This is a genomic window from Haladaptatus ordinarius (assembly GCF_054177595.1).
In genome coordinates this window covers 1-57,671 of sequence record NZ_JBPEHH010000006.1, presented here as the reverse complement: position 1 = coordinate 57,671, position 57,671 = coordinate 1, and the positions used below count along the sequence as shown (strand labels likewise).

49 protein-coding genes and 2 pseudogenes (1 of these 51 running past the window's edge) are annotated in these 57,671 nt (G+C 56.0%); 33 read left to right on the top strand and 18 right to left on the bottom strand.

Annotated features, from left to right (window positions below; genetic code table 11):
- Positions 1 to 759 carry the 5' portion of a DUF6414 family protein gene (locus ACR3FF_RS04075; protein ID WP_458186284.1) on the bottom strand. 573 nt of this gene lie to the left of the window's left edge, so 759 of the gene's 1,332 nt are visible here — the first part of the coding sequence; it begins with the start codon at positions 757 to 759; its stop codon lies beyond the left edge, outside the window.
- 5 nt (positions 760 to 764) lie between these two features.
- Positions 765 to 1,958: an ATP-binding protein gene (locus tag ACR3FF_RS04070; protein ID WP_458186283.1), complete on the bottom strand. Its 1,194-nt coding sequence runs from the start codon at positions 1,956 to 1,958 to the stop codon at positions 765 to 767.
- A 142-nt stretch (positions 1,959 to 2,100) separates the two neighbouring features.
- Here ACR3FF_RS04070 and ACR3FF_RS04065 point away from each other — a divergent pair, with 142 nt between their 5' ends.
- The 7 genes from ACR3FF_RS04065 (at position 2,101) to ACR3FF_RS04035 (ending at position 14,769) form a co-directional block, all read left to right on the top strand.
- On the top strand, positions 2,101 to 2,316 hold the full coding sequence (locus ACR3FF_RS04065) for a hypothetical protein (protein WP_458186281.1): 216 nt from the start codon (positions 2,101 to 2,103) through the stop codon (positions 2,314 to 2,316).
- Complete coding sequence (locus tag ACR3FF_RS04060) at positions 2,309 to 5,620, top strand: ATP-binding protein (protein WP_458186279.1); 3,312 nt, start codon at positions 2,309 to 2,311, stop codon at positions 5,618 to 5,620. The genes ACR3FF_RS04065 and ACR3FF_RS04060 overlap by 8 nt, the downstream gene beginning before the upstream one ends.
- On the top strand, positions 5,617 to 6,261 hold the full coding sequence (locus ACR3FF_RS04055; RefSeq protein ID WP_458186277.1) for a DUF7680 family protein: 645 nt from the start codon (positions 5,617 to 5,619) through the stop codon (positions 6,259 to 6,261). The genes ACR3FF_RS04060 and ACR3FF_RS04055 overlap by 4 nt, the downstream gene beginning before the upstream one ends.
- 1 nt (position 6,262) lies before the next feature.
- A complete protein-coding gene (locus tag ACR3FF_RS04050) occupies positions 6,263 to 9,136 on the top strand; it encodes a DUF1156 domain-containing protein (RefSeq protein ID WP_458186276.1) in 2,874 nt (957 codons plus the stop codon).
- 517 nt (positions 9,137 to 9,653) lie between these two features.
- Positions 9,654 to 10,091, top strand: coding sequence for a hypothetical protein (locus tag ACR3FF_RS04045; protein WP_458186274.1), 438 nt, complete (start codon positions 9,654 to 9,656; stop codon positions 10,089 to 10,091).
- Between the two features lie 112 nt (positions 10,092 to 10,203).
- The gene (locus ACR3FF_RS04040) at positions 10,204 to 14,145 is read left to right on the top strand and encodes a helicase-related protein (RefSeq protein WP_458186272.1); all 3,942 of its coding nucleotides are present in this window, start codon (positions 10,204 to 10,206) and stop codon (positions 14,143 to 14,145) included.
- 66 nt (positions 14,146 to 14,211) lie between these two features.
- On the top strand, positions 14,212 to 14,769 hold the full coding sequence (locus ACR3FF_RS04035) for a hypothetical protein (RefSeq protein WP_458186271.1): 558 nt from the start codon (positions 14,212 to 14,214) through the stop codon (positions 14,767 to 14,769).
- Positions 14,770 to 14,821: 52 nt separating this feature from the next.
- On the opposite strand, the gene ACR3FF_RS04030 is transcribed toward ACR3FF_RS04035, so the two are convergent.
- The 3 genes from ACR3FF_RS04030 to ACR3FF_RS04020 all read right to left on the bottom strand — a co-directional run bounded on the left by ACR3FF_RS04030 (position 14,822) and on the right by ACR3FF_RS04020 (position 17,939).
- Positions 14,822 to 15,262, bottom strand: a complete 441-nt coding sequence (locus ACR3FF_RS04030) for a DUF8160 family protein (protein ID WP_458186357.1) — start codon at positions 15,260 to 15,262, stop codon at positions 14,822 to 14,824.
- Positions 15,263 to 15,276: 14 nt separating this feature from the next.
- On the bottom strand, positions 15,277 to 16,188 hold the full coding sequence (locus tag ACR3FF_RS04025; RefSeq protein WP_458186269.1) for a ParA family protein: 912 nt from the start codon (positions 16,186 to 16,188) through the stop codon (positions 15,277 to 15,279).
- A gap of 443 nt (positions 16,189 to 16,631) precedes the next feature.
- Complete coding sequence (locus tag ACR3FF_RS04020; RefSeq protein WP_458186267.1) at positions 16,632 to 17,939, bottom strand: tyrosine-type recombinase/integrase; 1,308 nt, start codon at positions 17,937 to 17,939, stop codon at positions 16,632 to 16,634.
- A gap of 348 nt (positions 17,940 to 18,287) precedes the next feature.
- On the opposite strand from ACR3FF_RS04020, the gene ACR3FF_RS04015 reads away from it, so the two are divergent.
- Positions 18,288 to 19,379: a hypothetical protein gene (locus tag ACR3FF_RS04015; protein WP_458186265.1), complete on the top strand. Its 1,092-nt coding sequence runs from the start codon at positions 18,288 to 18,290 to the stop codon at positions 19,377 to 19,379.
- A gap of 86 nt (positions 19,380 to 19,465) precedes the next feature.
- Here the strand turns inward: ACR3FF_RS04015 and ACR3FF_RS04010 are convergent, their stop codons facing one another.
- Together ACR3FF_RS04010 and ACR3FF_RS04005 are read right to left on the bottom strand one after the other, a co-directional pair.
- Complete coding sequence (locus ACR3FF_RS04010; RefSeq protein ID WP_458186264.1) at positions 19,466 to 20,380, bottom strand: metallophosphoesterase family protein; 915 nt, start codon at positions 20,378 to 20,380, stop codon at positions 19,466 to 19,468.
- 43 nt (positions 20,381 to 20,423) lie between these two features.
- Positions 20,424 to 20,594, bottom strand: coding sequence for a hypothetical protein (locus ACR3FF_RS04005; protein ID WP_458186262.1), 171 nt, complete (start codon positions 20,592 to 20,594; stop codon positions 20,424 to 20,426).
- Between the two features lie 316 nt (positions 20,595 to 20,910).
- Here ACR3FF_RS04005 and ACR3FF_RS04000 point away from each other — a divergent pair, with 316 nt between their 5' ends.
- Positions 20,911 to 23,178, top strand: a complete 2,268-nt coding sequence (locus ACR3FF_RS04000) for a DEAD/DEAH box helicase (protein WP_458186260.1) — start codon at positions 20,911 to 20,913, stop codon at positions 23,176 to 23,178.
- Positions 23,179 to 23,259: 81 nt separating this feature from the next.
- Here ACR3FF_RS04000 and ACR3FF_RS03995 read toward each other — a convergent pair whose 3' ends face one another.
- Positions 23,260 to 24,165 carry an immunoglobulin domain-containing family protein gene (locus ACR3FF_RS03995; protein ID WP_458186258.1) on the bottom strand — a complete coding sequence of 302 codons (906 nt, stop codon included), beginning with the start codon at positions 24,163 to 24,165 and terminating at the stop codon, positions 23,260 to 23,262.
- Positions 24,166 to 24,546: 381 nt separating this feature from the next.
- Entirely contained in the window at positions 24,547 to 24,792 is a 246-nt protein-coding gene (locus tag ACR3FF_RS03990) for a hypothetical protein (protein WP_458186256.1), read from the bottom strand.
- Positions 24,793 to 24,867: 75 nt separating this feature from the next.
- Here ACR3FF_RS03990 and ACR3FF_RS03985 point away from each other — a divergent pair, with 75 nt between their 5' ends.
- The gene (locus ACR3FF_RS03985; RefSeq protein ID WP_458186254.1) at positions 24,868 to 25,392 is read left to right on the top strand and encodes a hypothetical protein; all 525 of its coding nucleotides are present in this window, start codon (positions 24,868 to 24,870) and stop codon (positions 25,390 to 25,392) included.
- A gap of 76 nt (positions 25,393 to 25,468) precedes the next feature.
- Positions 25,469 to 26,362, top strand: coding sequence for a hypothetical protein (locus tag ACR3FF_RS03980; RefSeq protein WP_458186251.1), 894 nt, complete (start codon positions 25,469 to 25,471; stop codon positions 26,360 to 26,362).
- A gap of 194 nt (positions 26,363 to 26,556) precedes the next feature.
- Here ACR3FF_RS03980 and ACR3FF_RS03975 read toward each other — a convergent pair whose 3' ends face one another.
- Positions 26,557 to 27,444, bottom strand: coding sequence for a DUF8172 family protein (locus ACR3FF_RS03975; protein WP_458186250.1), 888 nt, complete (start codon positions 27,442 to 27,444; stop codon positions 26,557 to 26,559).
- Between the two features lie 239 nt (positions 27,445 to 27,683).
- On the opposite strand from ACR3FF_RS03975, the gene xseA reads away from it, so the two are divergent.
- The 18 genes and pseudogenes from xseA to ACR3FF_RS27395 form a co-directional block, all read left to right on the top strand.
- The gene (gene xseA / locus ACR3FF_RS03970; protein WP_458186248.1) at positions 27,684 to 28,730 is read left to right on the top strand and encodes an exodeoxyribonuclease VII large subunit; all 1,047 of its coding nucleotides are present in this window, start codon (positions 27,684 to 27,686) and stop codon (positions 28,728 to 28,730) included.
- A gap of 2 nt (positions 28,731 to 28,732) precedes the next feature.
- Positions 28,733 to 28,915, top strand: a complete 183-nt coding sequence (locus ACR3FF_RS03965) for an exodeoxyribonuclease VII small subunit (protein WP_458186246.1) — start codon at positions 28,733 to 28,735, stop codon at positions 28,913 to 28,915.
- 210 nt (positions 28,916 to 29,125) lie between these two features.
- Positions 29,126 to 29,374, top strand: a complete 249-nt coding sequence (locus ACR3FF_RS03960; RefSeq protein WP_008387891.1) for a hypothetical protein — start codon at positions 29,126 to 29,128, stop codon at positions 29,372 to 29,374.
- A gap of 6 nt (positions 29,375 to 29,380) precedes the next feature.
- Entirely contained in the window at positions 29,381 to 29,803 is a 423-nt protein-coding gene (locus ACR3FF_RS03955) for a DUF7985 family protein (protein ID WP_089699215.1), read from the top strand.
- Between the two features lie 30 nt (positions 29,804 to 29,833).
- Entirely contained in the window at positions 29,834 to 31,570 is a 1,737-nt protein-coding gene (locus tag ACR3FF_RS03950; protein ID WP_458186243.1) for a DUF8186 domain-containing protein, read from the top strand.
- Positions 31,567 to 32,403: a hypothetical protein gene (locus ACR3FF_RS03945; RefSeq protein ID WP_458186242.1), complete on the top strand. Its 837-nt coding sequence runs from the start codon at positions 31,567 to 31,569 to the stop codon at positions 32,401 to 32,403. The genes ACR3FF_RS03950 and ACR3FF_RS03945 overlap by 4 nt, the downstream gene beginning before the upstream one ends.
- Positions 32,404 to 32,405: 2 nt before the next feature.
- Positions 32,406 to 33,467 carry a TrbL/VirB6 family protein gene (locus ACR3FF_RS03940; protein ID WP_136601533.1) on the top strand — a complete coding sequence of 354 codons (1,062 nt, stop codon included), beginning with the start codon at positions 32,406 to 32,408 and terminating at the stop codon, positions 33,465 to 33,467.
- Positions 33,468 to 33,473: 6 nt separating this feature from the next.
- Positions 33,474 to 34,595, top strand: coding sequence for a TraC-like domain-containing protein (locus ACR3FF_RS03935; RefSeq protein WP_458186239.1), 1,122 nt, complete (start codon positions 33,474 to 33,476; stop codon positions 34,593 to 34,595).
- The gene (locus ACR3FF_RS03930; protein WP_458186237.1) at positions 34,588 to 36,795 is read left to right on the top strand and encodes a VirB4 family type IV secretion system protein; all 2,208 of its coding nucleotides are present in this window, start codon (positions 34,588 to 34,590) and stop codon (positions 36,793 to 36,795) included. Before ACR3FF_RS03935 ends, ACR3FF_RS03930 begins: the two co-directional genes overlap by 8 nt.
- A complete protein-coding gene (locus ACR3FF_RS03925) occupies positions 36,788 to 40,600 on the top strand; it encodes an ATP-binding protein (RefSeq protein WP_458186236.1) in 3,813 nt (1,270 codons plus the stop codon). Before ACR3FF_RS03930 ends, ACR3FF_RS03925 begins: the two co-directional genes overlap by 8 nt.
- Positions 40,597 to 41,481: a bifunctional DNA primase/polymerase gene (locus tag ACR3FF_RS03920; protein WP_458186234.1), complete on the top strand. Its 885-nt coding sequence runs from the start codon at positions 40,597 to 40,599 to the stop codon at positions 41,479 to 41,481. Before ACR3FF_RS03925 ends, ACR3FF_RS03920 begins: the two co-directional genes overlap by 4 nt.
- Positions 41,478 to 42,989: a primase-associated protein gene (locus ACR3FF_RS03915; protein ID WP_458186232.1), complete on the top strand. Its 1,512-nt coding sequence runs from the start codon at positions 41,478 to 41,480 to the stop codon at positions 42,987 to 42,989. Before ACR3FF_RS03920 ends, ACR3FF_RS03915 begins: the two co-directional genes overlap by 4 nt.
- Positions 42,990 to 43,591: 602 nt before the next feature.
- The gene (locus tag ACR3FF_RS03910) at positions 43,592 to 44,014 is read left to right on the top strand and encodes a DUF8030 family protein (protein WP_458186231.1); all 423 of its coding nucleotides are present in this window, start codon (positions 43,592 to 43,594) and stop codon (positions 44,012 to 44,014) included.
- Between the two features lie 123 nt (positions 44,015 to 44,137).
- Positions 44,138 to 44,428, top strand: coding sequence for a DUF8069 family protein (locus ACR3FF_RS03905; protein ID WP_458186229.1), 291 nt, complete (start codon positions 44,138 to 44,140; stop codon positions 44,426 to 44,428).
- Positions 44,428 to 44,622 carry a DUF7558 family protein gene (locus tag ACR3FF_RS27400; RefSeq protein WP_472850145.1) on the top strand — a complete coding sequence of 65 codons (195 nt, stop codon included), beginning with the start codon at positions 44,428 to 44,430 and terminating at the stop codon, positions 44,620 to 44,622. The genes ACR3FF_RS03905 and ACR3FF_RS27400 overlap by 1 nt, the downstream gene beginning before the upstream one ends.
- A gap of 35 nt (positions 44,623 to 44,657) precedes the next feature.
- Positions 44,658 to 45,956, top strand: a complete 1,299-nt coding sequence (locus ACR3FF_RS03895) for an RNA-guided endonuclease InsQ/TnpB family protein (RefSeq protein WP_458186227.1) — start codon at positions 44,658 to 44,660, stop codon at positions 45,954 to 45,956.
- Entirely contained in the window at positions 45,953 to 46,153 is a 201-nt protein-coding gene (locus tag ACR3FF_RS03890; RefSeq protein ID WP_458186356.1) for a DUF7558 family protein, read from the top strand. Before ACR3FF_RS03895 ends, ACR3FF_RS03890 begins: the two co-directional genes overlap by 4 nt.
- Positions 46,154 to 46,674: 521 nt before the next feature.
- Positions 46,675 to 46,989 (top strand): annotated as a pseudogene (locus ACR3FF_RS27395) (AI-2E family transporter); the annotation flags it as partial.
- Here ACR3FF_RS27395 and ACR3FF_RS27390 read toward each other — a convergent pair.
- The 8 genes and pseudogenes from ACR3FF_RS27390 to ACR3FF_RS03850 form a co-directional block, all read right to left on the bottom strand.
- Positions 46,884 to 47,282, bottom strand: a complete 399-nt coding sequence (locus ACR3FF_RS27390) for a DUF7972 family membrane protein (protein WP_472850146.1) — start codon at positions 47,280 to 47,282, stop codon at positions 46,884 to 46,886. The pseudogene ACR3FF_RS27395 and the gene ACR3FF_RS27390 overlap by 106 nt on opposite strands.
- Positions 47,275 to 47,472, bottom strand: coding sequence for a DUF4177 domain-containing protein (locus ACR3FF_RS03880; RefSeq protein ID WP_433632173.1), 198 nt, complete (start codon positions 47,470 to 47,472; stop codon positions 47,275 to 47,277). The genes ACR3FF_RS27390 and ACR3FF_RS03880 overlap by 8 nt, the downstream gene beginning before the upstream one ends.
- A gap of 220 nt (positions 47,473 to 47,692) precedes the next feature.
- The gene (locus tag ACR3FF_RS03875) at positions 47,693 to 48,709 is read right to left on the bottom strand and encodes a DUF7972 family membrane protein (RefSeq protein WP_458186224.1); all 1,017 of its coding nucleotides are present in this window, start codon (positions 48,707 to 48,709) and stop codon (positions 47,693 to 47,695) included.
- Positions 48,706 to 48,912 (bottom strand): DUF4177 domain-containing protein, encoded by a 207-nt coding sequence (locus ACR3FF_RS03870; protein WP_012945603.1) that lies wholly within the window; start codon positions 48,910 to 48,912, stop codon positions 48,706 to 48,708. The genes ACR3FF_RS03875 and ACR3FF_RS03870 overlap by 4 nt, the downstream gene beginning before the upstream one ends.
- A gap of 73 nt (positions 48,913 to 48,985) precedes the next feature.
- Entirely contained in the window at positions 48,986 to 49,705 is a 720-nt protein-coding gene (locus ACR3FF_RS03865) for a DUF2270 domain-containing protein (protein WP_458186222.1), read from the bottom strand.
- A 232-nt stretch (positions 49,706 to 49,937) separates the two neighbouring features.
- The gene (locus ACR3FF_RS03860; protein ID WP_458186220.1) at positions 49,938 to 51,269 is read right to left on the bottom strand and encodes a hemolysin family protein; all 1,332 of its coding nucleotides are present in this window, start codon (positions 51,267 to 51,269) and stop codon (positions 49,938 to 49,940) included.
- A gap of 334 nt (positions 51,270 to 51,603) precedes the next feature.
- A pseudogene (locus ACR3FF_RS03855) lies at positions 51,604 to 52,473 on the bottom strand (hypothetical protein).
- Positions 52,470 to 53,393: a winged helix-turn-helix domain-containing protein gene (locus ACR3FF_RS03850; protein WP_458186217.1), complete on the bottom strand. Its 924-nt coding sequence runs from the start codon at positions 53,391 to 53,393 to the stop codon at positions 52,470 to 52,472. Before ACR3FF_RS03850 ends, ACR3FF_RS03855 begins: the two are co-directional and overlap by 4 nt.
- A gap of 739 nt (positions 53,394 to 54,132) precedes the next feature.
- Here ACR3FF_RS03850 and ACR3FF_RS03845 point away from each other — a divergent pair.
- The 4 genes from ACR3FF_RS03845 (at position 54,133) to ACR3FF_RS03830 (ending at position 57,560) form a co-directional block, all read left to right on the top strand.
- Entirely contained in the window at positions 54,133 to 55,029 is an 897-nt protein-coding gene (locus ACR3FF_RS03845) for a DNA-binding protein (RefSeq protein WP_458186216.1), read from the top strand.
- A gap of 213 nt (positions 55,030 to 55,242) precedes the next feature.
- Positions 55,243 to 55,470 (top strand): hypothetical protein, encoded by a 228-nt coding sequence (locus ACR3FF_RS03840; protein WP_458186214.1) that lies wholly within the window; start codon positions 55,243 to 55,245, stop codon positions 55,468 to 55,470.
- Positions 55,471 to 55,519: 49 nt separating this feature from the next.
- Complete coding sequence (locus ACR3FF_RS03835) at positions 55,520 to 56,770, top strand: hypothetical protein (RefSeq protein WP_458186212.1); 1,251 nt, start codon at positions 55,520 to 55,522, stop codon at positions 56,768 to 56,770.
- 97 nt (positions 56,771 to 56,867) lie between these two features.
- Positions 56,868 to 57,560, top strand: a complete 693-nt coding sequence (locus ACR3FF_RS03830) for a hypothetical protein (RefSeq protein ID WP_458186210.1) — start codon at positions 56,868 to 56,870, stop codon at positions 57,558 to 57,560.
- The last annotated feature ends 111 nt before the right edge of the window (positions 57,561 to 57,671 follow it).

Below are 57,671 nucleotides of genomic sequence, written 5' to 3'. Positions count from 1 at the left end.
GTATTCTATATCATTTTCTTCTGCCCACTCTTTCTGAACCAGAACGTCTTGGTGATCTTCTACGACAGCATAGTTCGAGATTCGACATTCCACTGGGATTTGACCCGCCATCAACGTGTCCATCAAATCGATGATCATCGCTACTTTCTCCGAAGACACGTTCTGTTCTCGGAGCTGTTGCCGCATCTCCTCTTCTGTGGAAAACGAATCGATGATTTGCTCGAATGCTCCGAACACCTTGAAATAATCATAAATCTTCGAACTCCCCAAAGTGACGTCCAACTCAAGTAATTCCCCCCGAGCTAACTCTGTGGTGCGGGAGGCGTCTAAATTCGGTGCTACCTCTCTCACTTCATCTGAATCGGCCGCGGCTACATACACCCCTGGTGGGTCAGCGGGGTTATCTGTGATGGTCAAATCCCCAGACCGCATATCATAGAACTCTTTGAAATTGGACTGAACCACGTACTTTCGGACTGCTTGTGTTGCCTTCTCGGATTCACTACCGATTGAGGAAGTTAGTGGACCGAGAGAGCCCTTGATGCTGGAGGAAATTCTCTCACGTTGAGTGGTCGTACGCTGCTGGGTGATTCCCCCTGTTGTTGACGCAAGCAGGCTGATCAGTGCTTCTTCATCGATGTATACAAACTCTCGCAGTTCTGGTAGGCTTGAAAAACCAAACAAGCCTTTCAGGCCATTCCATCTCCGTAAAACCCACCACCATACGGCATATACACCGTTGCGGATCCATTGAAACATTATCTTCACTTTGACTGTCTGTTAACTCGCTCGTGACTTATCATTAAATCCATCATTGTGATCTCATCACGTCCGTCATCCACACAAACAATACTGGCTTCGTCTAGAAGTGCCTCCAGGTCAGCACCAGACCATCCCTCAGTTATCGCAGCTATTTGATCAGAGCTAACGCCCTCATCTACAGTATATCGAGTACGTAGCGCATCGAATATCTCGACTCTTCCCTCTTGTGATGGCTCTTTGAAGGCGACCTTCCAGTCTAGTCGACCCGGACGCAGTAGCGCATCATCCATATCCTCAATTCTATTCGTCGAGCCAATTATCAACAGACCATCATTCTCTTGGTCAACTCCGTCCATCAACGCAAGCAGTTGTGCCACAACCCGGTTTCCGAATTGCTGGTTTTGACCGGTACCTCTCTCACCGCCGAGGCTGTCGACTTCGTCGAAGAAAATTATCGAGGGCTCATGTTGGCTTGCATCCTTAAACAGCGCACGTAGTATCTCCTCTGTTTCGCCAACCAGCTGGGTGACAATCTCCGGCCCTCGAATTCGATAAAAAGTCGCATCCGATTCGGCAGCCAGAATCCTAGCGAAATGTGTTTTTCCCGTTCCTGGTGGTCCATAGAATACTGCTCCCAACCGGACCTCGTTACCGACCGCTTGGAGCTCTTCTCTCTTGTTCAGTAGGACTTCGATTCGCTGTTGGACATCGTATAATTCGTCGGTCATCCCACCGTAGTCATCAAACCCAACGCCAAGTTCATTTGATGGCACTCGAAGGCTGGCGATGAAATCGCCAATATCGGTCTCGGGCCCCGACGTCGATATCGCTCTAATTGGTGATTTATCTACTACCTCACGGATGGTGCCAGCATTTGTGTACTCTACTGTGTAGCCGTTTTTAATCTCGAGATCGAGCGGATTCTCTACCGTAATTAGGCTCACTCCGGTATTGATAACGATTCTATCGCCGACCGTCGTTTCAACTACTCCAAGCGAATTGCCCCTCCCGATTCCACCACTTTCTGCAATCTCAACAAACTCATCATGGCCATTTAAGAAAACCGCGTCACCAACCTGAGGCGAACGATCTTCTGGGTATTCCGTTACAATTATCCCACCTGTGCCGCGTTCGGCAACGAGATACCTCTCACCTTCTACCGTCTCAATTTGAATGACTGTAGCATATTGGAGCATAGAGGGAAATCTGGGTATACTCCAACAGATTCCTGATTCTTAAATAATTCCTTGGGGTCATCAGGTCGTTGTTTACCAGATTGTCGCGTAGTTAGTCTAAGTAAAGGTTATAACATTCCGGTCAGGTGATGTGAGTATTCAGATGACTCAGAAAACAATCGGACAAAACACTGGCCAATCTGGCCGGGTGAACTTGTCCGGCCCCGAACTCGACATGTTCGATGCTGACGTCGGAGACCCCATCAAGGTCGACATCGCTGAGTCCAAAGACATCGCTCACGCGATTATCGACAACAGCACACACGGTGAGTTCGTAATCGTGTCTAAACCCACAACTGAGGACGATTCCAATGAGTAGCAGCGAGTATCCTGACCTCTTCGAAGCTTGTACTCCACGAGACGACGTCCTCGATGGAACGCTCCAGGAGGATCAGTTCGCCGCAAGTCTCGCGACAGTTGTCCACTCGGTCGATGACGCCGCGCCGGTGTATCGGGATGCAACGCAGTTCTTCGACATGACGTATCCCACTGATGGGCTGCGAACACTGTTGACCAACCTATCCGGGCGATTCCTTGCAGGTGGTGGATACGACGATGGAGGTTATTCAAGCAGTATCCTCTGTTTGGACACCCGCTTCGGTGGCGGGAAGACGCACGATCTTATCGCTTCCTACCACCTAGCGACGAGTCCAACCGGTATTGAAGACCTCAACCGTCACCTCGTGGATAATGCGAGTGACGTAGGCGACGCATATCTCGATGCTGTTCGGGATGGTCTGTCGGTCGACACTGCAGTGTTCGTCGGCGGGCACGTCGACGCCCGGAACGCTCGAAGTGACCGAACCGATCCGGACGCCCCGAACACCCGTACGATGTGGGGCGAAATCGCATACCAGCTATACGGCCTCGAAGGATACGAGTACCTCAAAGAGTACGACCAAGAACGCAACGCTCCCGGTGGGAACACACTCAAAGGTCTCTTCGACCTCGGCGATGATCCTGCGCTCATCCTCGTCGACGAGATCGCGGCCTATCTCGAGACTGCGTCTGCCGTCGAAGTCGGAACTGCCACGCTTGCCAGCCAGACACTCAGTTTCATCCTCTCTCTGCTCGAGACTGCGTCTGAACTCGACAACGTCACAGTCGTCTACAGTATCGCAGACACCGCATTCGAAGAGGAAGCAGAGGAAGTCCGGACGCTCATCGACGAACTCAATCAGATTGGTCGTCGGCAACACAAGACGGTCACTCCGACGTCCGAAAACGAGGTCGGGCAGGTTCTTCAGCACCGTCTCTTCGAGGATATCGACCACGAGCAGGCAGCAGCGGTCTCAGAGTCGTATTTCCAGCTGTACGCTGATAGCGACCGGCAGTTCCCCCAGGAGGCGACCGACGCGAGCTTCGTCGATCGGTTGGAGCGAGAGTATCCCTTCCATCCGACGATTATCGACACGCTCACAGAGAAGATTGACACGATCCCCAAGTTCCAGCGAACCCGTGGCGCACTGAAGCTTCTCGCTCGTGCCGTCTACTACCTCTGGAATCACCAACCCACTCACTACGACCGACACTGGATTCGCCTCTACGACCTCACGCCGGCAGACAATGCACCTGATGGAAGTATCGATTCGACTCTCCGCGAGACGCTCTTCGAGTTCGTGGATCTCAGTGCGGCTGTCTCGGCCGACATCTACAGTGAGGATGACACCGCCCACGCGCAACTCGAAGACCGCAAGTGGACCGAGAAGGGCATTCCGCCACTGGCCAGCCACCTTACGACCACTGTCCTATGGCACAGCCTCGCCTACGGGGAGCAGGCTACCGGGCTCACGCGGGCAGAGATGAACGCCGCCCTCGGACACCCAGAGGTCCGCTTCGACAACTACGACTCGGCCTTGGAAGCCCTCGCAGGTGGGGACATGAACGTCGCGTGTTACTACCTCTACGACGAGGAGCGTGTCCGGTTCAAGTCCGACCCGAATCTTATCCGGATCATCGACCAGCGTGTGGACAACACGCCCGACGCACAGGCACGCAACCGATTCGAATCGCGGTTGGAGAATTCCGAGATCGGGACGGGTGGCTTCAAAACAGTCGTCTTCCCCGAGTCGCCAGCGGATCTCCCGGACAAAGTGTCCAAGCCTCAGCTCGCAGTGATGCACATGGACACCGCGCCCGTCTCCGACGGCGGGAGTGAGGTTCCTGAGAAGATTCAGACGCTGTACCAGAAGTCTGCCTCAAAGCACGGCGGTGAGACCCAGAGCCGAGTTTACAAGAACTACGTGCTCTTCCTCGCCCCTGACAAAGAACGCATCCAGAGTGCGATCGACGAGGCACGCCAACTCGAGGCAATCGAGGCTCTACTGGACGATTCACAGCAGACGGCTGACCTCTCAAACGAACAGATCGAGGAGCTTCGTGAACGCCGCGACCAGACCCACGGGCTTCTGGGCGAACTCGTCCGCGGCGTCTACCGACACCTGTACTACGTCGACCGTGACGGACTGACCCATCTGACGATCAATGCCACCGAAGCGAACGGTGGGACGACGCTCGTCAACGCCGTCGAAGAGACACTCGAGGACCGTCTGATTCGTGCAGACGCCGGCCCGAAGGGTGCTGCGTTCTTCAAACAGAAGCTCTGGCAGCAGACGCAGGATAGCATGACCACCGAGCAGTTGGTCACGCAGTTCGCGAAGAAGCCGGGGCTCCCGTATCTCCTCAACACGAAGCCACTACGGAAGACGGTGGCCAAGATGGTCGACGACGCCGGCTACACCTACTGGGACAGCACGTCCGGTGAACAGGGACTCGCCTACTGGGACGGTGACGAGGACGACCGTCCGGAGAACTGGCGAAAGGCGAACCCGCTCTCTGACTCTCCGGATGTCCAAACCAGTATCCGGGATTCGGACGTGAAGGTCGGCGACGAGTACGTCGTCTACACCGACATCAACGCCCTTCTCGACGTCCACCACGACGCCATCCGTCCACCGGAGACAGACGAAATTCTGTGTGCTAAGGACGGCTGTGACGTCGAGGTCGACCAGGAAGGAGACTTCTGCTCGGAACACGAGCCCGATATCGAACATGAGTGCGCTAACTGCGGGAAGACCGTCGCGAGTCAAGCTGAGCTGAACCCGCGTGGACTCTGCGCCGAGTGTGCCCAGCCGAATGACTGGGAGCGTTCGACGAGCTTGATGGCCGCCTCACGAGCATTCAACGAGGTACGAACCCACGCACTCGGGAAGGCGGCATCGGGTGGCGACCCCGGCATCGACCGCGTCACGATCGAGATCGGTGGTGAGGACCAGCTGTCGAAGGGGTCGTTCATCGCTCAACGCCAAGCGTTCAAGGATCGGGCCGAAAACGTCTCTGTACGGATGCGGTACGAGACAGAATCGTCCGGTGGTGCGACGTACCAGGCGCAGTTCACTGGTGGCATCGACGAGTTCTCACGGGTGACGAATCAGCCGGACCCGTTCGGAGGCGCGTCGCGGGTCGAGCTCAAGTTCCGTGTGGATATGGACGACCCGGAGCCGATTACGGACGCCGAAGACGACGTGCTCGCAGAGCTCCAGGACGAGCTCGGCTCGACGAACATCGACGTGAAGGTTCAAGGCCGAGGACCGGTCGAACTCCCCGCAGAGCTTCAACCATGACATCGCACCCAACACCCAACGTCGACTCGGCGACGCCACCTGCAGCCGAGAGTGACACCCTCTCAGACGGCCGCTTTGGAAGCAGCGTGTACGGGGGCCGACCGACGTTCGCACTCGCCCGTCGTGACGACGTCGACGGCGCCTCACTGACGCTGTACGAGCTACTCCCCGAAGACCAAGCCGAAGCCCGTCGCGATCGTCTTCAGCGTGGAAACCCGAACCGTGGGCTGGTAACCGAACCGTTCGATACGGTGTTTGCAGAGTCAGCTGACCCCGACGTCGACCGATGGGAATGGGACGACTGGACGGCTGTGAAGGTCACTCGCCTATCTGGGAGTCGCCTTCGAGCCACACTTCCACTGTTACGTGAGACGCTCCGTGGAGCCGACCTCGACGAGTCGGTTATCACGACCACGGGCGACGCCGAAGTCTTCCTCCCTGAGACCGTCGGCGTCCGACTTGCTCTAGGTTTCCTCGGTGTGAAGCCAATCCAGCGCGTCGACCGGATGCGGGCGTTCTGTCGTGGCATCGCACGAATGAGTGACGAAGAGTGCTACTACTGGCACGCAAAGTGTCGATCTCCGTCCTCACCGAACGGCGAGAAAGCACTGCGAACGCTACTGACTGACCACATTAACTGACATGACAAAAAAATCCAAATCTGAGAAAACGATGAAATCACTCGCAATTGAGGGTAAACTTCCACTGAAGGCAGTTGGGATTGAGAACCTGAAGGAGGACAATCCCAAGCATATGCCACCTAATCGATATTTATTCCCGTGGTATGCTAGACGGCCGACTCCTGCTGCACGTCTCGCTGTCTTGGCATCAGTTCTTCCAGAAGGTGTCAGTAGTGATGATATACTCAGTTTGATGCAAATCAAGCCAAACTTTGAGCCAGACATTCCATTAGAAGATTATGTGGTAAACAAGAAAGCGACAGAAGGAAACCGATCCGGTACGCTTGGTGACCACTACGGATATCCACGTCCTTTCGAATCCAGTCCGACTAAGAATCAACAAAGTGATCTTCACTCTCAACTCCGTGAATTTTGGGATGGCTCTCTCCCGACAGTACTTGATCCAACAGCTGGTTCAGGAGTAATCCCGCTTGAATCTCTAAGATACGGTCTGCCAACGAAGGCAAACGAACTCAATCCCGTTCCTTCTGTAATGCTGAAGGTAGTCCTCGATTATCCATTATCCGCTGGTCACCTTCGTCAAGAAGTAGAAAAATGGGGGTCGGAAATCGACAAAACCGCTTCAAAGAACTTAGTAGAATATTTCCCAGGAAAGAACAGTCGGCAGACGCCCTCACACTACGTTTCGACCTATACTATTCGTTGTCCTAACTGTGCTTGTGATTTACCCCTAACGTCGAAGCTGTGGCTCCTCAAACGTTCTTCATCAAAGGGTATCGCTGCAAGACCGAAATACGTGAATGGAGAACTTACGTTTGAAAGAGTAGAACTCCCTAACGACGTCAAAAAAGATGAATTCAACCCCCAAGATGGTCCGCGGTCTCGAGGTGGGAATACGGAATGCCCTAACTGTGGTGTAGTAACGGAAAGTAGTGAAATCAAAAAACGGGTAAAGAATGGCGACTACGAGTACGCAATCCTCGGTGTAAAGTACACGAAATCTGGAGGCGGTTCGGGATACCGCGTAGCAACTCAAGCGGATTACGACGGATATCAAAAAGCGGTTGATAGAGTCGAATCTGACTACAATTTGTTCTCGTTATTAACGCAGAGTATCCCTGAAAACGGACAGAAAACGTCTGAACCTGCTGGTTACGGTTTCTCCGAGTGGAGGGATGCGTTCACTCCACGTCAATTGGTTGCCCATTATGAGTATTGGCAGGCGTTTGAGAAAGCAAAGGATAGGATTCAACAGGAGTACTCTCCGAAAAAAGCTGAAGCAATTATCACAATATTAGCCCTTGCCGGCGGGAAAATGGTCGATCGGAACTCTCGGTTTTCACCATACAATATCCATCGTGGATACCCCATGCACCTTACTGGTGCAAAAAACCTCAGTCCGCAATGGCAGTTCACGGATAATAATCCTTCTTCGGGTGATCAACAGTATACAGACATTTTGGATAGAATACTTGGGTCTTACGAGAAAATTGTCGGATACCTAGAAAACTCTGAATCGGAGCCTGCTGAAGTACTGAATGGAGACGCAGCAAGTCTGGACCTGAAATCTAATTCAGTTGAATCCGTGATTGTTGACCCACCATACTATTCAAGTATCATGTATGCGGAGCTGTCTGATATATTCTATGTGTGGCTAAGACAATATCTTGATGATGTATTCTCTGATCTATTTGTTGAAGAGGTGACAAACAAAGACCAGGAAGCTGTCGCTAATCCATCTAAATTTAGTGAACTCGCAGGTAGCACCTCGAAAAAGGATCTTGCCCGATCTGATTATGAGGAGAAAATGAGTGATATCTTCTCTGAGATATATCGAGTGGTGAAGCCAGGTGGAGTGATGACCGTTATGTTCACGCACAAAGAGACAGACGCATGGGATACGCTCACACAGTCTCTAATCAACTCTGGATTCACTATAACGGCTACTCACCCAATTACTAGCGAACGCCCCAACCGTACAGACACTCAGGGAAGCGGTTCAGCCGATAGCACTCTATTACTTACTGGACGCAAGGCTGTTACAGAAGACGATGATGACTCTTCGATTCCGACGCTGTGGAGTGATGTCAAACAAGATACGAGGGATGCTGCAAAAGAGGCTGCACGGAATCTAATCGATTCCGAGTTCAACTTAACAAAGACTGATATCATTATCAGTGCTTTCGGACCCACATTGAGAGTCTTCGCTGAGGCACACCCTGTGGTTGATGACCAGGATAAACCGGTTCCTCCACGCCGTGCATTGGAGGAAGCACGAGAAGCGGTCACAAGAGTGCTTGCTGAAGAATATTTGGAGGCAGAGGGAATAGATGACTTGGATAGTGTGACTGAATGGTATATTCTATGTTGGCTAGTTTACGAAAGACAAACGTTCTCCTACGATGAAGGACGCCAGCTTGGTCTGGGTGTTGGTGTTGATATTGATGACATTAAACGCAATACGAAAATATGGCAAAAAAGTAGCGGAGACATCAATCTCCGAGGACACGCTGATCGTGTCCAAAATATTAACGAGAAGCCAGAGAACCGTTCGAGTCGAACACCGGTCAATCCAGACGACCTCTCGTTCAGTCTCGCTATAGACAAAGTTCACGCGGCGATGCACGTCTACGATGTGCAGGGCGAGAGTGCTTGCTGTGATTGGCTCCGTGAACGGAATTTCGACTCCGACTCGACGTTCAAGGCGACACTGAAGGCAATCCTTCAGGTACTCCCTCACGACTACGAAGACTGGGAAATCGCCCGCGACCTAGCTGTTGGGCGAACAAAGAAAGTGTTGGATCTCGACTTCAGCCCGAACGTCTTCGCGGATAACGGCGATGAGAAAAAGCAGAGTAACTTGAGTAATTTCTGAGCGGATGCGACCGTTCGGCGACCTCAGTGCTGCTCGTCTCGCCGCCCGAGAGTATGATTACTTCGAGTCCGAAGTCGACACGGTCCACCTAAAAACCGCACTTCCTCAGGATGGCTGGCACGCTGTGATTGTCGAGCTTTGTCTCGAGCGATTCAGATATTGCTATTCCCTGTATCAGTCCTCGCGGTCGATTTTCCAAACTGACCTCCAAAGGCGTAACTCGTCGGACGGATACACCTTCGGGCCACTCCCTGTACGGATCAGCTGGGGAGTCGGGGAGATGGCTTCCTTGATTAACAGCTCTGAGTATCGGTTGAACCAGTTTGAACAGGAACTCAACCTCTGCCGACAACAAGCTTCGTTTGGGACCGCCGACCCGTACGAGCAACTCGCACGACGGTGGCTTCGTCACTCTCGGGACTTACGTCGCCGAACTGAATACTCACTGCAGGCGGCGATGTGGGTCCAATGGACTGTTGAAAGTCTGTGGCAGGCTGGTCAGATTGCTGGACACCTATTGGACGAAGACTCACATCATCTCTCATCATACGGCCCAGAGGCGTTCAGCTATCTAGCTCACCCACCGCTGTTCGTTGCAGTAATGGCAGCAGCATCGATGGTCGAAGAGGTTGGCGCGTTCACTGTCAAGGAGTTAGATACGGGTATCGGCCCTGATATGAACGAGACTCGGCTGGAGGAGGTTCTCGGCTGGCTCTCAGAGTGTGACCTTATCCCAGACGACATTGACGCCGACGTGTTGGATAATGACCTCAGGTCTGCCCGAAACGAGTTGGCTCACTCGATGATGGCTCGGAGTACAACGGTGACGCTCCAGACATTCGAAGACTATGTTGCTGTTGTCTGGGAAGCTTTTTCGCTCACAAACCACCTTGCTGAGCAACTACTCGAAAACGTATTCGTCGATTTGAATACGCTACCTCTGACTCCTCGTTGACAGGAGTCGATATTTTGGCTCCTGTCGCCAAGTGGAAGCTCCGAACTGTACTCCACTGGCAGGCACACGTTTATAAATAGAGTCCCGCATTACTCGAACATAAGTCATCTCGATGTCGCTTCCCTCATACACCTGGAAGTCTATCTACGAAAGCAAGCCACAGGAAGACGGTGCGTACCTCGTCGACGAGTTCTACGTCCCAGCGCTCACACGGTCAACTCGATACGACCGAATCGCGGGCTACTTCTCTAGCAGCGCGCTCGCGGTTGCCTCCAGAGGGATTGACGCACTCCTTGAGAACGACGGCGAAATGCGATTGGTCGTGGGAACGGAACTCTACACGACTGACCGTCCCGTTTTCGAGGCGCTCACCGACGAGCTCACTGAATCTCTGGACGAACTGGACGACGAACAACTGAACGCCCAGCTCCAACTTCTCGCTCGGCTCCTCCGTGAGGATCGGCTTCACATCAAAGTCGCTGTCCCTCGTCAGGGTTCGTGGCGCATCTTCCACCCGAAGATGGGTGTCTTCCACGACGAAGACGGGAACGCGCTCTCTTTCGAGGGGAGCGTCAACGAGACCGTCGGTGGGTGGAAGAACAACTACGAGCGGTTCAAGGTCCATCGTTCGTGGGTCGACCAACAGTCGACGTACGTCGACGGCGACGTCGACACGTTCGAGCGCCTCTGGAAAGACGAACACCCCTACGTCGAGGTCTACGACCTCCCAGAGGCCATCAAGGAAGAACTCATCGACTGGAAAGACCCGGACTCGCAGACGAAGCTTGAGGAAGCAATCCAGATCGCCCGAGGCGAAGCACCCCCGACCGACCGCGACAAAGCCAATATCATCGCTGACGGCCCGCTCTCTCCCGGCGGTCTCGCGCTCGCAGAGAAAGGGAGTACGATCACGCCGTGGCCGCACCAACGGGTCGTCTCCGACACGCTCGTCAACACCTATCCAAACAGCTTCTTGCTATGCGACGAAGTTGGTCTCGGAAAGACCATCGAGGCGGGCTTGACACTCTCACGTCTTGGACTCACCGACGAACTCGAAACCGGGCTGTTGCTCGTTCCAGCGAGTCTCACAGTCCAGTGGCAAGAGGAGATGTGGGAGAAGTTCAACCTGAATACGTATCGATACGAACGTGGGAGTGACTACGAATACGCCTTCATCGACGCCTTCGGGCGCGAACACACTCCTCCTACAGCTTCAGAGCTCGATGTCGATAGTGGCGAACACGAACAGGCATGGGTCGAGAGCCCTATCTGGCGGTTCCTCCACGAGCAACAAGCGAACACCGCCGCCAGCGCTCCCTCGATCATCATCATGTCCTGGCACACGGCACGGCTGAAGGACCGATGGGATCAGGTGGCACCCGAGGACGGTGGCCACGTCCGGACGCGGGAGGACGTCCCAGCGAGCTGTCGTGGCCGACAACCAGCGAACCGAGAGGGTGTCTGGGATGCCGTCATCGTCGACGAGGCACACAACGGCCGCGAGGGAAGCAATTTCTACTCGATGCTCGAACGGCTTCGTGATCATACACAGACCTACTACCTGCTCACGGCAACGCCGATGCAGCTGCACGCTGGCGAACTGTATGATCTGATGGCTCTGCTTGATCTCCCCGGTGAATGGGGCAATCAGGAAAACTTCGTGGAGTTCTTTGAGACACGACGGGCACTCACGAAGGCCTTCGACGAGGTTTTCGGAGGGGGCGACTCGTCTGGACCCACCGACTCCTGGTCCGCACAAGCAACCCTTACTGAGGGAAGATACCAGGACCGTATCTCTGGGTCTCGAAGTCTCTCAGATCGGGTCTTCGACTCTGTTGGTGCAGAACTCGACGTGAGAGATGAACAGCACGCACGCTCCATCGCGAAGCAGCGTGTCCTGCGTGCCTGTGACCTTGCTAGCGATTATGGTGAGCACTACGACGGGTATATCGACCTGTTCGAGTCCTCGATGGAAGAGTACGACGTCGATCCGTTCGACGCCAAGGAGGACGAGAAGCTGAAGTATCTTCTCTATCCCGAATGGAAGGCCGACGAAGAGTGGCTGACCTACTCACGAAACGAGCGACTTGCCGCGCTTGACGAGCTGTCAGAATCTGGCTGGCAAGTTGTTCAAGACGTTCTCTCTGAATCTACGCCTGTCGATGCGCTCATCCATCGGAACACTCGTGACACCCTTCGAAAGTACGAACGGGTCGGCCTTCTTGACGCGACGGTTCCCGACCGTGATCCAGAACAGCACAAGATTGAGCTCACTGAGGAGACCCGACGCGTGTACGACCGCATCGACGACTACACGAGGAAGTTCTACAAACTCGCCCAGCAGTCAGACGAGGCCGAATCCCGTGCTATCGGGTTTGTGATGACCACGTATCGGCAACGTCTCACCAGCAGCGTGTACGCGATTTCACAGAGTCTCCAAAACCGGCTCCGAAAGCTTCGCGGACAGCGTACCGTGTTGAAGGGTAAGCAACGGGCAAAGGATGGTCTTGATGTGAGTTCCCAGCAAGTCGTCATGGAGACACTTGCTGAGTATGATCTCGATGATTCCGAAGCGCTCGATGAGTTAGAAGGAGATCTCGAAGATGCAGACCTCGCGGAGATTATTCCTAACGTGACTGACGAAGGGCTCCACTTGCTGGAACAGGAGATTGACGAGTTAGAGTCGTTCGTGGATGAGCTCGCAGCGATCGACCAAGACCCGAAGATTGGGCAGTTGATCGAGGATCTCAACGAGTTAGACCGCGAGGGGCACAACCGAGCGATTGTATTTACCCAGTACGCAGATACGATGGACTTCATCCGCCAGAGTCTCGTCTCTATACACGGTGAAACGGTTGCAACCTATTCCGGCCGTGGTGGTGAGGTGTACGACGGCGAGTCTGGAGAGTGGATACAGGTCGGTAAGGAGCGCGTGAAGCGCGAGTTCTCATCTGACGAAGGTCACGTCGATATCCTCGTCTGTACCGACTCTGCGAGTGAAGGGCTCAACCTGCAGGAGTGTGGCGCACTGATTAACTACGACCTCCCGTGGAATCCGATGCGCGTCGAGCAGCGAATCGGCAGAATCGACCGTATCGGGCAGCGGTTCGATGAAGTCGCCATCCTCAACTACAGCTACGAGGATACTGTCGAGACCGATATTTACGATCGACTCGACGACCGTATCGGCTTGTTCGAGAACGTTGTCGGCGAGATGCAGCCCATCCTCTCTGGGGTGAGCCGCCAGATTCGAGATGCAGCCCTCAAAACCGACCGTGAGGAGAGTAGACGGGTCGTCGAAGAGGCTGACCGCGAATTCTCCAAACAGATCGAAGAACAAGAGCAGGGTGACAGGGTCGATGTCGGTGAATCGCTAGACTCCACAGATTCGTTGGTCGCACAGGACGTTATTGATGAGGCAAAGCTCGATGCGTGGCAGTCCTACAACCATCCTGATATCGTCGACGTTGGTGATTCTGAGTACGAGTATCCGGCCCCGTTCGAGGTTGAGAGCCTGCAGGCGTTCTTCGTTGGCAATGAGACGCTGGTCGACTTAGGTGTCGAATTCACGCAAATCGGCGACCTGGAGCTTGATGTAGACCACCTCGACTCTGTCGACGAGTTCGCCTTTGAAGCGAGCACGTATCGACTCACTACTAACGGAACATCGATTGAGCTTCCGCAGTCCGATGGAGAGCAGACGCTTGCTCAAGCGATTGCACCAGCCGACGACATGGTCGCAGTGACGTTCTCCGCAGACTGTGCAGACGAATTCCCATCTGTGCACCACTTAGCGCCGGGTAACCCCTTGTTGAGCCAGCTAGTCACCGCTATTCGTAATGAAAACGAAGGCCCGCAGCGCTTGGTTCGTCACGCAGAATCGCGTGGTAATATTCCGAATAGGCCAATTATCTGTGGATGGGGACGTGATGGCGTACTTAGCCGACTTCTCAACGATGGGACGACCGCTGAGGATATCGACATCAATGTGCTTCCTACTTGGTTCAATGACTTCGGGCGAAATCGCGAACAATCAACCACGAGCTCGCCCTGAGTAAGTCAACGCTCCGACTTGGACAGAGCAGGTGTTTCTTTGTATGTCCGGTTTCTCGATTATCGCGTGCCCAAACCAGATATCGAGGTCCTTGACGACGCCGATGGCTATCCATATTCTTCTCATATCAGTCTAGACGGCTCTGAACTGCGACACGGCGATCTGCTGCTTGTGTTTGAGTCTTCGGAAAGTTCGATCGTGAACTTCTTCGAGCGCGTATACGGGTTCACTTGGCCGGGAATTATCACTCACGTCATCGATGGACCAGTCCCTGCTGAGTTCCGTACCTTCGAGTCACTCGCTGAAAAACTCCAAAACGGAAAAATCGCACTTGCTCCTGAACGAGAACAGACTAGCTACTTTTCCGACGATGAAACAATCCGAACACTCTCACTCTATCGTTACTTCCACACCAATGGTTGGCAACCGATTCTCATCGACGAGTACCGAGATCCGATTGAACAGAACTCTCTGACACAGTCGGTTACACTCTGTGAAGATGCTAGCGAGGTCATTGAGGAGTTATTCGAGGACCAGTCCTTCTCGTCTGATTCGGAGCAAGACCATATTCGTGACTTCCTCCTCTCTGCAGGATATGATGCTGATTCTCTCCCTTCGATTTGAACGCTGAACTTAGAGGTCCGATGTTTCATCCGGACTTCACTGAATCAATGATTCACTGATTGTCGTCTTGCTTTGCGAGTTCGCGAATCTTCTCTTTCGTTTCCTCTCGGTACTCGCCAAACGCCACCTCGAACACGCCGCGGTAGAAGTGTTTGTTCTTCTCCAACGTGACATCCTCGCGTTTCAGCTGCTTCTTCAGACGAGTAAATGTGATCTCGATATCCTCGCTCTGCTCCGGTTCCACGTATATCGTGGCAGAATCCCAATCCTCACGGATATTCAGCGGCTCATCGTCTGGTTCTTCTGCTCCACTCGTCGGCGAGTCATTGGTTGACGCGGATGCAGTCTTCTGATTGTTCGACTGTTGTTCAGAGGCCGTTGTGGTCTCGCTGCCTTCTGCTTCTGGTTCTGACGACGTCTCCGTGCTTCCCTTTTCGGCGCTAGCGTCTTCGTCTTCCTCTTCGCCTGATGGATTCTCGAATCGCTCGTCCATTCCTCGGGGCATTCTTACGCCTCCACCTGTGTCTTGTCGAACGCCCGTTCCATCGTCCGTGCAACTTCCAGGAAGAGGTCACGCTCTACTTGTTGATCGTTCGGGTCCTCCCACTCGAAAATATCTCGCCCGTTGTCCCACGCGCGCTGAATCGCCACTCGCATCGGGAGCTTGAAAATCGGTGCCATCGACGCGAAAGACTCGTCGAAGGAGTTGAGGAACTTTTTCGACTGACCGTCGTCCCGGTACATATTCGCCAGGAGTCCGACGATCGCAATCTCGATCTGCTGGTTGTCTTCGATGGACTCCAGCTGATCCCACAAGTCATCAAGTGCGTCCCGTGACGTTGCTTGGGTCTGTGCAGCCAGGAAGACGTTCTGGGCCGCAATGAACGCTGCGTCGGTCAGTACGGAGAGGTCTGGTGGGCAGTCGATTACGATGAAATCGTAGTTGTAGCCGTCGTCGACCATCTCTTCGAGAGCGAGTTTCAGCGAGAGGCGAGCGTTCGCATCATCCATCCAATCTCGAGCAAGGCCCATGTCTTTGTGACTGGGAATCAGATCGAAGTTCAGATGGTCGTACTCGTCAGCCTCGATCACGATCTCTGAAAGACTCGTATCGTGCGTGCGCGGATTGTCGACGAGTACGTCGAGCAGGTTCGCGTCATCGGTAACAAGTGTATTGGGGAGTTCGTTCTTCGGGCTGGAAGGATCGTTGTCGTCCCCCGGCCCCAGACCGAGGCCTTTCGTCATGTCGGCCTGTGGGTCCATATCGATTGCAAGAACATCGTGGCCGCGAGTTGCCAGCGCCGCTGCGCTGTTGATCGTTGCCGTTGTCTTTCCAGTCCCGCCTTTCTGGTTCCCGAAGGCAATCGTCGGGATACCAGTCGATGGTGTGACGCCCCACCCATGAGGTGTCTCGGTCATAGTTCGATCATTGAATCAATGACTCATAAATCCATGTCAGACACTCAGTCGTATCTATCTTAACCTGGCTCTGCCGAATACGGGCGATTGAATAGCTGTAGAGCGCAATTCCTCGTTCTCCCTTCTTTATCACTGAATCATTGATTCTCGGATTCAATGATTCACAACATCCAGATTTCCTTGATTCATCGATTTATTGCGCGGGTTACGGTCCCTGAATCCGCAATTCAAGTTCTCAGACACTCACTGATTCAATGATTCAATGATTCCGTTACTCTTTGATTTCTTGACTCTCATATCTTTGTGTCGCCGTTGACTCTCTGAATCATGCAATCTCTGACTCACGACTTCCAGTACTCACTACTTCATGGATTCTGTGATTCAATGATTCAAAGAATCAATTGTCAATCAAGGAGTGACAACAAGAAGGGTGGTAGATGATGCTACGTTCTCTCTCCGAAGGCTTCGTCCAGTTGTTCTCGCATGAACTCGCGCCGGACTCGACGGGAACGCGAGTCAGAGAGGTAATTCTGCATCACCACCCGAGGATCGCTACTCCCCTGCTCTGCAGCGATTTCGTCGACGCCTTCAAGCACACCTTCGAGTACTGCGGTATAAGTGTCGTACCAGAACCGACGACAGAGCTGCGGACTCGGTCGCTCTCCAGCGATTCGCTCCGGGAGACCTGCTTTCGATGCAAGCTTCTGGAACCAATTACGAATCGTATCTCGGGTCACGTACGGCGTTTCTCCCTGTGGGGACGGGAACAGGTATCCAGTCCACCCCTCGTCTTCCGCTAGTTCGTCGATCCGGGAGTCGAATACGTCCATCCCGTATAGGAGAGACACCTCGCCGGGCCCGTTCTTGCGGCTCTCGAACGTGATGAAGGGGACGTCGTCTTCGGGAATATCACGGTGGAACTGCGAGACGTGGAGTGCTGCGACCTCACTCGCTCGAAGTCCCCAACCAGCTAACGCCACGATGAGCAGTTGATCTCGCGTTGTCCCCGCCGCCTGCATCAACTTCCGAATATGACTTGCCGAAAGGGACGGTGTCGGGGAATCTTCGACTTCCCACTTGAATTCGTCGTAGAGGCCGCTTGCAGGGTTCATCGAAGCGACCCGCCGACCGACCAGATGCTGATACCACGCGTTGACGACGCGCCGCACACGCTGGAGCGTCTGGGCACTGTACTCTCGTTCTGTTCCCTCGTTCAACCAGTCGAATGCCGCATAGACCGCGTCAACGGCTTCGTAGGCTGGATTTTCTTGGTCTCGTTGAATCGGTGTGAGGAGGTCGTCTGTACCGTTTGCCTCTCGGTAAGCACGGACGTAGAGATTCAGTCGCGTTCGGAGGGCGTCGACGGACGACGTCGCAAGACTGTATCGTGATTTCCGTCGGTTGAGGAACTGCTCGAGGGCGTCGATTGTCGCATCGTCCGTTGTTGCCCATGAGTAACCTTCTTCACCGTCACCAAGCCCGAGGTCCTCGGTCCAGAACTCCCCGAACGAACGGTCGTGATGGCGACGGAGAGCCGCGAGGAATGACCGTGCATCGTGATCTCGAAACCATTGATGGGTGGGTTTCTCGCTCGAAGGGTCGATATCCTCTGCTTCGAGGCAGGGGGCGATCTCGTTCCAGTACAGGTCCGTGAAGTCCTCGAGCGAACACGAGGTCCATCGGACACCATCGAATGATGGCACCTGCTCAGCGTCGGTCTCGCCCTCCTGTTCGACATCAGACCGACTCATGATCGTGTTCTCTGCAGGCTTCGACCGGTTGCAACTGGGTTTCTGCAGAAATTGGCTAGAAGCCCAATCGCGCTGCAGTATGGCGATTCTAAGAGTGGCATATTCGGGTTACTCAGCGTTTCAGTCGGATTCCTTATCAGTTTGTGGGTTCGGCTGACCTACACAGTCTGCGTAACCCACGACAAATTCGGCTATGAAATGCGCAACAAAGATAAACCATATATTGCGATACAATTTCTGTTTTGGCCACCCCCTCCTCAGAGACCCACAGTATGGGTTCTACCGAGGACTTAGATTAGAATGGCCTCAACGTCATCGTCAGGCCGCGAATGGGTGGGTACGTGCGAGATGACCATCGGCGTGTGCCTTCTGGATCTGAACCTGTTCCTGACGGAGAATTTATTCGCAGGAGTCTCTTACGAACAGTCAATGCAACTCGCCGGTCACGTGCTGGATGATGGCGAAGACCTTATAGCTGAGATAGAGGTGGAGTATCGGCGACAATTCAACACAGAGCACCTCGGAAGTGTGGTTGTAAGCAATCGACGAATCATCTTCATATACCGATCTGATGGCTCATGGAATCGGTTCGCAAGCCACCAGTTATCGGCTGAACCCTTCGCTCAGTACCGCCACGGAGAGTTAGACTCCGTGTTCATCCCAGAACCAGATCTCGATCAGGTCTCACAGTTGAAGGCGGACTTTATCGCGGAGGTCGAAGCCGAGACTGGCGTATCGTACTTTATGGACGTTCTCGAAAATGCGAGTCGAGAGCCACCTGTCGATCCACGAGACTGCACTTGCGAGCACATCTCCTCGAATAAGGTTCTAGTGGAAGATGAGAATATGGAGCTTGCAGAACATTTTGGCGAGAACGAGTTTCGCTTCGTCTCTTGTGCGGACTGTTTCCGTATCTATGGCCGGTATCGGCGAGGGAAGAAAACCTCGCTGAACAAGCTTTTTTCGGCGGATTGGCTCTTGAGTGGCGACTTCTCGCCCGCGTCGATAGTGGAATTAGGTGAGGATGACGCGTATGCGATTCACCATATCCCCGATGGGTCGACCCGGGTGCAGGATGCCGTGCTTACTCTGTCACACATCGCTAACCGATCGGACGCCGTCGTGAGCACCTATAAGCACGAATATCAGCACGCACTCTGCTATATTTCAGGGGATGAAGTGGCGGGTTATCTTACGTGGGAGGACCATGACAGGGGTCCGATATTGTCTCAGTTGTTCGTCCGCGAAGAGCACAGAGAGGAGGGTATCGCTGCTACTTTGGTGTCGAACTGGTACGAATACGTGTGCGATACTGACCACTACTTTGCTGACGAGTTGACCTCTGGCGGGAGAGCGGTTCTCTCCTCGATTGGTCACCTTGACGGCGATTCACCTCGAGCCCGAGAGGTTCTCAGTCTCACGCCAATGGCTTTCGGGTAGACCTGGACTAGGAACTACCAGACAGAGTTCTCGGACCGGCGAATAGAGTTTGAACTAAACGTATACCGCTGACACCGTCATCCTCTCTACTGCTGGAGTTGGTTCGGTTCGTCGGCAGGTCGCAGAGGGTCAAGCGGACCTGCGTGTTCCGCCTCTGCGAGCGCCTGCAAATATTCTCGGAACTGGTCGGCGAACCCATTGTGGTCGATGATGTGCTTACGGGCCCCAGCAACGAGGTTGTCGATACTTGCTGTCTCGTTCTCTACGTCGCCGACGATCTCCGTGAAGACTGAACTCGTGATGGGGATGAACTGCCTCGTCGTTCCGAACTTACAGAGTCCGCACCCGAATTGTTCGGGGGTGAACTGTCGTCCGTACCATTCGTGATCCGGACAGACAAACCCCTTCCATGACTGGTCGATTCCGTGGACCGTGACGTCCATCCTGTCGTCTCCAAGCTCACCGATGAAGTACGCCCCGTTGAATCCCTTGTCGTTGTGGAGATAGCCCGTGTTGAGGGTCGTTCCCCAATGTCGTGCTCGATGCGTGTCTCCGGAGAAATACGCCCGTGCTGGCGACTGATAGAATTCGTGTTGAGAGAGCCAGTGGGTGAGGAGTATCGTGTCTGAATCAGCGTCATCTGGGTTTGCGGTGAACCGTTGCCCATCCACGGTGATCGATTCACCAGCAGGGAGCCGGTGGCCGACGTTGAGTTCGTATTCGTCGGTGATATGCTGAGCCTCACCGCCGAACGTACGCTCCTTGTCACGATTCCCGTAGATGTAGACGAGTGTGCCCCGTTCGGCCAGCTTCTCGAAGTAGGGTTCAATGGCTCGCAGTTGCTCTACACCCGTCTGGAGATCCGTCTTGAAGGCGTTCGTGATATCTCCGGTGTGGATGATGAAGTCGAACTCCTCTCCTTGAGTCTGATCGACCACTTTCTCAAGCGATTCCGTGTCTCCGTGGTTGTCCCCCAAGGCGAGAATCCGCTGATGCGACATACCGAATAGTGACGAGGGAGTGGCGATAAGAACAGCGGTACGTTCAGTCGACTGAAGTGTTCCGATAGGTGTGACTGTGCCGTTCCGAGCACTTGACGACGGAAAAATTGTCACCCCCGCCCAAGTCGAAGACCAGCTGGCTGTCGAGTGCCCACAGTGTCGTGGCGTTCTCTACCCCCGTGATGGCAAGCATCGCGCCCACCACTTCTTCCATACTGGCGACACCGCCGAAGCGTCCTGTTCAACAGCCAGCGGAGGCGAGTCCGATACTCATGCTCGGTGTACGGCGCTCACCGTAGCCGCACTTGACGCTCGGTTCCCGGATGCCTCCCACGCTGGGGCCGAAGTCCCGATCAACGTCACCGGAACGGCAACCACCCGCGACAGCCGACGCGTTGGTGGAATTCGAATCTGAAAATGCGACGAAGGTATCGCGTTCTCTACGGCTGTAGTGGTCTGTGATGAGATAGTCGAGTTCTGTGGTTCATTGTTGCCTGTGATTTATATGGAAATGTCTCTTCTCCGTGATTATGGAGTCCTATCTAGATTCGGTTACCGAGTCATTTCTTGAGGGTGGCCACCAGATTTCCCAGTTGTCTCTTTCTTCTTCTTTGCTGGATTCTCAGGGCTCTTGGAGTCTTGAAGACCCAATCCCTCTTGGGGAGATAATTAATGCGTTTCGTGTTCAAAAAACGCTTGTTCAGCCGGCTGGGCAGGTCTTCGTTCCACTTCATGCAGAAGATTCAGCGGAACTCACTGGAGAATATCTAATTTACCGACGAGAGACTGATGAGACGCTTCTAGGTACTGACTCTGACCCGCATGAGCTTCACTTCCTAAACGCGGAAACAGGGGGTGACGACTTTCGAGAAGTTAGCGAAGCGGGTTCAACGTATCTGGCGTACCGTATGCGGTTTTGGTATTCGGAGTACAACCCAACTGATACGCCGTCATATCTCTCTTCTGAGTACTTCGATGACCGTCCACCTCAGCCACCGCGAGAAATTCCTGCCGCAAGTCCACTCTCGGAGGATGAATATGAGTCATTTATCGACACGACAGAGAAGTCCATGGCGAGTGAACTGAAGGCGGAGATGGAATCTGCGTGGAATGCTAGTCGTGGTAAATCAATCGAGAGATTGCAGCGTGAGCAAAACGGTGATGGAATTTCTTCTGCGGGATTCTCTCAGGCCACGGAGGACAGAATCTCCGTGTCTGCACCAGGTTCTGGAGCTTACCGACACCCAGTCGAATCAACCTATGGGATACATGAAGGGAATGTCGTTGCAGTGGCTACTAGGGATGGCTCAAATTTGCCAGTCGTTCCAGGAATCGTTACTAGTGTCGGGTTGAGCACTTTTGATGTCAAATTAGATTGGGACATGACATCTGAAGGGGAAAATCAACTTCAATCTGGAGCCACGGTTTCTGTCGCGATTCTTGACCGGAATATTGCGTTTGAGCGTGAGCGATCTGCGTTTAGAGAAATGGCTGATTCCCGTGACGGCAAGCGACTGTTGGCAGGAACGTATCCGCTCTCATTTGATGAACCCCTGTCTGTTTCACTGGAGACCTCGCTTGAGCTAAATCCATACCAGCGACGAGCAGCAATCAATGCTCTTCGGTCAGAGAATGCGTACTGCATTCATGGGCCCCCTGGTACAGGCAAGACTCGGACACTGACGGCTATAATCCAGTCTGCCGTTGAGTCACGGCACCGAGTTCTAGTCTGCGCCCACTCCAACCAAGCAGTTGACAATTTAATCGCAGGGGAGAGTAGTCCCGGGAACCCCGATACAGCATCCCTCCACGGAATAATTCAAGACGAGGGGTATCGGTTGGCACGCACCGGGCGACGAGACCAGATCACATCTCGGGTTGTTCATTCCCACTATGCGGATGAAGAGGTAGACCGGGCGCAGATTGTGGCAACAACAACGAATAGCGCAGACCGACTTGACTTTGACCGATTCGACTTCGTTGTAGTTGACGAAGCAACGCAAGCGAGTATCCCAGCAACCGCTGTCCCATTTAAGTTTGGGTCGAAGCTTGTTCTGGCTGGAGACCACAAGCAACTCCCACCGTATTATTCTGGGGAGAACGCTTCAGACGAGGCTTCCTATCCATCTTTGTTTGAGAACCTCTTGGATCGGTTCGGAGAGGAAGCGAAAACCACTCTCCGGCGGCAGTACCGGATGCACGAATCTATCGCGAACTTCTCTAATAACGAGTTCTATGATGGACTCCTGCTCCATGGTGAAGCGAATAAATCTGCAACCATCTCGGGCTTAGACCCGCTAGTCGGCATCAATATTGATGAACCAGAATCTGACCGAGGTAACTCGCGTGCGAATCCACACGAGGCGAGGGTCGTTATCGCTCAGGTTCAGAAAGCCTTGAACGCTGGAGTTGATCCAAGCAATGTCGGGGTGATTACCCCTTACACGGGGCAAAAAGACCTCGTAGAGAGACAGCTAGCATCAGAATTCATGGCCAGTCAAGCAGACGAGATCAAAGTTCAGACTATCGATTCCTTCCAGGGGGGCCAACGAGAGGTGATTATTGTGTCCTTCACTGTGAGCAACGACCAGAATAACTCTGGATTTCTGGCATTCCCGAATGAGGGCCCTCGACGTTTGAACGTTGCACTTACTCGGGCAAAGAAACGACTAGTTTTGATTGGGAACTGGGAGACTCTCTCATCATTCGCACCTCATCGAGATCCCGAAAACAGCTGTGCAGCGCTCTATAATCGTCTCTATGAGTATATTGACGACAATGGTGAAATGGTCGGGTAATCTCTCAAAAAAGACGGTCACGTCATTTTTTAGTATATCGAACTCCCTATCCTTGAAACACATCTCGTTGAATTGTGCATTTCAATCCTTTAATGCAGTTCGTAGCTCTGACCCTGGTGATCCAAAGATTTCGTCGAACTCATCGTGCTGCGTCTCCGCAAAAGTTCGGAGCTCTTCCTTGGACGTGATTCCGTATTCAAGAGCGAGATAGTCCTTTGTCGCTGCACCGATTCGGGGTAGTTGCGCGAGGTCGTCTTCGTATTCCAGCTGGTGGTTCTCTAACCATTCGTGAGCCTGTGTGAGCGCATCCTCAGGTGTGAGTTCATCTTCTGGCCCAGCCTCGATAGAGTAGCCCTTTCGATACCAAGCGGTTCGGCCGGCGTCTGGGGCGTTACACGAGACAGTCGTACTCCCGTCCGGTGCAGGGCTAACCGTGAGATTGAATCGCCCTGCAGAGACCCACCGGATACGGTTCGATGTTGACTCCACAAGTTCCCATCCTGTGAATGAGTCGCTGGGAGTGAGATTTGCAAGCGCTCCCGTGTTTCCGAACGAGCTGCCGGTCGAGAACCCATCGAGATGGTTCGTCGCAATACTGGAGACGACATCGCTGTCAACACCGGTCTCTTTGGCGATGTCCATCGGGTCTGCTGTTCCGAGAAAGTCCTCTACTGTGGTGTAGTCCGCATCGGCAAAGGCGACGAGCCGCTCGCGGTTCATGAGGTTCTCGTGATGGAGTCGATCGTCAATACCCGTCTCTGTAAGATGGTGGAGGTAGTCGCGAGCTGTCGAATCAGCAAACCGGATGTGACCTGTCTCTATCGTTCCATGTTCGAGCGCGTCAATGAGTGTCGAGAGCGAATACGATGTCGTGAAGAGGGCATTCCACTCCTCCTCGTCGCCATCGAACAGCTCGAGATCGGTTCCTGGTTTGAAGTAAGGTGGCAGGTGCGTCTCCGCAAATTTGAGCAGCGAAATAAGCGTCATTCTCAGTAATACCTGACAAACTAGTGGGTAAATAGGTACGTGTTGTTCGGAGAATTCACAGGCCCTGCACAGAGAAAAGATATTATTCTGTACTTTCACTCTCTATTCAAGAGATAGTCAATGCCGTTTCTGGCCCTACACCGTGGAGAGGAGGTGATTCCAAATCAGGTTCAGCGAGAAGACGCGCTTGAATGTCCGAAATGCGGCGATGCGTTGAAAATTCGCCGTTCCCATCATCGGTCTGGGTCGTTCGTGGCGCGGCATTTCTACCACGCCACAGAGGAAGAGACGGGCTGTGGAGGCGAATCACCGCCGCATCTGCGGATGAAGTCGATTGCGTACTCGAAGCTCACAACGGAGTATCCAGAAGCGACAATCGGGTTAGAGCAACCGCTCGGAGACCGTCGAGCGGATATCCTCGTTGAGTTCTCGGTCCCCCAGTTTCCCGAGGGTCGGGGAATCGGCGTTGAGGTTCAGCATCGTCACGAGAACAAGGATATTGAGGCAGTCACTGAGGAATACCTCGCCCAGGAGTACAGCATCCTGTGGCTTGACCAGGACGACTTCTCTGGCTTTGACGTCGACCTCTCCGGTATTCTCACGGTCTGGCCACATGGCGTCCAGCACGACTTCTCAGACGGGTATCATGGTATCATTCACTGGCTCCGTCAACCCAAGCCGGCGAATCCCTCGGTTGAGGTTGTGCTCCCGGCGGAGTATCTTGCCGAGATCAGTGGTCTTCTCCGTCGCTCGTGGGAGTATGGAAAGTTCGAGTATGGTGGAAAGTCAGACTGGAATGATCTGGGATTCTGGTGGTTGAGTGCATCGTATGACCCGTTCCAGAAATGGGTCAAGCTTGTCGAGACGCCGGACGGTCGTACAATGCTCCAGTTGGGGAAACAGGTACGCGAAACAGAGCATGTTCTCGCACCGGTTCAGACAAATCATGGACGAAACCGTGGAAAAGTCCATAGCTTGGCGTACGAGGTCGAGTCAGCCGAGGTCACGTCTCGTGGATGGCAGGACATTAAGAAGGTCTGGCTTGAGAGCGGTCTCCAGAATACATCCGTGCTGTTGAAACTCGTCGGGACGCCGAGTGGAGATCTGGCGCTGTCGCTGGGGAAGTTCAAGCAGCACAGTGATTCGAAGGAGTTCATCACAGTTTCGACCGAATACGAGCATAACCTGCAGGAGAGTCTCCACGAACTGGCGAACCTACTCGGCTGAGATGCACTAATGATTGGGGACGGGGCGCTCTTCGAGCGCGACTTTTGTTTAAGTAGAGGGATTAAGAGTCAGTAATATGGACGAACACGATTTCGAGATGGACGAGAGCGAATTGGAGGTCGGTCCTGCGCCGACGGAACCCGAGGCTCCGATGATTACTGACGACTACCAGATACGGCTCGCAGACGGCTGGACAGAGGAATCCTTTGAACGCGGGACGTACGGGTCGGAGGACACGCCCGGCGTCGAAGCACGGTTCACTGCAGCCGAGAACACCGAGATCCATATTGACCCGGTGGAGTACGAAGTAGTCGGGCGTCGACGACGTATCCAGGGACTCGAAGCTGACTTCGAGTCGCGTCTACACAGCGACGACGTCGCCGCCGAAGCGAATGAGGCAGGTGGACGAGTCTACGAGCCCTGTCTATTCGCAGTGCGTGCGTACTACGCGCCAATCAGCTCCCCAGAAATCTCGACGTACACGCTCACCACCGACGCAGACGACGCTATTGCAGCAGCCTGCTGGCTCTCGCATGCGACCGACCCAATGAGTCTCGGGCAGGCGATCGAGCGGGTAATCCAAGCACAATCGGGCGACGACCCCGACCACTACGGCATCGACTATCCGACTGACGAGGAACGCGTTGAGGATGTACTCGTTGCAGATCCGAATCGGTGTTTCTACTCCGGGAAAACAACCCGGAGCCATCTGCTTCGTCTTCCCTTCCGATACGCACCGCTTCTGGAGGAGTACCCGGAGAACGCCGAGGCATTGCCCGCAGTTCCACCACGAGTCGCCGGATTTGAGGTCGCGGTTTCGCATACCGAGTGGAGCGAACGGTCGCTCTCAGAGGGGGCGCTCGAAGCACCGATGGAGCGGGTGGAGGGAGGAGTTTACCAGCTACCAAGCCAAGTCGCAAAACAGGCCGACGGATTCCCAGTTGAGGCGACCGGATTCTCGCAGCGGTAGCTCCATCCAGTCATTAGACAGTCTGGTCATCTCCTCCGTAGTCATGATACAGCACTAGGTTTATACTGATCGGAGCGCTCCCTTCACGTATGAGCCTCGAAGAGACGGTTGATTACCTCGCTGAGGAACTTGACCTCGAGCGAAGTGCCCACGTCCGAGAGGTCGGTCAGTCGGTCGCAGAGCTTCGCGACTGATCAAAACAGGTCTCTGAAATCCCGTTCGACGAGCCCAGACTCCAGATAGTCGATGAACTCCTGTTTTGTCGGCCCCGTTTTCTTGAGGAGATCGTCTCGCTCTGCGCGCTGCAAGACTGCGCGAGCAAACTCTGTACAGTGATCTTCGTGCCGAGTGGCGTACGTCGACAGTGCGTCACGCCAGTGCATATCCAGCTCGAACTCGTCTAACTGAATCTGAATCCCGTCTTTTCGCTCCACAAGGTCGACGCCAAGCTCTTGCAGTTGCTTGAATCGAATGTTGTTCCGTCGAACGGTGATGAGGCGTTTCGAGTCGACGATGTAGGGATCAACCCACTCCTGCCAGGTTTCATCATCGAGGTGAGTGCGAGGCATCTCGAAATCTGGCTCCACACTCTCGATACAGAACTGCAGCATCGCAATCCCCGTCCGATGATTCGCATTCGGCAGCGAATGCCGGAGAATGAGATTTGACATCACCTCACCGGCGACCTGTGGGAGTGGTGCGCCCCACGAGACGTGGTCGAGTGCCTGCCGAATCTTCTGTGGTTCAAACTCCTTGTAGAGGCGGAACTCTTCTTCTTCTCTCACGTCTACAGCCGCTTCGAGCAATTCCACTAATCGAAACGCGACGACCTGCCCCTCACGGGGAAGCTCGGCGATTCGATCGCTGAGCCACTTCTGGTCGAAATCAATCTCGTTTGCGTCTTTGACCTCCGTGTCGCTCTCATAGAGGACGTAGACGGGGGTATCAAACGGATAGCCGATGAGCTTCGTCGCACCGTCCGAATCCTTACGACGGGAAAGAATCTCAGATTGAGAGGCCGAGCTATACTTCAGCGAGAAGTTTTCGGCTTGAGGATGGTGATAGTAGACGACACGAGCCATCTGTGCAGAGGGCTTGGTGATACGTGCTTAAATCAACTCGGCGTTCGCGCAATCAGGGCCCAGTGCTGCTCTGTCTTGGTATCACAGCTGTCTGAAAGATTGAGGGGTGCTTGGATTTGGAACTACAACTCGATTCAGACATAGATTCGCTTGAAAGTAGAGTTAGGGGACTTGGTGTCGCACTATCCTCAACGACTGTAGATATATAGTTGTGGAGAGTCAATCAAACGACGGATCAGATGGGAAGAACCTCCGAAGCCGACGCTGACGTGGTCGAACCCTCTAGAGATATCCTTTCTGTACAGCAGCTCAATCAGCGTATCTCAGATGTCGTAGATACATCCGAACCGCTCCAGGATGTCCGCTGTTATGGTGAGGTCACGAATCTCGGGGGGAGTAATGCAGCCCTCTACTTCACGCTCACCGACGGTACACACGAGCTTCCGTGTATGCTCTGGCGGAGCCGCTATCAGAACATGGACATCGAACTCGAGGATGGCCTCGAAGTCATCGTTCACGGTGACATCGATTACTGGGTCGAAGGTGGGAAACTCGACATCAAGCCGTGGCGGATCACAGTCGTCGGCGAGGGGGAACAGGCTGCCGCTCTCGAACGTCTCACATCTGAGCTCGAACAGCGCGGATGGTTCGATGACGAGCACAAGAAAGCCCCACCACGATTTCCGGATCGAGTCGGCGTCGTCACCTCTCTCCAAGGCGATGCCCGATACGACATTCAGGACTCGGTCTACGGTCGAAACCCCACGATTGACCTCGTGATGAAGGATGCGAGCGTCCAGGGACCGAACGCGCCGACGTCACTCGCAAACGGAATCCACCATCTTGACCGCAACCAGGACGTCGATTCCATCATCGTGGGTCGAGGAGGAGGCAGCGATACCGACCTAATGGCGTTCAACCACGAGTCAGTCGCAGAGGCCATCTTCACGTCTAACACCCCGGTTGTCGCCGCCGTCGGTCACGCAGAAGACCGGACGATAGCAGGTCGTGTTGCTGATCGAAACGCGATCACACCGACCGACGCCGGTGAGTACGTTACTGTAGACGTGGAGCAGTTCCTCTCTGGCGAGGTGGACAGATTAGAGCAAGAATTGGAAGCCGCCTACGAGTCGTTCAGGCGGGAGTTCGAACATGAAAAAGAACTGGAGCAAGCCGCTACGGAGGCGGGTGGGCCACCAGGTATGAGCCCGGTCTACTATAAGGCAATCATCGCGGTCCTCGTCGTGCTCCTGCTGATCGTGGTTGGATTGTGGCTGTTCACGTAACCATGGCTAAAGACACAGAAATCTCGGAGAACGTCGAGCAAATCAACACACTCATCGAGCAGCTAAAATCCGGTGACCATTCGAAGTCCACCGGGGAGGAACTCTTCCAGGAGGGACAGGGCCGGCTTGCGAAGCTCCGCGAACTCGTCAACGATGGGGATGGCGAGATCATCGAGCTGGACTGACGGACCTGCTCTGGATGACTTAACCAACGTGGGACGGTACTTCACCAACCTTGTTGGTTAAGACGTGTTCGATGCTGTCCCCCAGCCAAAACCTCCTAATTGATTTCTAGCTTAGTAACACTCGCAATATCCAGAAAATATTTATTTCTCATCCAAATACTCGGTCAATATGTACCACTACTCCGTTGGTGCATACCCATACTCGCACGTATGATAACCCGGTCAGTCACCATCGAAGACATCGATGACCTGTACCTGATGTGGAACGACCACATCAACGCCTCCGCCCTCTATCGCCGCGCTCTCCGGGAGGAAATGGAAGTCCGCGATGTCGACCCCGACGACCTCCGAAACCTCCTCGAACGGGCCCGCGAGCAGGGCTACACGAAAGAAGAAATCGCCGACGAGACCAACCGGTACGCCGATCTGAAGGCACTCGTCGAAGACGCAGAGGAATAACCCGCTATGACACAGGACAGTACAACCTCCGAGACGTCTGAGAATCGTACTGACAATCAGTCCACGGTAGTGAGCAAGGTCCCCAGACAAGCCGTTCTCACCGTCGCACTGTTGACCCTGTTCGCTGTCCAACCCGCCGCAGCACAGACCAGCGCGGTCTGTAGTGCGGATAACCTCCCCAGCATGATTGAGGGGTTCTTCCAGCTCACCACTGGACTCGGCATCGTCGGCCTTGCCGTGGTCTGGCAGGCTGACTCCCTCATCGAGATGTTCACCCTCAACCCCGAGCAGAAGAAGGGACTCAAGCGCCACAAGCGCTCTGCGATGAAGTCTGCCGTCGTCCTCGTCGTCCTCGGCCCGTTGTACACGGTTGCCGGGTCGATGATGGGCCTCCCGCTGGCGCAGTGTGTTGACCTCGTCCCCTGGTAAGCCACTCCACTACCCCGTCTCGAGCCCCCCATGGAACAACGAGAGCTCTCCGTGCTCATGGCCGTCCTGTTCGTGACGAGTCTAGTCACGGGTATCGTCACGGCAAGCCCACCACGGCCGGGTACGGAAGGAAATGGGCTCTCTGAGAACGAATCTGCGACCCTCTGGTCTCGCGATGCGGATAACTACATCAGTCAAGAGGAGTACCGCCAGCGCTACGGTGACGAGCGGACCGCCATCCACCAGCTCGCGAATGGCACGGATATAACGTTCAAGCAGCCGCCCGCGACTGCCGCAACCTGGACCCGAAACGATTTCGAGGACCTCGACGCCGGTGACTCGGATACGTCCGTTCATCCGCCCCACGCATCGCTCGAAGATGGCGTGTTCATCGCGGATGCCCATGCAACCGTATTCGCTGTTCAGCCGTCGACGCGGGGCCACCTCGAGTCCGGCGAAACCCCGCTCTACATCGCACCGAATGGGACGATGCGCGGGTTCGTCGATTACCGCGTCCGTGTTCCAAACGGGAGTTCCTCGGGGAACAGGACTGTCGAGTGGTCGCTTACGAACCACGAGATCGAGGAAGTTCGGCTGCAGGAAGACGGGGAAACCATCGCGAGGACCGATGGGTCGCACACGCCGGCCATCGACTACCAGATCGACGACGACTGGAGTGCAACCCTCACGCTTGAAGCAGAGATCCACGTCCGGCTGAAGAAGACGATACGGACTAACGTGGGGAACAGCACCGACGTCGACGTCGTCTACCGTGAGGAGACGCGAAACGTCTCGGACTCGATCGACGTCGAGATCTACGACCTCTCTGCGTACCCCTACTACGCGGAGTACCCCAACGGCGATGCTGGCGTTGCCATCTTCCAGTCTCGGCCGTGGCAAGGCTACACGCTCACCGACGAGGGGAACGCGAGCGTACGCGGTATCTGGCGATTCTACACCGCCCGAAACACCAACTGGGACACGCTCGTCAGGTCGAACCGAACCGACAGCGCCGAAGTCGAATCCGATGCGATCCCCGTGTACGTCCACGCGTATCCGTCCCGAATCGGACCGCGTGCGGAACCCGTTCGCGACGGCCCGGAAATCATCGACACCTGGGGCACGGAACGTCCCTCTCCGCTGGGGACCATCGGCGAGAACGTCAACATCGAGGTCGTCAACCAGTCCTACGAGACGACGTACGGTGTCGCCGTCCGTGCCGAGAACGTCGACAGAGAGGCACTCCACGTCGCGGGCATCGTCCGCGGTGTGAACGCATCTATCGTCGAGCCCGACGCCGGTTCCGAGCGACAGCTTCGCCGCAGTAACCTCACGGTGGAGGTTCTTCAACAAAACCAGTCACAGGCGACACTCCGGATCGAACTGCGTGACAACCAGACTGGCGCACCGATCGTCCTCAACGACAGCGCCCGCCGGTATCCCATCGGGGGTAGCCCACGTGATGGCTACATCACCATCGCCAACCGGGAGGTCGAGACCAACGTCTCTGGCGTAGCCATCGTGACGATTACTGAACCCGGCATCTACACCGCCCGATATCATCCGGGATCGTGGCTCGGACACAACCCGGCTTACGTGAGTGATACGGCGACCGCCCGGTGGCATCCACTCGGAACCATCGACGGCTGGTTCGCATTCATCTTCGAGGTCGGCTGGCAGTTCATCCCCTTCTTCGTGATGTTCTACGCTGGACGCCGTCTTCTCCGAATGCTTGGCCCAGAAGACATCTTCCAACAAGATCCATGACCAGAAACCATCCACACATCAGTCGACGAAACGCCCTCCGAACAGTTGCAGGCGCGGCGCTTGCGAGCGTGGCTGGCTGTCTGAACGACGGTGGAAGCTCCGGAACTCCCAGTGACGGGACAGCCGCTACAAACAGCCAGGGGCCGCTCACGCGAGTCGCCGTCGAGGGCACGACGCTCGTCGTCGAGCTCTCGGCAGAAGCCGACATCGACCAAGTCAACCTCATCCAGCCGAACGGAGAGCTGTTCGGAAAGCGTGACGTGGCTGCAGGGGCCCAGCAGGTCTCATTCGAGATCGGAACCGCATACGAGCCCGGCGAGTACCGCGTGGTCGCACTGAAAGGGGAGGAGACAGTCGCTGAAAGCACGACAGATATCGAACCGGAAATCCTGATTCAGGACGTTGGACTCTACCGAAACAATCCCGACAAACCGTGGGATGAAATCTACGGAGACACAGAGACAGACCGGTTGAAGAACGGCGAAGCGTTCGTTACCGTATCAAACGCTGGCACAGGCCCAGATGCGATTGTTGAGCTCGTGTTCTCTGGAGATGTTCCGAACCCCATCGAAGATCCCCGGGGAAGCGGGATGTACGAAACAGAGCAAGTGGTTGTTGCCCCTGGAGAGACAGTAGATCTCTTCAGCAATTCGTTCCCCTTTGGCTCAGAGTCTGAGAAAGGAATGGGGTGTTCGCCTGACGGAAATAGCGGACAATTCACCGTTCTCGTTGAGACAAGGGTCAACGGGAATGAGATTACGAAAGCGTTCGATGTGGAGTACTCTGGATCTGAGGAGATGAGTGATTGTGAGGTCGCAATCACGGAGGCCTGACGATGGTTGACTTGATCGACGTCGTACTGGAAGGGTTCAAAGACGTCGTTGAGTGGGTTATCGGTCTCTTCATGGACGGACTCCGGTCAGGGTATCAGACCCTGACTGAGGCGATGTTTGGTACACCAACGCCACAGACTGATGGAACGTTCATCTTCGGTGACCCAAGCAATGCACCGTGGCCAGCGATTCAGGATGGACTCGTTGGTGGCGAGATCATGCTCATTGCTCTACTCCTGCTCGTAATGAGCGTACAGGGCCGCCATACCATTCGAATATTCAACGTGGGCAGTGCCTACGAAGCCCGAAAGACCAAGAAAACTGCATGGGTCGGTGCTTTCCTTATCATCACATGGTACTGGATCGGCGCTCTCACCCTGTACCTTGTAGATGGGTTCACCATTGCCCTAATGCCCGATCTCTCCTCGGTATCTGCAGCGATGCTACGGTTCTTAGGCGTCTCTATTACCAATCCAGGTCTGGGGCTATTATTCGCCCTCTCTGGTGGTATCTCGATGTGGGCTTTGGAAGCCCTCTTCTACATTCGCAAGATCCTGCTCTACGTCTACCTGTACGGAATGCCGATTGCGTTTGCGCTAGCCTATGGAAATATACCCGTCATTTCTGATATCGCGATGGGTTTCGCCAAGCGATTTGTTCCTTTGGCTGTCCTGCCACTTCCAGCAGCAATGGTACTCAAAGGATACGACCTCATCTATGCTGGTGGCTCGCTAACGCCGGGTACCGCGTTTCTAAAGTACCTTGTTGCTGCGTCTCTCCCGCTCGTCGCACTCTATGTGACCTGGAAGACGTTCAAGTACGCGACTCCGCTGACTGCAAAGGTCGTCGGAGGCGCGACGAAAGGGGCGGCACTCATCGGTGGAGTCGCAGCGGGTGCGTACGTCGGTGGCGCTGGCGTCGCGACGACCGCGGCCCGTTGGGGACCAAAGGCAGCTGCTGGTCACGCTGTCGCGCAGAAAGCCGCAGCTCGAGGAGAGAGTAGTGACGAAGAGAACAGTACGCCGTCGTACCGGCGGACCGAGAACGACCCTGGAATCTACTAAGCACCCATGTCGATGGATCAAGACGCAGCCGCACGGCGCATCATGGACCAGTTTGGCGAAGAGAGTCGTATCCCCTACCTCAACATCGAGGAGGGAGACGTCGGCGTGCTCATCGCCTTCCCGATTATTGGGCTGTTCGTCGCTGGTCTCACCGGAATCGAATCGCTCGCCCTCCCGTTCGTCGCAGGAGGATTCGGGTTTGGCGTTGCCGTCATCTACGTCTCTCCCGACCACCTGAACGCGTGGACGTGGACGAAGGACGTCTATCGCTACGCCAAACGTCCGCGAGTCACGTTCAGTGCTCCAGAAGAACCCGATACTACCACGAACGAGACAGAGCGAAACGAGGGCGGGCTTGCGAACTACACGCCGTTCAAACCAGATGAGCGAACGCAGAACCTCACAAACGTCAAGCGGGCGTGGCCCGGTGCTGGAGCGATTCAACGGGCAGACGGAACGATGGAAGCGTTCATCGAGATCGACCCGGGGAATATGGACTTCGCCATGTCCGACGACTGGGCACAGCTCCAGGAGGCCGGGGAAGAGTTCGCCAACAAGGAACTCGACTCGAAGCTCAAGCTCCACGCGACAACCCGGTCATTTCCGGTGGAGCAAATCACCCAAACGATTGAGGAGCGGCTCAACGACGAGGACGTCAAGCAGAACCCGATCTTCCGGGAACTCCTCGAGGAGTACCGCGAGACGCGGCCCAAGGAGATGCGTGATCGTGGCATCCAGCAGGTCCGCTACTACATCGGCGTCGAGGTCACGCCCCTCGAAGTCTACGACAGATACCGAGACGAAGGCACACCTGCAGAGAAACTGACGCAGTTCCCTGTCATCGGGTTCCTGTTCAATCCGTTCGTGACGCGGCGTGAGGATCTGACGGATGTCGAGCGTCGGGCACAGATGTTCGAGAAGCTGGACAGCCGCGTCAACGACGTTCGCGCCGAGTTCATCCAGCAGGCATCCGGCTGGTCTGCTCGTCGGCTCAGTACGGTCGAGCTGTTCGTCCTGAACATGGACTTCTGGAACGGGAGAGAGCACGACTACGACGAAGCAGAGCGTGTTGTTCGCGAGCAACCGATTATCGGCCACTCGCGCCGGGAGGATGAGATCAATGCGTGACGTCGTCCTACAGGCGGGTGGCGGGCCCCTCGCCCAGCTCACAGAGTGGCTGCTGAACCCAACGTCACCCGAAGGTGCGGCGATTTACCTCCTGTTGGTTGTGGTCCTCGGAGTCGTCGGGAAACTCCTCTGGGACCGCCACACCGCCGACGACGAGCCCGAAGTCGACTTCTCGGACGTCCTCGACGAGGAGACGCTCGAAGAGGGACAGGTAGAGGGACAGCTCCTCGACGATATCTCCGAGTCTCACAAGACGGTGACCGCGCCGGCAGCCATCGAGTGGGAGACACGAGCCGCTCGGGTTGGCGAGCAGTGGACGACGACGCTGTACATCGCTGACTACGCCGATTACCCGAACGACGGGTATCTGAGCGACCTGTTCGAGTTGACCGACGTCGAGTTCGACCTCACAGCGCACATCACCCCGAAGAACCAGCAGCGTGCGCGGAATGAACTGCAGGACATCGCTGACGACCTCCAGGTCGACGCCGATCTGGAACAGAGTGTCCGCAGTGCGTACCTCCAGGAGCGCGCAAACGAGGCCGCTGCGACGTACAAGGCCGTCGAGAGTGGCGCGAACGTCTTCGACCAGGGGATGTTCGTCACGGTTCGCGCCGACGACAAGGACGACCTCAGGGACTCAGTCCAGAAGGTCAAAAGTGCGCTCCGCGACGACCCCGCAAACCTCACGCCGAAGACTGCGATCTGTCGGCAGGACCTCGCGCTGCAGTCGGCCGCTCCCATCGGAGACAACGTATTCGGGCGCGAGTCAATCGCCCTCGGTGGAGCCGTCGGCGCACTCCTTTCGTCGCCGCATAACGCAACCATCCTCGAAGAGGGGGGAGTCGAGTTCGGTATCCACAAGGACAACCAGAGTCCCGTCGTCATCGACCCGTTCGCCCGTGACAACGGGTACGCGATGTTCACCGTCGGCGATACTGGGTCTGGGAAGTCGTTCGGCTCAAAGCAGAACTTCATCCGCTCTATCGAGCAGAGCAAGGACCGCATCGGTATCATCCTCGAACCGCTCAACAACTGGGCGGGCGTCTCCGAAGCACTCGGAGCGAAACGCATCACCGTCGGTGGGACACTCGGGCTGAATCCCCTTGAGATTCGCCAGACGCCCGACCACGTCCAGCGAGCGATGGGCGAGGACGCGAGCCCGTTCAACGAGAAGCTTGACGACGCCATGAGCTTCCTGACGAACTTCTTCGCACTGCGCGGTATCTCACTCGGTGACCGCCGGACAACGCTCGAACTCGGCCTCAAACGCGCCTACAAGCGCAACGACATCACCGACGATATCTCGACGCACAGCAATCCCAGTCCGACCATTCGAGACATGATGGACGTCTTCGAAGACATGGTCGACGACCCAGAGTCGTTCGTGGTTCGGTCCGACGAGGAGGCCGGGAAGATCCGCGAAGACGCGACGTGGCTTCTCGACCAGCTTCGCCCCTTCGAGGAGGAGGGTCGCCACGCCAATCTCGGGAAGTCCTCGGAGTTCGACATCCGTGACGAGAAGGTCATCTACCTCGACCTTGCACAACAGGAGGGCAGCGTCGACAGCAGCACGGCGCTGACGATGCAGTTGCTCATCTCGCTCGTGTACGAGCGGGCGAAGGAGACGGACAAGGAGGTCGTGTTCGTCATCGACGAGGCCCGGTACATCATGCAGGACGCCGCGAGTCTGGCGTTCCTCGAGACGGTGTTCCGCCATCACCGCCACCACGATCTCTCGATTCGTCTCGTCACGCAGACCGTCGACGAGTTCTTCGAACACGCTGAATCCGAGGCCATCCTCGATCAGTGTGCCGTCAAGCAGTTCCATCGCCTGGACGGGATGGACGACCAGTGGGCCGACGAGTTCGGGCTGAATTACGCCCAGATGCGCTACGTGCAGGACGCGGTCCCCGGTAACGAGGACGCAGGCTTCTCCGAGGCGCTCGTCGGCGTCGACGGCGAGTGGCGTGGCATCAAGGTCGAGGCGATGCCCAAGGAGAAGCAAGTCATCGACTTCGACCCGACGACTCAGACGCGGGAGTCACTCCCCGGCGCTGGCGAGGAGGCAGTCGATACGGACGTACAGCAGTTCCGTGAGGAGCTGGAACAGCAGGCCACGAACGGACAGTCGAAAGAAGCCGAACCCGCCTCTGCGAAACCAGATGGCGGGGCGATGGAGGGGGAGGACGATGCGTGAATATCTCCGAGTTACGCCAACGTCTGAAGAGCTTGACCCCGAGGGAATCCCTCGAGTCCTCGAAAGCCTGCACAAACTGACGACGGCAGAGACGACGGGATTCGCGCAGAAGCTGAACCCGCTCCACAGTAAGACACCGCCGAGGTTCGAGTTTCTCGCATTAAGTGAGGGAGCGGACGACCCTGTCGAGTTCTTCTACGGTGTCGACGAGCATCGCGATACACTGGAAAAACGGCTCCGTTCGATCTACCCCGAAACGTTCGACATCGAGCGTGTCGACGTCGACGTGGCCGCTCGGCTCATCCAACCAGTCGAGTTCACACGAGCCGAGTTCATCGAATACTACGAAGCGGGGCATCTGCAGTACGAATTCAGCCCCGACGAGCAGTACGAACTTGACAGTGAGGACTGTGACCAAGACCAAGCGGCGGCGACTGAAGCCTCCCCGTTTGCAGATGGAGGTGCCACACTCGATGCATCCCCCGGTCATTTCGTCGAGGTCGGTGAGACCGCCCTCAAACTCGCACCACCGAGTACAATCCCGGACGAGAAGCCACTGACGACGCTCGAAAAGCCAACCGAGACTGCGGAGGGAACGATTCTCGCTCGGCCCACCATCGACGCCATCTCGCCAGTTGGCGTGCGCTGGTCCGGTTCAGCCGCCCGGAAGAAAGACTGGATGACGTCGTTGACGCCCTTCGCCGCTGGCGATGGCGACGACGGGTTAGTGGCTGTCGACCAGCCCGGTGCGACACTGGCATCGCTCGTTGATCACCTGATGGAGGCAGCCTCACCCGTGGCGTTTCAGGTCGTGTTCCAGCGACGGGCGAGCTGGCAGTCCGACGCAGAGGTCAGAAAAGAGGATCTCGTCGACGGACGGGATACCTTCTTCCAGGAGGTCGTGGGCTCTTTCCTCGAGGTCGAAGACCAGCGGAGCGATCACGACGAGAAACAGCTCAGCGAGTCAGTCGCCAAGCGCATCGAGTACATCGACGCGAAGAATCCCAAGCGGTCGTACACTGCTAACATCAGGGCAATCGGTGTTCCGACCGACGACGAATCGCACGACGAACTCGCGGCCCAGATGAACTCACTTCGTCCCGTGTTCGACCCGGTTGACGGCCCCTATTACGAAGTTCAGGGAGAACGACTCCGTGCTGGTGGCTTCCGAGAAAAGACGAAGGCGAAGAACGCCCGGACTGCCCTTCAGCAGTTACTTGATCGAGAGATTACGACCGGGAGAGGCAAGACCCGGCCTGATTTCGTCCTCAGTGGAACGGAACTCGCGAATTTCGTCTTGGTTCCTTCCTCCAAGCAACTCACAGTAGAAGGGACACGCGGAACCCGCGCTGAACAGCAAAGCCGGAACCCGCTTCCGTGGCCCAATCCGGACCTGGTTCAACAGTTTCAGGAGGGGATGGCGATTGGGTATGCGCTCGATGAGAACGGAGCTCCCCAACCAGACCCGATTCGGATTCCGCCCAAGCTCTTGACGACGCACTACGGCCGGTTCGCATCGACCGGCGGCGGGAAATCGAAGGCAATCATCAACGACGCGCTGTCCCTCCGTGAGACAACTGGCGGCCCCGTCGTGGTCGTCGATCCGAAAGGCGACGGGATGTGTGCCAACTACCTTCGCTGCCACTACGACCGCTTCAACGGGTTGGACGACGTCTACCAGTTCCGCGTCCCGGAGACTGTCCCCGCGTTCTCCTTCTTCGACATCCGGCCCGCGCTCGAAGCCGGGCGAAACCGCGAGGACGCCATTCAGGACAAGGTCGACCACTTCCACGACATCCTGCGGATGATTATGGGCCGTGAGCAGTACGGGCAGGCGTTCGTCGCGAACGAGATCCTCAGCTACCTCATCAAGGCCCTCTTCGACGAGGAGTACGGGAGCGACGTCTTCGGGCTGGACGATCTCTTCGCGGCAGCCCTCCGGATGCAGCGAGAGCGGACTGTCCCGCCGGTTTCAGCAGACAACAGGAACGTCGAGGAGTCGCTCACACGGCACTTCGCGAAGGACGACCACCGGTTTCAGGTGTCGATGGACGCCGTCGGGAACCGCCTCGATAAGCTCAGAGAGGACGCACACCTGCGACGGATCTTCAGCCACGTTCCGGAGCAGGACGAGACCGGAGAGTACGTTGACAACCGATTCGACTTCCGCGAGTTCCTCGACGAAGACGCCACGATCCTGTTCGACTTGGGAGATCTCCGTCCGGAGGCACAGCGAGCGATCACACTCCTCCTGTTGAGTAACCTCTGGGACGCAGTGCAGGTGCGTCGACGTGACGGGAACACGGACTACGATAACCTTACCAACCTCATCATCGAGGAGGCGGCCCCCGTCGCATCAACGAAACTCGTTTCCGAGCAGTTGCTTCCACAGGGGCGGTCGTTCGGCCTGAGCATGGGACTGGTGATGCAGTTCCCCGGGCAGGTCCGAAATCGGAGCGAACGCGCCTACGACGAGGTCCTCAACAACATCAAGACGAAGCTCATCGGGAACATCTCCATCGAGCGCGACCTCGCTGAATCGCTGGCCCACGAAGACTTGAGCCCGACCGACCTCAGAAATCGGATCAACACACTCCCCAGCGGAGAGTGGATCGCACAACTGCCGAGTCCGTCATTCGGGGAGACGGGGCCAGCCCCGTTCTCGGTGAAGCCGCTCCCGATAGCAGCCGGCCATCCAGAGAGCGACGAGCCGCTCTCTGTCGAACAGGAGGACCACTTCGAGACCGTGGCCCTCCCACGGCTTTCGGAGCGAACACAGGCCCAGTATGGGCTTGCTGAGACCACCGAATCGGAGACAGCCGAAGACGAGGGCTGGGGAAGTAGACCGAACGACGAAGGTTCGACATCCGCAGACTCGACTAGCCCTACGGACTCGGCGCAGTCGTCGTTCATCGGACAGGCAACCAGTGGTTCGGCGGCCGCTGAAGAGGAGGAAGAAAGAGACGCGGACACCACCTCGCTATTTGCAGATTCCGGGGCAACTGAGCCGGAAGAACCAGTCAGTGAAGAAGCGGAGACACCTGTCGAAGAGAATGGGTCGTCACCAGTACAGGCAGGTGGTGTAACCGTTCCAGATGACGAACTCCAGCGGCGCGGACTCACGCACGACGACGTCCGATTCCTAACCCGCATTCTCGACGTGATGAATGGTGACGCACCAAATCACAGACTCTTGGATTCAATGAGTTCGTTCAAGAGCGACTTTGAGGATCTGGACGTGCAACGGCTCGTCGAGCAAGACCTGCTGGAGGAAGGACGAGCGTGTGGTCGGAAGTACTACACTGTCCTCCCGGCAGGGCGTGAACTCCTCGGTCAGAAGCTCAAGGTCGGTCCTGGTCAGGGAGATGTCGGTGAGAAGACGCCGCACAAGGTCGGTGTGAAGCTGCTCGAACTGTGGTTAGACTCCCGCGACGACGTCGCACAGGTCGAGCCGTACTACGAGTACGATGAAGAGACGGTGTTCGACGTTGTCGGTCTCGATGCTGACGGGGAACTCGTGTGGGTCGGTGAAGCCGAACTCGCGAGTAACAACAAACACGCGCCGGTCGACGACTACGACAAGCAGAACACGGTGGACGCGAACGCTGTCTGGGCGTTCAACAGACGCGAGACGGCCGTCGAGGTGTTGGACCGTCTCGCAGAGGCCGACCGGATAGAAAGCAGCGTGAGCGGGCGTGCAGCCCGCTCGTTCTCGGACATTCGAGAGGCCGTTGAATCGTTCGATGCGGCTGGGCTGACGACGATTCGGAGCTTCAACAAACTCGACCTGGAGTTCAACACATGACGTGGCGCCACGCAACCCGCGAAGAGATCTATAGGTACTACACGGAGGAGTTCCCCTCGTACGTCGACGAACTCCCGTCGTTCATCACCGCGAAGGGGCCGAAACAGTACGCACTCGCGTTTCAGGAGCCCCACCCGGTACGGAAAGACGGAGTCCCAGACAAGGACTTCATCCGTCGAGATACGTGGCAGACGAACGTCTCAGGCGACCGAACCACGGCAGCGTTCCACGACTTCGACGACGTCCTCGAGTTCATCTGCCATCCAGCGCGGAACGATCCACTTGGGCGGAGCGACTTCGCACTCGCCGATCCTGATCTGCTCGACAAACCAGACCCGCGTCCTGATGCGGTCTACTACGCTCTCGATCACTGGGAACGACCGTGGGTGCTCCTCGTCGATATCGACGCGAAAACGATAGCCCGAGAGCGAGCAACACGAGCGGTCTCGGATGAGGATGCTACGGAAGACAGCGAAGAACTGCTCGATTCCGCGGGTATTCTCGAGGCAGACCCGGCAGGCTACCCATATGCCTTCGAGGATATCGAACGGGCCATCGAGTACGGCTTTGAGGTGCGAGATATTTTCGAGGACGACTTCAACGCCGAGGAGACGATGGTAGTGTACAGCGGCCAGGGCGTTCACGTCTACCTCCTTGACAGTGATCCAGCCCATCGGTACGATGCCAAGAGTCGGGAAGTACTGAACGACCTTCTGCAAGTCACCTACGAGATTCCCATCGACCCAGTGGTTACCGCCGATCGGCGTCGGGTCGCCCGGCTCCCCTACTCGTTGCACGCTGACGTCTGTAGTATCGTCACGCCCATCGAGAGCCCGAACTTCGACGTCCGGTCTGCGACACCGGAGGTGGTTAAGGAATGACTCAGTCGACGCCTGTCGAGGACGAGCGTGCCGCCTATCGCGTTGCGACGCTCCCGCTCGAATATGGGACGACCCGCATCAACCAGCTGTTCACGCGGGGCTACAATCGCTACATCGTCGACGGCGAAGACCAACCGGAAGATCTGTTGAATGATCTCGAGCGATTCGGGACGGCGGCGTTCAAAGAAGATGTCAGGGCCAACGCCGCAGAGAAACCCTTCGTCGACGAGCCCGGAACGCTCGCCGTTCTTGCGACGTTGAGCGCTATCTGCGTCAAGGCACACCCGAAGTTCGAACACGCCCCACCGCGAACGGTGCAGGTCCTCTACGATATTCGCGAGCTCTACGTCAACAACCTCGCCTCTCTCCTTCAAGAATTCGGTGATGGGAGTCTCCAACAGGATATCGCAGAGGTGCTGTACGCGAAAGACCCCGGAGAGGACGGACCACACCCCGGTCGCGTTTGTACAGGGATCAAAGAGATGCCCGAGTTCGGGGACGGGTTGTATCTCGAAATCCCGATGGCTGCAGCATCGAGGAAGTGCCTTGTTCACGCCGAAACTGAGACCGGAGAAGCCGGGGAACTGCTCACTCGCGTCGAGAACAACTGCCTCTATGTGCCCGTCGGTGATTTCGACACGAAGTATCGCGAGTACGCCAGACGTGCGTTCAAGAAGCTCTTGCGGGTCCAGGAGGAGAACCTCTCTGAAGACCAGCTGACGTGGCTAACGACGAATGAGTCGGCCATCACGGAGCGTATCGACCGCTTCATCGAGACGGGACACCACGAACGGATCTGGCGAGACTGGAACCCCGGTGAACGGACCATCCGTGTACTCCGGGATGCGATTCGAGACGCTCCAGACGAGGTCGTCTCACTGGGGGAGTTCCACTCGGCGAAGGAGCTGTTTGAGGCAGTGGAGGCGTACGATCCGGAAGCGGGCTGGAAGCGAGACGTGTGTAATCGCATCTCGAGTCCTCGGAGTCTCGGGAACCTTCTCGCATCCCAGCGTGACCACCGGAGCTTGACCATTCGGGAGCACGGAAATACGAACCACTATCGGATTCAGGAGTCTTCGCGTGGCGTCCAGCCCCTCACTGTAGAGTCAATCGAAGACCTGTTCGAACTCCCCTGTATGGCGAATATGGCCGAACGTCTCCACGAGAAGAAACCAGTCCGAAAGGACCTGTACAACTTCGCCCGGATGGTGATGTGGCTTCCCCAGTACCGAGATAGCGACCTCGAGACGATTGTCGCAGACCTCAAGGACGTCTTCTCGCGATGGCCTTGGTACGACGAACAAGTCACCGATTACCAGATTCGCTACGAGTTCTCGAACACCATTGGAGGCGACACCCCGCTTCCGATGAACTGTGACAACGACGATATGCAGCGGTACTGCATCGGCCAGGAGCAGTGCCCATACTCAATCTGGGGAAGCCTTCCCTTCCCAGATGAGATGTATAATCAGCTAGATGGAACAGGGTCTACGGGAGGAGAATTCTAGGTTTGAGCATCGGTACTCCCGTCCAGGGCGAGGTATCTCTGGCGTTTAGTTTGGCGATTAGTTGTAGAACCTACCAAACGATCTATATTTCTCTGAGAGAAGTGCGCAACCCTGTCTAAAATCCCGTCATGCACTTTTCAGAGCCTGTATCGTCTGATTTCGAGAGTGACGGGGAGATCATCTGCAGAGGCATCAATCGAGCCATCAATTTCCTTGGTTAGATGCTGCCCAAGCCTGCTCACACTAGAGCACCAATACTCCCGAAATAGAGTGTTTCACCCCACCGTCAAGCACAATTCTCCCCAACCTCCGCATTTTCTGGTTCGTCGAGGACCCTATTACCGCCTGAGAACTGCTCGACGCATATATAAACTAATCTGGGCCTGTCATAATCCACTCTGCACCTCCAGAATTATCCAAAGGAAGGATAGGGTACACCGGTGCAAACGCCGCTGGCTCTCTCCGGCCGAAGGGCCATCAAACGACGACAGCCTCTAGCAGATATGTCAGAATTCACTCACTGCCTGATGATGTGATCTGCGGTTGAGTTTGTCGCCCCCGAGAGGGACGAGGGGGCTGTCGTAGGCACCCACTCAACAACCATGTCATCCGAACACGAGCAACAGCAATCACGACTCCCTAGCGAGCACACTGAGCAACCGAGCGAAGAACCGTGGGCAGATCTCGAACTGACGCTCCCTCACAACAGAAGTCCGACTGGCATCGTCTCATTCGTCGAGTGCGCACTCGTTGAACTCACCCACGAAGACGTCGGGGCCGAGTTCGTCTCGACAAGCGTAGCGGGCGTGAAGCGGACACAGTTCATCGCCGTCGACGACATCGGCCAACGGTTCAAGAAGCGGTATTTCGACGAGCGTCTCGGCTGGCACGAAACGACAGTCAGCCGTGAAGCGGTTCGTGAGGAATTGGTCAACCGACTCTCGCGGTCGTCCTTTGATCGAACTAGTGAGACGCCGAACACTGACCCAGATACGTTCCGCGTGAAGCCCGTTCATCAGTTCTGAGCCCCCACAAGTTAACCAACACAGAACCGCAGTCTCCCTCAGTGTTGGTTAACGGCGTAGCAGCGAGCAGTTTGTCCGCGCCTGAGAGACCGAGGCGCGTAGATTCGCGCCGACGTGATTCCCATGCCCGGTACAGACGTATTCGACGATGCATCGGCCGACCACGAACGGTTTGAAGCGAAACTCGTCGCACAGGATCAAGATGCCGCCCGCGTCGCGGTAGCGGATATTGACGAGAGGAGAGCCCATTCTCTGGTCAATGACCTCGTCGACGACGACGTCGTCACTCCCATCCCCGACGAACGGGTCCTCGTCCACGAGCCAAGCGACGAGGCATTCGACTCGATACTCCAACTCGCGGTCTTCCATCGAGGCTGGACCGCCGCTCGCGACACCAACGAGGGAGGAGAGTGATGCAACAGACACTTGCTGGCTGTGCCTTCTGCGATGCGGTTCCCGGTAGAGACGTGGGGGAGGCACATACCTGGGGAAAAGACGAACGAGTCACAGAGGTGCAAGGAGGAAGCCCACGGCTTCAGCCGTGGGAAGAGTCCGACTCGAAACAAACCACGAGCGATAGCACCCCGACTCCCCCACGCAAGTCGTAGTTTTATAAAGAACTAATCTGATATGTGAAATACGAATGGAGGACGTGATTCGCACCGTCAAAGTCAAACTCGACGTACCCAACGAGCGGTGCGACGACCTCCATCAGACCAAGAACCAGTTCCTCCACTGTGCGAACACCACCGCAGAGTGGGCATGGAGACACCCACACGACTACTGTGTGACCTCGAAACAGAAAGCCGAGAAAGCCCTCTACGAACGACTCCGAAACGAGACGGAGTTGACTGCGAACCTCGTTCAGAAAGGGATTCGGCGCGCTATCGAGGCCACGAAAAGCGGTGTCGCCCGCCTCAAGAAAGGCGACAACACGAGTCAACCGCACTTCGACGCGTGGAGCGTCGTCTACGACAAGCGTTCAGCGACGTTCCACCGCGACCACGTTTCGCTCTCGACGGTGAACGGTCGCGTCAAGTGTGACTACGTGATTCCCGACAGCTCCGGGGGAACGCCGATTGGCGAGTACCTGTTGAATGAGGATTACGAGTTCCGAATGTCCACGTTGCAATACGACCGCGCCACAGAGTCGTTCTACCTCCACGCACGGATGCGCCGAACCACAGACGAACAAGAGCTGTCGATGACTCATTCTGACGCCAAGCACAGAACAGTCCTTGGTGTTGACCTGAACGTGGACGGTTCGCTCGCCGTGACTTCCACAGGCGCGTTCATCGGGAACGCCGACGAGATGAATCATCGACGCCGAGAGTTCGAGAAGACGCGTGGGTCGATGCAACAAACTGGAACGCGGTCGGCACACCTGTCGATTCAGTCGATGAAAAACCGCGGACATCGCTGGATGCAGGACGAACTACACCGAGCGTCTAACCAGATTCTCGAAGAAGCCCGCGACCACGACTGTACTCATATCTCATTCGAGAATTTGACCGACATTCGTAAGCGGATGGCTGGCACCAAGCGGTTCCACGCATGGACGTTCCGACGCCTGTACCAGTACACCGAATACAAAGCCGAAATGTTCGGAATCGAGGTTGAACAGATAAGTCCTGCATACACGAGTCAGCGGTGTTCCAAGTGTGGATTTACGCATGAGGACAATCGGCGGTCGAAGCACCAGTTCGTGTGTCAGAAGTGTGAGTACGAACTGAACGCGGATTATAACGCGAGCAAAAACATCGCTCGCAAACTCTTGAAACGTCTCCACTCGGGGCAGAAGTCCTCGAGTGGAGGCGCACCCTGTCAGTGTGCGCTACCGTCAGGGACGCTGAACCTGAACGGCGATTTCTGCGCCTCCGTCGATTCGACGGCAGAAGGGGAGTCCACTGACAAGCCCACGACTTCAGTCGTGGGTAACTGACACACCCGATCTGCGTCGACTGCGCGATCCAGTCGAATCCCGATCCCGACGATCGTGACCATTACGCCTGCGATAGCTGTGGCCTCGTCGTCGATGCGCTTGCAGCCCTCACACGGTTCCGTGTCGAACTCGCCCACCTGGAAGGTCCACTACAGCTGTGTGCGAGATGTAGTCCCGGCGGCCCAGCAACGTACTGAACTCGCGACCTAAACAACCATCTCGTGAGTCTTGATACAGAATCGTCGTCGGTCGGAAAGTGATGTAGACGGCTCTGTCGAAGACCCACAGTTACTGATAATTTGTTGGGGCCGTGCTGAATACACAGCGCGTCTGCAGCATTAACTTCGGGTGATTAATCATAAAATATCTTGAGTGTAGGTAGCGCCGATTATCGGTTCGCCCACACTTCGGACAGACGTCCGTCCCATACAGTACCGGTGTCAGCAACAGCCACAGTGCTCACAGACGAACACCTGATCGTCAACGTACTCCACGAGCTCGGCACCGTATAGAAGTTGCCGAGAAGGGTAATACGAGAAGCAATGACTGAAAGAGGTACGCAGCCACCTTGGTTTTCGGATCGTATCGGGTTATCGATGATAGCGATCGTCAGCGGAATTCTCGCTGGCCTAATCGTTCTCACACAGCTTCAGTACGTCTCCTCGCTATCGTACTGGCGTACGTTCTCACACCTGTACAACAGCGTCTGGAGCGATATGTGAGTTCGACGATGGCTGCCATTACGCTCATCGTGACCTCGATCTTCGTGATTCTCGTCCCAGTTGCCTACATCCTCACGATCGCAATTCAGCAAGGACTGGGGCTTCTAACGGTCATCCAAGATGGGGAACTCAGTCTCGACATCATTGAGAACCGGATCGAAACCATCGGGTATGTGATCGATTTAGACCTCTTGTATGCTACGTATCAAGAGTCAATCGCAGCGGGATTGCAACGGCTCGCTACCGGCACACTAACCGTCATCAGTGGCCTCCCTGGACTGCTGATCGGACTCACCGTGACGATGTTTGTGCTCTTTACCCTGTTGCGAGACGGCGAACAGTTCCTTACCTGGCTGCGAGCAGTCGTTCCCGTGATAATCGCGCCAACGAGTCCGGCGAACACCGTCTCAACCATGTCGCTCGACTGCATGGTCGAATGCAATGACACCGGTTTCATCACGCCCCAAAGCATGAACACGAGGAAGATCAGGAAAGCGAGCCCGCCGGCGACGACCCACCGGTTGGCCCCGAGCAGCAACCAGAACCAGTACTTGTTGACGTCCGTCCGCTCACGTAGCGTGCTGTCCGTCGAGAGGTCACTCATGAGAGACTGGGCGTTTGAACAGCAGTAGTTTCGTGCCGCCACCGTCGTAGCTGATCGTCTCTGCGAGTTCCCAGCCTTCTGCACCGAGGCGGTTGAGTTCGTCTGTTGGGTCGACCGTCTCTCGCTTGGTCAATCCCTTTGGCGGATCGAGTGTCTTGTATTCCCATTGCTGGTGCATTTCGGTACCCATGAGTTGATATCGGCTCTCACGGTGATGATTCTGCTGACAGGCTGTTCCCGCCGTGTAATGATTGGGAGCGGAGTAGTGTGCTCGTGCATCGTCGTCTACCACAATCATGAGTCTCAGGTAGCCCCGAGTATGGATTTCGACCGATCTGGAAATCCATTTTCAGTACCTCACGAAGCGTCCACGTCCAACCGTGTCTGAGGTTCGAGTTCTGCGTCGGATCTTAGCGTTGTGATTCGCGGAGGATCAGCGGCTCGATGGCAAGTGTCCGTTTCGCTATAGTGACGATGCGAAGGACGTACGAGACGAACAGCATGAATGGAACGAGCGTCACCGCAAACGCACCGCCCACGACGAGGATGATGTGATCGAGACCGAGTGTGCTTCCCGGGAACGTCCCCGCATCGACGATTCCGACCATGATACCCGCAACGGCCAATGCCGGGACTGCAGCATAGAGAATCATCTGAGACAAGTTGATGAGTGCCCACTGGAAGTACAGCGTCTTGATGTGTTCGCGCGCCGGAGCAAATAGAGACAGCGCTGATTTGAGGTCGTCAAGCAAGCCGTGTTCTTCCTCAGTGAGGCTCTCTTCGTATTCGTTCGCGAGACGTTCAACTTGGAAGATTTTCCAGCTATAATTGAAATTCAGTGCGGCGAATAACACATCGAACGAGCCGAACTGCGCACCCTCAAGTTGGTCACGTACCGTGTCAGCGTTCCCGGTGACGCTTTCAGCGAATTCATCGACCTCTTCTCGGAGGTTCTCATCATCATTCTTGCCAATAGACTCTCGAAGAGCTATCGTCCGTTGTGCCGTGATTCCGATGATCTGGCTTAGGAATTCGGATGGGTCGGCAGGACTCGGAGACCCGATTAATTCTTCAGTAAAATCCCGGAAATCCATCGAACTGGCCATACGCTCGCGTTGATCGCCGAGCGGGCCGTTCTCCTGGGAGAGGACGAGCTGACCGATCGTGACGACGAGTGTCGTCCCAGTCACGATGACCGTGATCATCGTCGAGAACATCGTGTCGATCATGTCGCCGGACGCGATTTGCCGTGAAAACGGTGGATCGAGGACAGCGACGGCGATGACGAATGCGACGAACACGGCACTGGTCAGGACGCTGGAGACGAGAAGGCGGTTCGCGCGCAGCAGCAACCAGAGTTTAATCCGACTCTCACCCGAGCGCTCACGCATCGTGTTGGCCGTACTGATGTCGGTCTCGTCAGTCATACTGGCTCACCCGATTGGGCGGGTCGCTTGAAAACGAGATACTTGGTACCGCCTCCCTCATAGTCGATCGTCTCCACAAACTCCCAGCCCTCTGCACCGAGTTGATTCAACTCTGCTTTCGGATCCTCTGCTTCTTTTTGGGTCTCATCGCGCGGTGGGCGAAGCGTCTCGTACTCCCAGCGGGTCACTTCTGATTCGGACATCACTACTAGTAGTTCCTGCAGCCCTCTATACCCCGCTCCACTACCGAGACGGTACGTTATACGGAGAACGGATTTATCGGTCTGTCTCTTTCCAGTCGTCCGTGTCTCCTTCACGGAATTCACCCTTGGCATGGCGCTCGCGGGGCCAAAAAGTGACGCCCAGCAGTACGACGTAGAACACACCCACAACGGCAACCACAACAATCCCGGGGATACGGGCGATTCCAGCGGCTGTCAGCCAGTCTTGGCGCGGCGCGAACGCTGTAATCCTGAAGACCCACGCGACCAAGAGGACACTGAGCAGCGCGAGGTAGACACGCCGGAGCCGGTTTGCGAGTGCTTCGTAGAACGAGACTTTCAGCGTCGGCCTGCGATAGTCTCCGCTCAGTTCAGCTCGCCAGTCGTGACTTTCAGTGCCTTGCGATGGATCGAGGGCGTTTGCGAATAAGTTCTCTTGGATGACTCGAACACGAGAGCGAAAGACGTCGTAGTCCCGGTACCGCCGTGCTTCGATGCCCAGAAAGATGGTGACGACAACGATCCCGATCAGCAAAATATAGTGTGGGTTATCAGCACTCGAAAACGCCCACGTCAGAATTGCTGCCATCAGCGTCACCGCCCACGTCGTCGTCTCGTCGAGGCGCTGCCGCCACGTTCCCACTCGGTCTACCTCTCCGCGATAGGCGTGGGCCATCACCGAACCGAGTCCCGTACTGTCGTCAACCATTTCGCGGCCGATCTCCCGTTGATCTGGTGCTGTTGGGTCGAACTCGTCGCTACCCGAATCGGTCATAAAGGAGAGACACTTCCTCGCTCCATAAGCAGTGTTGGTGACGGCGTAATCTGAGTGTTAGTACTGGAGAACATCGAACAGTACGCAGGTGTAGTGATCGAGTAGTTCACCGGTTTCGACGTGAAACAAACGGAGTCGTTGTGCTGAACTTATCCTCTAAGTCCTGCACGCCGATTTCAACAGATTTGTGATCTGCTACACTGGAAAGTATGATGATCCACGCAAATCCCTGTCAGTCCACTGCTGGATCGTCGATATCTCTTTCGTGGACCCATACCGTCGAAATTCGGGTCCCCTCGACGCTCGTTACCTCAACGACGTGACCGTCGATCTCGACGCGGTCACCAGGTTCTGGCACGCGATTGAGTCGTCCCAGCACCAGCCCACCGATCGTTTCGACCGCTTCGCTATCGAAGTCGCCATCGAGGGCGTCGGAAACTTTCGACAATGGGACTCCGCCGTCGATGTCGTACCCTTCATCGTCACGCGGGCGTATCGAATGTTCGCGCTCATCGAGGTCGAACCCGTCTCGAAGGTCTCCGACGAGGGCCTCAACGATGTCTTCGACCGTCGCAATCCCCTCGAACGCCCCCCACTCGTCGATGACTGCGGCCATCTGCTGGCGATCCTCCCTGAATTGTATCAGGAGATCGCTAATTGACATGGTCTCTGGGACGATGAGAATTTCGCGGGCGATGTCACCGACTACCTCGGCATCCCCATCGTCCACCTCTGCTCGCAATACGTCCTTGACGTCGACGAATCCAACCACTTGGTCACCGTCGTTGGCATCAAGAGCCGGATAGCGCGTGTGACCGGACTCAAAGACGATCGAATGTAGTTCGGAGAGCGTGGCATCCGCCGGAACGCTCACCACGTCCGGCCGTGGGACCATGACCTCCCGCACCACGGTGTCGTCAAGATCGAAGACGCGCTCGATCATCGTCACTTCTGCCATGTCGATGTCCCCGCCCTCGCCCGATCGTGTTAGTACCCGAAGGAGCTCCCGCTCGCCGAGTGTCTCATCCGATTCGGACGCGGGCGGCACACCGAGCGACCGCGTGAACGCATTGGCTGCTCCGTTGAAGACGACAATTCCCGGATAGAGTATGTAATAGAAGAACTTCATTGGCGGGGCGAGGAACAGCGAGAGTCGCTCGGTCTGGGCGATTGCGAGCGTCTTCGGCGCGAGTTCACCGAAGACGACGTGGAGAAACGTGATGATACTAAAGCCGATTGCGAACGCAACGAGATGGATGAGATCCGCCGGGAGAACCGGTTCCAGTACGGGTTCGATGAGTGCCGCCACGGCGGGTTCCCCGACCCACCCCAGTCCCAGCGACGCGATGGTGATGCCGAGTTGCGTCGTGGCGAGGTAGTTGTCGAGGTTCGTCATCACGTCTTGGAGCGTTCCCGAGCCGGGCCGCCCTTCCTCGACGAGTTGATCAACCGACGTTCCCCGAATCCGAACGAAGGCGAACTCTGCTGCGACAAAAAAGCCGTTGAGCACCACGAGAAACAGTGCTAAGACGATTTGGGCAGCTGAGAGCGCGACGTTTACCATCGGTACCCCTGGAACGTACTGCCGTTCGAATGTAGCGTGTCCATATTCATGCATCTCGTTCCATCGACTAAAACCATCTAATGAATTTGTAGGTGACTGACTGCTGTCAGGAGTGAACTGGTTCTGTGGATCTAAAGGCCATCGACTGTCCTCCTCGTTCTGCCGACTGCCTGCGAACAGGGGCTCCGACATTTAGTAGGCGCATCAGCATCGGGTTCTGCTGAAGAGAAGCTCTGTATGTGCCACGCACTTCCTGTCACGGTCTGATGGTTTCAACAGAGCCGTGTAGACTTGCTCACAGCGTAGTCACGGCCTCACTTCCTCCCCTCCGTGGTCAGATCGTCGTTGAGCGACGTTCTACGCGCCGATCAGTTACCGCGACGGCGTCTTTCTCTTCCAGCCGTCTCACAACCCCCTGTATGTCCGCTGCAGACCAATCATTCTCCTGTTGCAGGTCAGCAACCGACTTCGGGTCGTCAAGCGCATGCAGCACTTCGAGCTCCTCGTAGACGCGCTCGGTGATCTCCGCCACGGGGTCGTGCAACGGTGTCGTCACGCTGTGTCGTTCGGTGAGATGGGTCAACGCTTCGTTGACGTACGTCACGAACAACTCTTGCTCCAAGAGTTCGACCTGCGTCTCGAGTTCCGCTTCGACGACGTCGAACTCGAGGCCGGTCTGCATCAACGAGAACATATCCTCGATATCGTCCACCCGACCGGCAACCGCTTTGAACAGGAAGAGATCTTCTGGACTCACGAGCTCGACCACGAGATTCCCCGGGTCGAGATACCGTTCGCTCCTGAAGACTCGCTTCGCTCGTCTTCCGTGCTCCCGCTCGTTTCACTCGCGGGAACTCCGCTCACGAATGCCTGGAGACAGAATCAGCTTGCCGATGACCTGCTGGTTAAAGACGTCGATGCGACACCCATCATCGTTCTCGAGGATTCGCTGGGCACCGAGTTCTTCGTACTCTTCGTCCGGTTCCCGGACAATATCGTATCCTAACTCAAGGAGCACTGCCTGGAGCTGACTCAGATCGTCGCCGAAGGAAACGATGAGATCGATATCTTTGGTCGTCTCTTTGAGTCCGCGAAACGCCATCGACCCACCGCCAATCAAGAAGACGGTGAGCGGGTTGTCCAGCTGCTGGCCGATGCGTTCGAGTTCCGACCGGATGTATGCGCTGTCGAATCGCGCCCTCATAGCGCCACCTCGTACTCTTCAGCCAGTTCCTGGAAGTCCTCCCACTCAGGAAGTCGAGACGTCCGCTGGTCACCGCTGGTGTCGAGATATGTGCAAAGCTCGTTGACGATGTCTTCGACGCCGTACTTGGTGGCTTGGGCTCGGAGCACGTCGCGGTCGATGTCGACGTGACTGAGCAGAAGCAGACAGTATGACTGAGCCCGTGCGCCCGAATCCATTACGAGCATGTGGCAGCACAATGTCTCCGGCGAGAGTTCATTCGTCGTCTCCGAGTAGAGGTAGTATCGACGGTCACGTGCCAACAGCGGGAGGTCATATCGCTGGAATTGGTCTGGTCCTGTCGGAATGAAGTGTTCGTCGGTGATCTCAGTTGTCGTCTGGACAAGGAACTCGTCGAGGGATTCCCACAGAAGCGTGTAGGTGTCGGTCTGTTCTTCGACAGTTTGGCGGTGGACGTGATGGGCAAGCTCACGAGCGAATGTACTCAGCTGTTCGAAGCCGTCATTCAGTGTGTACGCTCCGTCGTCGGTTTGGTAGACGATTCCGCGATGCTGAAGTGGGGCAAGCGCACGGTGGACGGTGCTTCTGTGGACGTCGGCGTGGCGTGCGAGTTCGGTCACGGTCCGTGGGGTATTGAGGTAGTAGCAGACACGGAGGGCAGCCCCTGACAACAGCTCCGGCCAGTCGATGTGTGAATACTGCTGGGTGAGGTCCGTGAGTAACTCGAGTGCCTTTGCGTCCGACAGTCGCACCTGCTTTGTTTTCCCCTGTCGACGTGCCTCGACGAGGCCAGCTGTTTCGAGCTGTTCGACGAGTTCGGAAGTGTAGCTGAGACTTCGATCGAGATTCGTTGCGAGTTCAGAGACCGTCTGCTCACCGTGGAGGGCAGTAAGGGCGCGAACCTCGCCTTCTGTGAGCATACTGTTGCATACTAGCGAACCCATATATAAATGACTTCGGTATTTTGCAACACTCGGCTGAGTAACTCAGTCGAGACAGGAACGTACAGAGTGAAAGCCCTCGGCCGCTCGGCATCCCGCGACCCACGCTGCGCTCCTCGTGCCTGCGGTGCTTACGGAGTCGGGGGACGACCGAGACGGCCTCGCCCTTTCTGAGTCCACCAGGATATCGGCTGTATCACTGAGCGTCGAGCCCGGTTGAACTGGTTCTTTGTTACGGCTCGCCCCGCGCGCCGCTTCCGCCCTCCGCGTCGCTCGCGACCGACCATTCCGGGCGTGCGGGCGCTCTCCGCACCGCGAGCGCCCGTTCCGGGCTAAAATGTATGTGCCCTCGACGCCAGCGGGTATCCCCGTCGGTTGCGCCCCTTGCGGGCTTTCGCGTTCCAGCGCTTTGTGCCGCCTGCGCTGTCGCGCGCCACACAGCGGCGCGCGTTCTCGGCGACAGTCGCCCTGGACACGGTCCCGCGCATCGGGCCGGACACGAGCGGGCATATCCCGCTGGACGCTTGCTCCGGGCGGGTCGGCGCGCGGTGCTGGTTGGGTGACCTTCCTTTGGCGCTCTCGCTCGCGCCCCAAGGGGCGCTCACGAAGGCGCGAGCGAGAGCGCGCAGATGGTTCTGTCGGTCGATGTCGTCGAAGAACCGCGATGTAAGGGCATCGCGGTGTCGGGCGCGTGAGCGCCTTCAGGAGCTGAACTCCAATGTCGAGTAAGAACGTCTTTGGTAATGAGGTTTCGGTCGATGAACAGGCATTCGAAAAAGCGGACGAAGCGGCCGTCGACGAAGAGGGCTTCGAGGTCGTCGATGAGACGCCGAAGTTCCAGGCGACGGTGCAGATGGAAGTGCAGGCAAAGGTCGATGCGAACCACCCAGACGGGATGGTCGACACCAGTGACGAGCGGATTTACGGTGCGACCCTCGAACAGGAAGAGCGCATTCGGGCGCGGGAAGCCGAACTGGAGCGCATCAGTGCCCAGGCAGAGTTGGGGACGCAAGACGGTCGGGAGAAGCGGACGCGAGACATCGCGGCGAAGCGGAGCGCTGAGTGGCGTGCAGAGTTCCAGAAGCGGGCGGCGAGCGTGAACCCGATGGCTGACCCGGAGCGAGGCGATCCTCGTGCAGAACTCACGCAGGAACAGTTGGCGGCGGTGAACAAGCAGTCGATGCGGCTGGCGAAGAAGCTGGATGGCTGGTCGCGAGCAGCGATTGGTCGGCGGCTGGGTGAGGCCGTCGTCGGTGGGAAAGACCTGATGAGCGCGGTCGTCGGGGTGTTCGAAAAGTTGCAGACGGCGCCGGGGACGGTAGTTCCCATCGGGAAGCTCGAGGACGTCAATCGCAAAGAGGTGAGCATCGAAGGTCGTGTGACGCAGTTGTGGGACCCATCGAGTTCAGCGATTTCCCAAGTGGGGCTCATCGAAGACGACAGTGGGAAAACGAAGTTCACGAGCTGGAAAGCGTCGGATGCTCCGTGGATCGAAGAGGGCGAGCGCGTTCGGATTCACGGGGCGGCGAAGAACTGGTACAACGGGCGCGTCTCCGTGGCCCTAACGGGATGGAGCACCGTGATGTTTCCTGAGCGCGGTCGGTGGTGGGAATAGCCGGTCATCGCAGCTCTCTTTTTTGCTCCGTGCCGGACCGACCCAGACCCCACCTCCCCACCCTCCGCTCCGTGCTCGCTTCGCTGCGCGCGCAGCCACGACCTCGGGTGCCGGTCTGACATTTATGGCAGAAAACAGGAGGAGGTGTGCGCGACCGGGCGTGTTTGTCTGACCCCACGAGAGGTGCGGGCGCACCAGCGCTCGGGGTTACGCATGAAAATCGAAGGAGACTATCATTGCGACATCTACGGGGAATTGTTCGAGACGAACTTTGAGTTCCTGAGCCACGGTCAGACGACTGGCCAGCCAGAGATTTACCAGATCAAAGCCTGGGGTCTGTACCAGGATGAGTTCCGCCTCAGAGACTACGGGGGCATTGTCGTATCCGACGACGAGTTCCTTGAACAGCTCCCGTACCCGCTGTCTGAGCCTGACATCTAAGCTTTCAGCAAGGGCTTGATAGTCCCGTATTCCTAACTAGCGTGTAAGAATGGCGGAGGGCAAGGAAGAGACTGAGGAACTCGATTTTGACGAGTTCATGGAAGCTATTGAGGAGCGGCGACAGGAGCGCCGAGAGCAGGTCTCCTTTGAATGGGTGGAAACGATCCGTGAGGCTGGTGAACTCTACCGCGAATCGGAAGATATCGAGGCTGTCGCTGAGGAATTGAATCGCTCCGAGGAACGCATCAAGGAGGCTATCACAGTTTACCGGCTGATATTCGAAGAGCCCCCGGAGGAAGTTGCAGTGAAGGCGTCGACACCTGGACGAGTATTCTTCTCCCTTGACCAGGACGTTGACGAGGAAACGGAGGACGACGAGGAGGAACCGGTTGAGGATCTGCTGCGGGAGTACGTGGGTGCGATCTACCTGGAGCACAACGTCGGCGAGGAACCGGTTGGGAACCCTCCAGAAGAGGCGACTCCTCCGCAGGCAGTTGATTTTGCAGAGATCGGTGAGCAGATAGCGGACAGCTTTACGTTCCCCTCCGAGACGATTTTAGCTGCCAGTCGGATCGGAGAGCTTCAGCAGAGTATTTTGGAGCCTTTCGCCGCAAGCCAGGCAAGCATTCTCGCCAGTATCACGGAACCTATCGCTGTTCAGCAAGCGGATTTGATTGCGGATATTGTGGAGCCGGTGATTGCCCAGCGGGAGCGAATGGTCTCGACTATGATCGCAGCCAGTCTCCCGGACCTGACGAAGCAACTCCAGCTACAGCAGTCAGTCGTGAACTCGGCGATTTCGGGTGCAATGTCGGGTATGCTATCTGATATTCGATTTCCGGAACCAGTTCTCGCTGATCTTGCGTCAATCCAGCCAGCGATTAATGCGGCAGCTGTAGCAGGTGCAGCATCTACTCCGCCAAGCCCCTCCAGATCAGTTACGAGCGAGACTTCGACGACTACGGTTGAGGCGGAGCCTTTGGAGGCGACGGCATCTACGGTTCCGTCGGCGAGTCCTGCAAACGTAACGGTGGATGCGACTCTGCCGGATGTGGACGCGTTTTCGACGGAGATGGCGTTCGAGATCCCGGCGATGTTGGTGCAGGCGACTTTGAGTACGGGAAAGGCTCGGACCTGGTTCACCAGTCTTTCTGAGGAGCACCAGATTTCGGCGGTTCGAGTGCTCTTGGTGGCTGTTGCATTTCATTTGACGGGAAATCCGTGGCTGGCAGGTCTTGCGTATTTGATCGCCCCCTCGGTCCGGTTGATGGTTATTGAGGATTTGCCGGATGGCGGTTGACTGCCACTTTAAAAATACACCTTGGTAGTCCTGTTTATCCTGGATGCGAACCGCGACTGACGGACATTCTTAAGATGTGGAACACTATGTTCCGTTCATGACTGGTCTTGAGGATGCTCTCGGTTGTTTAAGACGTGACCTAGGAGAGGAGAAGTATGTCGTTGATTTTGGGATGCAGCATAAACTACAGTGGATACTCTCGGACTACATTGACGAGGAGACAAATTTTGATCCTCAGGAACACAAGATTTCCAGAATTACTCTTCTCCAGCGGTTCCAAGATACAGTTCTTGAGGTTGCGGAGGAGACCCATGAAGTAGACGATCCTGATTTAGATACCATCTTTCAGAGAAAGAAGAGAGAGGTGCTACGGGATACTCTCGGAAGTGATTTGAGACAGTTTACCGTTGTATTCCCATTGAATCTCCGTGAGAGCAAAAGTATTCCAGACACCTTCTCGACGCCTGGTGCAGATTTTGAGAGAATATCGGAGGACAAATGGAGGGATGGGTATGAACAGCCAGCGCTTGATGCAGATGAGACGAGCCTGGAGGCTTTTTTAGATGAGTCTCCGAACGATCTGTACGCGAATGATGGTGTGGGAGGCCTGTTTACTTTCTGGAAAACCGAGTATGAATCCCGTGACTATCATTACGCCTTAAGTCGGGTTCCGGAGATCATTCGGCTTCTCTTGGGAAAGCTGAATTTCGTTACTTGGCAGTGGAGTCTTGGAAGTCAACCGGCACGTAATACTCGTCCTCCCAACGCAAGATTCTCCCAACTTCGGTAGTTCCCATCGTTCCTGATTACTGACTCGGTTTCTGGGGCGAGACGAGAGTAGCTGGCGCGGATGAGCGAATGATTCAACCAAAGACGGCGGTCTCACTCCAGTGAGAGCGCC

Excerpts from the sequence above, each read along its gene's own strand:
- ACR3FF_RS03840 (WP_458186214.1), top strand. The coding sequence starts at position 55,243 with ATGAAAATCGAAGGAGACTATCATTGCGACATCTACGGGGAATTGTTC.
- ACR3FF_RS04015 (WP_458186265.1), top strand. The coding sequence starts at position 18,288 with ATGACCATCGGCGTGTGCCTTCTGGATCTGAACCTGTTCCTGACGGAG.
- ACR3FF_RS03960 (WP_008387891.1), top strand. The coding sequence starts at position 29,126 with ATGATAACCCGGTCAGTCACCATCGAAGACATCGATGACCTGTACCTG.
- ACR3FF_RS03905 (WP_458186229.1), top strand. The coding sequence starts at position 44,138 with ATGCCCGGTACAGACGTATTCGACGATGCATCGGCCGACCACGAACGG.
- ACR3FF_RS03830 (WP_458186210.1), top strand. The coding sequence starts at position 56,868 with ATGACTGGTCTTGAGGATGCTCTCGGTTGTTTAAGACGTGACCTAGGA.
- ACR3FF_RS04060 (WP_458186279.1), top strand. The coding sequence starts at position 2,309 with ATGAGTAGCAGCGAGTATCCTGACCTCTTCGAAGCTTGTACTCCACGA.
- ACR3FF_RS03875 (WP_458186224.1), bottom strand. The coding sequence starts at position 48,709 with ATGACTGACGAGACCGACATCAGTACGGCCAACACGATGCGTGAGCGC.
- ACR3FF_RS03945 (WP_458186242.1), top strand. The coding sequence starts at position 31,567 with ATGACCAGAAACCATCCACACATCAGTCGACGAAACGCCCTCCGAACA.
- ACR3FF_RS04040 (WP_458186272.1), top strand. The coding sequence starts at position 10,204 with ATGTCGCTTCCCTCATACACCTGGAAGTCTATCTACGAAAGCAAGCCA.
- ACR3FF_RS03940 (WP_136601533.1), top strand. The coding sequence starts at position 32,406 with ATGGTTGACTTGATCGACGTCGTACTGGAAGGGTTCAAAGACGTCGTT.
- ACR3FF_RS03895 (WP_458186227.1), top strand. The coding sequence starts at position 44,658 with ATGGAGGACGTGATTCGCACCGTCAAAGTCAAACTCGACGTACCCAAC.
- ACR3FF_RS03935 (WP_458186239.1), top strand. The coding sequence starts at position 33,474 with ATGTCGATGGATCAAGACGCAGCCGCACGGCGCATCATGGACCAGTTT.
- ACR3FF_RS03965 (WP_458186246.1), top strand. The coding sequence starts at position 28,733 with ATGGCTAAAGACACAGAAATCTCGGAGAACGTCGAGCAAATCAACACA.
- ACR3FF_RS04025 (WP_458186269.1), bottom strand. The coding sequence starts at position 16,188 with ATGACCGAGACACCTCATGGGTGGGGCGTCACACCATCGACTGGTATC.
- ACR3FF_RS27400 (WP_472850145.1), top strand. The coding sequence starts at position 44,428 with ATGCAACAGACACTTGCTGGCTGTGCCTTCTGCGATGCGGTTCCCGGT.
- ACR3FF_RS03920 (WP_458186234.1), top strand. The coding sequence starts at position 40,597 with ATGACGTGGCGCCACGCAACCCGCGAAGAGATCTATAGGTACTACACG.
- ACR3FF_RS04005 (WP_458186262.1), bottom strand. The coding sequence starts at position 20,594 with ATGGAAGAAGTGGTGGGCGCGATGCTTGCCATCACGGGGGTAGAGAAC.
- ACR3FF_RS03950 (WP_458186243.1), top strand. The coding sequence starts at position 29,834 with ATGGAACAACGAGAGCTCTCCGTGCTCATGGCCGTCCTGTTCGTGACG.
- ACR3FF_RS03870 (WP_012945603.1), bottom strand. The coding sequence starts at position 48,912 with ATGTCCGAATCAGAAGTGACCCGCTGGGAGTACGAGACGCTTCGCCCA.
- ACR3FF_RS04030 (WP_458186357.1), bottom strand. The coding sequence starts at position 15,262 with ATGGACGAGCGATTCGAGAATCCATCAGGCGAAGAGGAAGACGAAGAC.
- ACR3FF_RS03850 (WP_458186217.1), bottom strand. The coding sequence starts at position 53,393 with ATGCTCACAGAAGGCGAGGTTCGCGCCCTTACTGCCCTCCACGGTGAG.
- ACR3FF_RS04020 (WP_458186267.1), bottom strand. The coding sequence starts at position 17,939 with ATGAGTCGGTCTGATGTCGAACAGGAGGGCGAGACCGACGCTGAGCAG.
- ACR3FF_RS03880 (WP_433632173.1), bottom strand. The coding sequence starts at position 47,472 with ATGGGTACCGAAATGCACCAGCAATGGGAATACAAGACACTCGATCCG.
- ACR3FF_RS03930 (WP_458186237.1), top strand. The coding sequence starts at position 34,588 with ATGCGTGACGTCGTCCTACAGGCGGGTGGCGGGCCCCTCGCCCAGCTC.
- ACR3FF_RS04010 (WP_458186264.1), bottom strand. The coding sequence starts at position 20,380 with ATGTCGCATCAGCGGATTCTCGCCTTGGGGGACAACCACGGAGACACG.
- ACR3FF_RS04065 (WP_458186281.1), top strand. The coding sequence starts at position 2,101 with ATGACTCAGAAAACAATCGGACAAAACACTGGCCAATCTGGCCGGGTG.
- ACR3FF_RS04000 (WP_458186260.1), top strand. The coding sequence starts at position 20,911 with ATGGAGTCCTATCTAGATTCGGTTACCGAGTCATTTCTTGAGGGTGGC.
- xseA (WP_458186248.1), top strand. The coding sequence starts at position 27,684 with ATGGGAAGAACCTCCGAAGCCGACGCTGACGTGGTCGAACCCTCTAGA.
- ACR3FF_RS03955 (WP_089699215.1), top strand. The coding sequence starts at position 29,381 with ATGACACAGGACAGTACAACCTCCGAGACGTCTGAGAATCGTACTGAC.
- ACR3FF_RS04050 (WP_458186276.1), top strand. The coding sequence starts at position 6,263 with ATGACAAAAAAATCCAAATCTGAGAAAACGATGAAATCACTCGCAATT.
- ACR3FF_RS03845 (WP_458186216.1), top strand. The coding sequence starts at position 54,133 with ATGTCGAGTAAGAACGTCTTTGGTAATGAGGTTTCGGTCGATGAACAG.
- ACR3FF_RS03865 (WP_458186222.1), bottom strand. The coding sequence starts at position 49,705 with ATGACCGATTCGGGTAGCGACGAGTTCGACCCAACAGCACCAGATCAA.
- ACR3FF_RS03860 (WP_458186220.1), bottom strand. The coding sequence starts at position 51,269 with ATGGTAAACGTCGCGCTCTCAGCTGCCCAAATCGTCTTAGCACTGTTT.
- ACR3FF_RS04070 (WP_458186283.1), bottom strand. The coding sequence starts at position 1,958 with ATGCTCCAATATGCTACAGTCATTCAAATTGAGACGGTAGAAGGTGAG.
- ACR3FF_RS03915 (WP_458186232.1), top strand. The coding sequence starts at position 41,478 with ATGACTCAGTCGACGCCTGTCGAGGACGAGCGTGCCGCCTATCGCGTT.
- ACR3FF_RS03835 (WP_458186212.1), top strand. The coding sequence starts at position 55,520 with ATGGCGGAGGGCAAGGAAGAGACTGAGGAACTCGATTTTGACGAGTTC.
- ACR3FF_RS03995 (WP_458186258.1), bottom strand. The coding sequence starts at position 24,165 with ATGACGCTTATTTCGCTGCTCAAATTTGCGGAGACGCACCTGCCACCT.
- ACR3FF_RS04055 (WP_458186277.1), top strand. The coding sequence starts at position 5,617 with ATGACATCGCACCCAACACCCAACGTCGACTCGGCGACGCCACCTGCA.
- ACR3FF_RS03910 (WP_458186231.1), top strand. The coding sequence starts at position 43,592 with ATGTCATCCGAACACGAGCAACAGCAATCACGACTCCCTAGCGAGCAC.
- ACR3FF_RS03975 (WP_458186250.1), bottom strand. The coding sequence starts at position 27,444 with ATGGCTCGTGTCGTCTACTATCACCATCCTCAAGCCGAAAACTTCTCG.
- ACR3FF_RS03925 (WP_458186236.1), top strand. The coding sequence starts at position 36,788 with ATGCGTGAATATCTCCGAGTTACGCCAACGTCTGAAGAGCTTGACCCC.
- ACR3FF_RS27390 (WP_472850146.1), bottom strand. The coding sequence starts at position 47,282 with ATGAGTGACCTCTCGACGGACAGCACGCTACGTGAGCGGACGGACGTC.
- ACR3FF_RS03980 (WP_458186251.1), top strand. The coding sequence starts at position 25,469 with ATGGACGAACACGATTTCGAGATGGACGAGAGCGAATTGGAGGTCGGT.